This window comes from Rhodococcus sp. OS5, from assembly GCF_056837585.1.
Map to the genome: position 1 here is coordinate 3353222 of NZ_CM166368.1, position 56779 is coordinate 3410000.

Consider the following 56779-nt stretch of genomic DNA (forward strand, 5'->3'; position numbering starts at 1 on the left):
TTTCCTTCTCGGGGTCCACCCGATCGGGTTCGCGGGAGAGTTCGACCCGTACGAGCAGGACCGTAGCCTGGCGACGTTGATCGGCGTTGTCGTCGCGATCGTCATCCAACTCGGACTCGCCGTGATCACGTTGATGAAGGGCAAACTCTGGACCGGCTTGATCGGGCTGTTCTTCACCCCACTTCTGTTGATCGGAGCAATTCGGTTGAGTCGCCCGGGTGCCCCGTGGGCGCGCTCGCGTTACCGCGACAAGCCGGCGAAGATGAGCCGGGCAGTGGCCCGTGAACAGCGTTATCGCGAGCCGATGATCCACGCGAAGATCTACGTTCAGGAAACGGTGTCGGGAAGTTTCGGTTCCACTCCCCCGCCCCCACCACCGCTCCCCGTCGTCGACACCACAACCCCCACGTCGAAGGTCGGATTGTCGCGGCGGCTCTCGGACAGAATTCGCTGGCGTCGAACTCGCCGACGACTACGAACAGTCCCCGTCTGGCGTCTCCCCGTGATCCTCGTCGTCCTGTCCGTCGTCACCGCGAACATCCTCGTCGGGATCGACGGAGACCTGGTCAGCGACGGCGACGTCGGTACCATTTCCGAGGGCGTCGACGCCGGGGCCACCGCGACGCTGCTCAGCGTCATCGCCGGCGGGATGATCACTCTCACCGGTCTGGTGTTCACCGCCATCACCCTCGCAATGCAGTTCGGCGCCTCGCAGATTTCGGTGCGGGTGGTCCCGATGCTTGCGCAACAGCGAGTGATGCGGTGGTCGATCGGCATGTTTCTGGCCACGTTCGTCTTCTCGTTGATCATTGCGCTCGATCTGGCGCTCGATTCGGAGAATTCCTCACCGACCATCTCCACGGCGATCGCACTGCTTCTGGCATTGGCCAGTGCGATCCTGTTCATCGCGTTGGTGGCGAAGGTCGGGTCGATTCTCAATTCCAGTCGGTTGCTGCGTTGGATAGCGGCCCAGGGCCGGAGCGCGACGATTCGTGCCTATCCGCTATACGAGGACCTGCCCTCTGGCGCACCGAAACCCAGTCAGCCGCTCCCCCTACCCCAACCGCGCGAGTCCGAGAACTCCGAGAGCGCCGACGCACTGGTGATTCGCCTGCGCCACCTCTCACCCGACGGCCGGATTCTGCTGGCGATCGATCTCGCACGACTGCAGCGGTTGGCCGGCCGCTGGGACGTCTCGGTCGAAGTCGTCCCCAGCATCGGCGAGTTCGTCGCCCAGAACGCGCCCCTCTTCGAGGTACGCGGACCCTCGCTGAAGGTACGCCCGGACACCTTGATGTCGTGCTTGATCTTCGGTGACACGCACAGCCCGGTCGTCAGCCCCGGTGCAGCGCTGCAGTCGATCGTGGACATCGCGCTCAAGGCACTGTCACCCGCCATCAACGACCCGGGCCGAGCCGTCCAGGCTCTCGACCACATCGAAGATCTTCTGGTACTTCTCGCCCCGCGGGTCCGCTTCGACACATCAACCTCGGATCTCACGCTGATCAGAGGGCAGCAACGCACCTGGACCGATTACGTGTCCGTCGCCACCGACGAGATCCGGCACTTCAGTACCAATTCCGCGCAGGTCAAGCGTCGTCTACGCGCGGTATTCGCAACCTTGCTCGAAGCCTGCCCGCCGGACCAGCACCCTCCGCTACTCGAGCGCGTCGACGCACTCGATGCGCAATTGACCCGAGAATGGACCGGCGCACTCGACCTTCGGCTCGCGAGTGTGGCGGATCCGCAGGGATTGGGCTCCGAAGCCGGGGCGACCGGAAGAATTCACCCGCTGATCATCGGGTCTTCGGAACTTCCGGACGATCGTTCATCCGGGCAGGCCGAGTCGCGTTCCCAGCCAACCTAATTGACTCGCCAATCCAGCCGACCACACCTGGAAGCTGTGCCCTCCGTCGACCTCGGCGTACTGGACGTCCATCCCTGCGGCCTTTGCGGCTTCGTAGAGCGTTTGAAGACCTGGGCGGTAGTCGTTGTCCTGTTTGCCGACCACGAACACCCCGGCGCTGTCGGGGAACTTCTTCTCCCGGAGCAGATCCTGCGGATTCACTGCCACGAACGCGGCTTCATTGCCGCCGAACGCTGCATCGACCGTCTGCTTGCGATCGCCGAGTGTGGGTTCGATCTGACCGGACAGATCCAGGAACGTCGGATAGACCGCGGGGAAGTTAGTCGCCATCTGGAACGCGCAGGTACCGCCGTAGGAAAGTCCCCCGATCGCCCACTTCCTCGGGTCGGGATCCACCTGGAGGTTCCCGCGCACCCAGTCGGGAACATCGCGCGAAAGGTACGTCGCGACGTTCCCGAGTTGAGAATCGACGCAGAGCGGATTCGCCAGTTCCGACCCGGTCCCGTCAGCAACGACGACAACGGGAGCCAAGCCCGAATGCGCAGCGGCGTAGGCGTCCATGGTCTGGACGAGACGTCCGCCCTGTAGCCAGTCCTCGGGCGCGCCTGGTTGGCCGGCCAGCAGGACCAACACCGGCAACTCCGGTCGTGGGTTGGTGAAATACGCGGGCGGTAGGTAGATCTCGGCGTCGCGGGCGCTGAATCCGGAGACCGTCCCCGCAATCGTGACCGTGCTGACCTTGCCCGCCGACGGCATGTCCGCGGGATCCTTCCATTGCGAAACCGGTACCGCCCCGTCCTTGCCGTCGTCCAGGTCGGCGAGTGAAACCTTCTCCGCGTCCGAGAGTCCCAGCGCTGTTCCCAACGTCGGATACGACTGGAACTGCAGATTCACGTGAGCCGCGCTCGACACGACCACCAGGAGCACCGAGACCACGGTGAGCACGCGACCGTCGATCCGCGTCGCCGCAAATACCCGCGAAACACCCAGCAGCACGCCGAGAATGCCCAACCCGATCCACACGTAGACCGGACGGGCAATCGGATCGGGGAACGGGTGCCACACCTTCTCGATCAGCCAGTACAGCACGAGAGTGATCGCGATTGCCGCGACGATGCAGACCGGAATCGAGATCAGCACGTGACGCCTCGATCTCGAGAAGATCAGCCAGAGAAGTGCCAGAATTCCGAGCACCGTCACCACGGGCGGAACCGGGCCCGTGACCAGCGACAGATCCGTGATCGTGTGCACGTCGTCTCCCGTCGCAGCCCTGTTTAGACAATATCCAAGAACAGGACATTTCGGAGCTGATGGCGTCAGATCACTGCGTTCGATGCCTGGGCACGTAGGTCTCGGGCCAGGTGATCCCGACGCTCGAGAACAAGCCTCCGCAGCGACGCGGGCGCCTCCGCATTGGCCTGGATCCAGGAATCGGCAGCAGAGGTGTCTTCAGCTGCCGGGAAGAGCCCGTTCACCAACCGTCGCGCGATCTCGATGCTGCGTTCGGACCACCACTTCCCCAGGGACGAGAAGTACTCTGCCGCATATCCCTCGATCAACGACGGGTCCGTGCCCGAACGGAATCCGGCGATCGTCGCATCCAGGCGGTCGTTCGAGAGTGAGCCGTCAGTGGTCGCCGACGCCCAGGCAGCCGCCTTGGTCTCGACATCGGGAATCGACGCCGCGGCGCGGACGTACGCCGTTCGACCCGCTGACGTGCTGTCCTTGCTCAGCTCACCATCGAAGTCGCTCACACTCGCATGGCCGGTCGCCGACAGGGCGATCCACAATGCCCACCGCAGATCAGGATCGAGAGCCAGTCCGACCGGCCCCGGGCAGGTGCCGTCGAGTATCGACCGCACCTCGTCGGCGCGAGCATCGTTGACCGCTGCAGCGGCCGACAGAGCCCGTGCCCATGCCAGCTGTCTTCCGGACTCCGGTTCGGCTTCGAACACCGCCTTCCAGGTCGTTTCCAACCAGCCTGCACTTACATTGGGCCGCAAGCTTTTCGGAACGTAGTGAAGAACCGCGTATTGGGCATCGGTCAGGATCGAGCTGAGAATCGCAAGATCTGTCTCCGCGGGAGCGAATCGTTCCACCATGTCGAGGTACCGGAACACCGAGAGCTGCGCATCACGCACCGAGTTCCACAGCGACGACCAGATCACCCCGCGCGCAAGCGGATCGCTCACGCGGTCCAGGGATGCCTCGACAGTGGACAGAGATTCCGCGTCCAATCGCACCTTGGCGTAGGTGAGGTCTTCGTCGTTGAGCAGTGTGAGTGCTCCGGGCGGAAGGTCGACCGACGTGCGTGATTCGGTGATGTCGAGTTCGACACGTTCGGTGCGAACAAGGTCTCCGGACTCGTTGTAGTCGTAGATTCCGACTGCGAGCCGATGCGGCCTCGGGTCCGTCTGGACCAGGTCTGTTCCGTCGAGCGACAGCGTGGACACTCCGGTGGTCTGCAACCAGATTCGGGCCCATTCGCGCACATCACGTCCGGAAGTCTCCGCGAGCACGTCGAGCAGATCAACCAGCGTGGTGTTCCCGAAGGCGTGGGCCTTGAAGTACCGTCGTGCCGCTTCGAAGAACGCGTCACGGCCGACGAACGCCACGAGTTGCTTGAGGACACTGGCGCCCTTGGCGTAGGTGATTCCGTCGAAGTTCAGCTTCGCAGCTTCGAGATCGACGATGTCGGCGACGATAGGATGCGTGGTCTGCAGCTGATCTTGGAGGTACGCCCACGCCTTCCGCTTGATGGCGAATGCCACCCAGGCATCGGTGAAGCGAGTAGCTTCGGCGCTGACCAGCGATCCCATGAAGTCGGCGAAGGATTCCTTGAGCCACAGGTCGTCCCACCAGACCATGGTCACGAGATCGCCGAACCACATGTGCGCCATTTCGTGCAGGATCGTGTTGGCGCGGCGCTGATGCTGCTCGTCGGTTGCGGTGCCGCGGAACACGTATGCCTCGGTGAAGGTCACCAGTCCCGGGTTCTCCATGGCGCCGAGGTTGTACTCGGGGACAAAGATCTGGTCGTACTTGCCGAACGGATACGGATAGTCGAAGTACTCGGCGTAGAAGTCCAACCCCTGACGGGTGATGTCGAAAACGTTCTCCGCATCGAGGTACGGAGCCAACGACGCCCGGCACAGCGCACCCAACTCGAAAGTGAGTTCGCCGCGACTCCACGACGACGCCACGCGGTGATACGGCCCGGCCGCGATCGCGGTGATGTAGGTCGAGATCGGCAGCGTCGGGGCGAAAGTGACGCGTTGTGCACCGTCCACGGAGAGAGTCTGGGTCGCGGGCTGATTCGACAGGACTTCCCAGCCGTCAGGTACTGTCACCTCGAATGTGAAGGGCGCCTTGAGGTCCGGCTGCTCGAAGCAGGCGAAAACACGCCTGGCATCGGCAGGCTCGTATTGCGTGTACAGATACGTCTGATCGTCAGCGTCGTCGACAAATCGGTGCAGCCCTTCACCGGAACGGCTGTAGTTGCCGTGAGCTGCCACCCGAACGACGTTCGATCCGCCGAGTCCGCGCAGCACGATCCGGGATCCGTCGTACTCCACCGGAATCGACGCACCGTCGACGTCCACGGAATCGACTGCAGCACCGATGAAATCGAGCCACGTGGACTCCACCGAGGACGTCAGATCAATTGTCGTGACCGTCGAAAAGGTCTTCACGGCGGAGTCGACCGCCGATCGCAGATCCAACTCCACCCGGTAACCGGCGACGGAGATGGCTCGAGATCGTTCGGCGACTTCGCTTCGATTCAGGTTCGCAGTACTCACGCACTCGATCCTGCCAGGCCGCGCGCGGCGATGTGAGCCGCCGTGCGCCTATCCCTTGAACGCGCCCTGCCAGACGGTGTCGAACGGCGTGTGTGCCGAGACGCGGCCTTCGATGCCCGCCGTGACGAACTTCTTTGCCAGAGCGACGGCTTCTCCCACGTCGGCGCCTTTTGCCAGCTCCGCGGTCACTGCGGCGGCCAGCGTGCAACCGGCACCCGAGACGCGCTCTTCGCCGACCTTGGGGGCGGAGAGAACAGTCACGTCGGTCCCGTCGAACAACACGTCGACGGCGTCGCCACCGGCGAGTTCGACACCGCCCTTTGCGAGCACGTACTTGGGTCCGAGGTCGTGGATACGACGTGCGGCCTCGATGAGGTCGTCGACGCTTTCGATGCTGTCCATTCCGGCGAGGGTGCGTGCCTCGAACAGGTTGGGTGTGACGACTGTGGCGAGCGGGAGGATCGAATCACGAAGTGCTGTATCGGTATCGAGAGCCGCGCCGGGCTCCTGGCCCTTGCAGATCAGGACCGGGTCGAGGACGACGTGGCGCCAGGACTGCCGACGCAGGCCCTCTGCCACAACCTCGATGGTGGCGGGCGTGCCCAACATGCCGATCTTGACGACGTCCAGATCGTGAGCCGCAGTCGCAGCCTCGATCTGATCAGCGATCACGTCAGGAGCGATCGGTACGAAGCGATGACCCCAGTTGTTCTTGGGATCGAACGAGACGATACATGTGGTGGTCGCTACGCCGTAGACGTCCAATGCCTGGAACGTCTTCAGGTCGACCTGCAGGCCGGCACCGCCAGTCGCTTCGGACCCAGCGATGACATAGGCGAGGTCAACCACAGCACAATCTCCTTCTTCGGACTTTCGAAACGTGCGTGGATGGCCACGAACGCGGGACCCAGTTTATCAACCGTTCCGACGTCTGGTTTTCGGCTATGCGGGCACCGGACTTCCCCACGCGACGTCGTTGTCCTCGTATCCGAACGGCGGACCGACGAACTCGCCGCCGCAGGTGATCAGCGCGAGGGTTTCGGGTCCGTCGAGGCTGTTCAATCGCTCGACCGGCAGCTCGCCGTCCTTGCCGTAGTGATCGACCGCATCGATACGGTAGTTCCAGGTCTGTCCCCCGGCGCCCGCCACGGTCACGACCGAGCCGATTTCCAGTGTCGAGAACTTCTTTCCGAAACCGTCACCCTGATAGATGTCGTTGATGTGTCCGGTGATCACCACGGTGCCCGCGCCGGAGCCGGGAAATGCCGAATCTGCCCACCATCCGATCTCACTGACATCCTCGGGCGGAATGAGCGAGCCGTCCGTCGTCGTCTTGATCGGCAGGATGTCAGCGGTGCTGTTGCCTGTGCGCAGCGTGGTCGGGACATCCGGACCGTCGACCACCGCGCGAATCTCTGGCGGCAAATCTTGTTGGCCGGTCGCGAGGACGCGGGTCGGCGAGTCACCGTCGTCGGAACATCCGCCGATCAAGAGCATTGTCGCCACTACTGCAGTGGCCCACGTTCGGCTGGCCGTGGATCCAGGTGCCGCTGTCACGGACGAGAAGTCGGGCCGGACGGAATCTGGGAAATTGGTACTCGGTTTCCTACGTCACGACCGGGAAGTGGGTCACCGGAATCCCCACCGTTCCCACCGGAACCGTCACCACCGCTGCCGTTTCCGCCACCGCTTCCATTCCCCCCGCCGCCGGGGCCGGGGCCGGGGCACTCACCTCCCGGATCGGTGGTGTCGCCTGCCAAGACAATCTTGACTGCCGAGAGGTTGACCGTCTGGTTCTGCGCGACTTGTCCAGGAGTTGTGACGTCGAATGCGAGCTTGGCACGTACGGGGATGACCGAACCGTCGTCAGCGTCGGTGACCGTTGACCCTGACCGGCCGAGATCTTGGGTCAACGTCATTCTGGAGATCAAATCCTGATCTCCGGTCAAGCCGGCGCCGTCGATCCGAAGGGTCCCTCGGACGGGACTTCCGTGGGCTCTGATCGTCACCGATGCGCGAAACTCGAGGATGTCTCCCGGCACTGTCCGCCACGCCTCGATCGAGTTGATTTTCGTTCCAGGCGATCCAGTCGAGATGTCGTACCAACCGTCGATCACGGCCGGATCGAGTGACATCGAATTTTCGTTGATTTCCGAGTTGCACGCGCGGGTGAGCGAAACGGGGGCAGCCGATCCCACTGCGGGGAGTGCTGTCGACACAACGGTCGCCAAGACGAAGGCCGTCGCGGTGATGCCCGCGGTACGCCTGCCGAAGATCGTCATTCTCTCGCTACCTTTTTCCGCGGACCGTAGCTTCCGGTCAATTCAGTCAAAATACCAGTACAGCTGGACAAATAGGTCGAATTCCGTGCCGAATTCTTCTTGTTTTCTGTGAACTTCGGTTACGAGCAATTTCTCCGCACACGCGTTCCGGCAAGGGGTACATCGGATCAACTGGGGTCAGAAGTTATATTTCGCCCGCACATCGGAGCAGATCGCACTGATTTCTCACCGCATTGGACAGGTATTTCCGTTTCATAGCGGTCAGCCGGTGGAACAACGATCACTACAACGAGCGTGCCGGGCACGTGTCCGGTCGCCCCCCACCGAATCAAGGGAAACCGTCATGTCGGATACAACATCAGTCAAGCAGGGTTTCGCGGTAGGAACATCGATCGGGGCAGCCGTCATCTTGGTGACGGTCGGCATCGTGCAGTTCTTCCAAGGACTCGCTGCCGTCGCCGAAAACGAAGTGTTCGTAGTCGGGATCGACTACGTCTATCAGTTCGACCTGACGACGTGGGGTTGGATCCATCTCGTGTTGGGCGCGCTCGTCGCACTCGTCGGGCTCGCACTGTTCACCGGAGCGGCCTGGGCACGGGTGTCGGCCGTCGTGATCTGCGCGATCTCGATCATCGCGAACTTCTTGTGGCTGCCGTACTACCCCTGGTGGTCGACTCTCATCATCGCGCTGAACATCGTCGTGATCTGGGCGGTGTCGACATGGAAGCCCACCCAGACGACGAACGCCACGGCGCACGCATCGTCAACGCCGACTCGATCAGCTTGAGTTGAAAGTATGTGTAGGTGGATGGCGTATTCGGGAGAACCGATACTCGCCCATGACCTGCTGTTCCGACCACAGCACTCGCTGATCGACCAGAGCCTGCATTCTCAACTCGGGGCGACGACGACAAATGGCGACGGCTTCGGAATCGGCTGGTACGGGGAAGGCCCACAACCGGCAGTGTTCAAGAGCATCGAACCCGCGTGGAACGACTCGAACCTGCGCGAGGTCACCTCCCAATTGCGTACCCCTCTGCTGTTCGCCCACATCCGCGCCTCGACGGGAACTGCAGTGCAGCGCAGCAACTGCCACCCGTTCCGGCACCGGCAGTGGTTGTGGATGCACAACGGTTCACTACACGGATTCCACGATATGAAACGGGAATTGGTGACTGCCATTGATCCGTCGCTCTTTCCGGATCTCGAAGGATCGACGGACTCGGAAACTCTGTTCTTCCTCGCGCTGACGTTCGGCCTGACCAACGATCCGTTCGAAGGTGTCGCGAGGGCCGTCGGATTCGTCGAGCACACGGCTCACTCGCAGGGAATCGACAATCCGGTTCAGATGACCGTCGCCACGTCGGATGGCATCTCCACCTGGATCTTTCGCTATTCCAGCGAGCACCAGTCGAGGTCGTTGTTCTTCTCCACCGAGATTTCCACGCTGCGCAAGCTCCATCCAGAGGTGGAAGCCCTGCACCATCTGAGCGAGGAGACCCGAATCGTCGTCTCCGAGCCTCTGCGCGACCTTCCTGGCGCCTGGAACGAGGTTCCCGAATCCGCCGCAGGCGTCATCCGGCCCGGACGGGACGAGATGCGGAACTTTGTGCCGATCCCACCAGCCTGATTGGGTCATACAACCAGGCGTAGCTATGAAATAGCTTGCATTCGAAGCGCTTTCACGAAAACTGAGAAAACGGAAACTCGGCACACTAGTCACGCGAGAGGATGAGCCGGAACGCCAAGCGAGCCTTCTCCGTATCCGGAGTGCCACCAGTGAGCAAATCGTTGTAGATGAACGACTCACCCACGCGAACCAGCAGATATGCCATGTCCTCGACGGGCAGGTCTGGCCGAATCTGCTCCGGTATTTCAGCTTCGATCAGCCTTCGCACGGATTCGACCATCGTGCCCTGAATCGGCCCCAGTCCAGTTGTGAGTATGCACAACGCCTTTTGCGGTTCCCGAGTCAAATACGTCCGGAAGAATTCGGTCTCGATTGTCGCCCGTGCATGGTAAGTGAGGACGTCGACAACCCTTGACGCTCCGCTTCCACCGCACTCCTCGAGGCCCATTCGCCACGTTCGGCGCGCCAGCGAATCGAGCACGTCACCGGTAATTGTGTCGCGATTCCCTGCACGCCGGAACAAGGTGGTCCGATCCACCCCCAACTCGGTGGCCAAAGCGTTCACATCGAGCGGTTTTCCGGCTGCGAACTGTCGTCGGGCGGCACTCAACGCTTCCGCGCGGATGTCACGTGTCTCGGCCATGGAGTGAATGTATCGCTGACGACGTGCTGGTCGGTAGCCGGAGGCGATCAGACGGCGCCATCGACGGCAATCGTTGCAACATTCATTGACTTTGTTGCAGGTGAGTGTTTATTGTTCCCCGGTACGTGATTCCAGTCACAACAATTCAGTTGTTTACGGAGGAATGCGATGAACGATCACACGTGGACGACCCGACGATGAGCCCACTTCTGCAAGTACGAGACCTCACGGTTGACATTGGGACAGAATCGATTTCGAACAGACTCCTCGACCGAGTGAGCTTCGAGTTGGGGTCGGGCGAAATCACCGGCCTCGTAGGAGAGAGCGGGAGCGGAAAGACACTGACCGGACTCGCTCTGCTCGGTCTCTTGCCCCGTACGGCAACAACCAGCGGAAGCATCCGTTTGGAAGGACAGGAACTTGTGGGTCTGCCCGCCGCCAAGTTGAGGAAAATACGCGGTCGCGACGTCAGTATGGTCTTCCAGGACCCGAGTTCGGCTCTCAACCCCTCCGTCAGCATCGGTCGCCAGATCGTCGATGTGTTGAAGGCCCACCGCGACATCACGAAAGTCGATGCGGAGGACGTGGCTACAGATCTTCTCCACCAGGTCGGACTGGCCGACCCGAGCAGAACCTTGAAGTCGTACGGGTACGAGCTTTCCGGCGGGATGTGTCAGCGGGTGATGATCGCGATGGCCCTGGCATGCGGTCCGAAGTTGCTGATCGCGGACGAACCGACAACAGCGCTCGACGTCACCATCCAAGCTCAGATTGTCGATCTCCTTCGAGAACTGGCCGAACAGCGCGATCTTGCCGTGTTGTTGATCAGTCACGACCTCGCGGTTGTCGCCGAGGTCGCGGATCGAGTCATCACCATGTTTCGCGGCGAGATCGTCGACGTCGCGCCACGAGACGTGCTGCTTCGGCGGCCCGCGCATCCCTACACGTTCAGCCTTCTCGAGGCGGCACGCTCGACATTCGAAGAAGTCTCCTCCCAATCACCCAAGGCGCGAGGCGATTTCACCAGCAAAGCCCCTGCTGACGGCGTGGGTTGCCGATACGTCGCCCGGTGCAACTACTCCGAGGAGCTCTGCATATCCGATCATCCACTTCTGATCGGATCACCGGAATCGGCAACAAGATGTCACCGCAGCGACGAACTCGAGTTGCTCGGACTGGTGAGCTGATGAGCAACACCGACGTCATCGTCAACGTTCGGAATCTGGCAGTCGAGTACGGACGCGGACGCAAAGCTCTTCGCGCGGTCGACGACGTCAGCTTCTCCGTACAGAGGGGCGAAACCCTTGCGATAATCGGTGAATCAGGATCGGGAAAATCCTCGACGGCTCACGCTCTCGCGGGTCTGGTGGCTACGGCCGCAGGCTCCATCACTATGAATCTCGACGACCCGGCGTTCGGCAAGGGTGGATCTTCCCATCTCATTTTTCAAAACCCTACGTCGGCCTTGAACAATCGGATGGCCTCATGGGCTTGCGTAGCCGAGCCGATGGCGCCAGGGCGTCTGCGCATCCCACAGTCCTTGCGGCCGAAAGCCGTCGAGCTGTTGCGTCGGGTCGGTCTCGGCGCTGAGCTTGCCGACCGCCTCCCGACCCAGCTCTCCGGTGGCCAACGCCAACGCGTGACCATCGCTCGTGCACTTGCCTCCAAGGCGCCACTGATTCTCTGCGACGAACCTGTTGCCTCCCTGGATGTTTCGCTTCAGGAAGAGGTGTTGCAACTTCTTGCCGATCTCCGAGAAGAACATGACCTCACGTACATCTTCATTTCGCACGATTTGGGTTCGGTGGCACGGATCGCCGATCGCGTCGCGGTGATGTACCTCGGCCGAATCGTCGAGATCGGACCGGCTGCCACGGTCCTGAGGACTCCATCGCACCCCTACACGCAGGCGCTTCTCGCCGCGGCCCCGCACATCGAACTCGAGCGGCGCAGTCGTCGGAAAGCATTGGTGCGGGGCGAGTTACCCGACCCACGGAATCCACCCTCGGGCTGTCGATTCCGCACCCGCTGCCCGTTTGCGATGGATCGCTGTGCGTCGGAAGCGCCGTCACTTCGCGCGGCCTCGAATTCCGCACACAGCTCCGCCTGCCATCTATCGTCCCCGGCCACATCGATCGGAATCTCCAACCCGCCGCAGTAAATGCGTGCCGCGTCAGTCTCCCCCTTCCGAGAAGACCAAAGCGAAAGTCCACCATATGAATCCGCGTCTGTCTTTGCGATCCCGATATCCGATCACACGCTTCCAGAATCATGGGAAAAGTGGCCCACGTGTGCTGGTAGCTGCGTTTGCACTTTCTGCTCTCGTGCTCAGCGGCTGTTCGAGCAGCGCCACCGGTACCGCCGGCGATACCGGACCTGCCGATCCGAACGCCGAACTCAAGGTCGCGACATCGCACGTGCCCGCCTCGCTCGACCCGTGTGCGGGAAACATCGGATACGACATCGACTACTTACAGTTGATGTATGCACCACTGATCGATGCGGAACCTGCCACCCAGAAGTTGCGGCCCGGAATCGCCAGCGAGTGGGGCTTCTCCGGACCGGACAACCTGACGTTCGAGATGACGTTGCAGAACGGCTTGACCTTTCACGACGGTACAACTCTCGATGCAGCAGCAGTCAAGGCAAGCATGGAACACTGCTTGAGTCTCGGAATCGTTTCCGTCCCGACGATCAAGAGCATCGAAGCAACGTCCCCAGATCACATCACGATCTCGTTGAGTTCACCTACCTCCGGCTTACCAGGGTGGCTCAACGGCAGATTGGGAATGGTGGTCTCCCCCACTGCGCTGGCAGCAGCAGGGGCAGACTTCGCCAACAAGCCTGTAGGCGCAGGGCCGTACACATTCACCAGCGCAGTCCCGAACAGTTCATACACATTCAGTCGATTCGACGACTACAAACCGGCGGGTCCACCCAGCCCTCAGCTCGCCAAGATCCAGATCCAGGTGATCTCCAATCCCACAGCGCTGACAAATGCCCTGACATCGAACGCTGCGGATTTTGCATACGGGCTCACACCGTCGAGTGCTCCGATCCTCGAACGCAACCCCAACCTGAACGTCAGTCACGATCCGAGACTCGGAGTTGCGCTCGTCGTGATCAACAACAAGAACCCCGTGGTCAACGATGTCCGCGTTCGTCTGGCGATGCAATACGCGCTCGACCGCAAGGCAATTGCGCGAGCCGCACTGGACAGCACGGAAGGAACTGCGGCGTTCGGTCAATATCCTCCCGGTTCGCAGTTCTACGACGAGGAAACCGAAGATGCATGGCCGTACGACCCGGAGAAGGCCAAATCGCTGCTAGCGGAGGCTGGGTATCCGAACGGGGTCACCGTGCGCGGATTAGCAGGCAATCTACCGCCGTACTCGACCAACGCGGTCCTTGTCGGAGAACAATGGGAGAAGGTCGGCATCAAGGTCGACTTCGTCGAAATGACTGGACCTCAGGCGATTACGGAGTTCGTCGCACACAACAGCGCGGACGTCTTCAGCGTGGGATGGCCCACGCGAGCATCCGCACCGCTCAATTTCGAAGCCTCGCTGGGTTCGCGGTCGTACTTCCGGCAGAATTCCGTCCCCAACGAGGATTTGGAGAAGTTGATCGCACTGTTGAACAACACGTATGACGAAACCGCTCAGCTCGACATCGTCAAACAGATCAATCAAGTCGTGATCAAGTCCGCTGAGTACGTACCGTTGTACTTCACTCCCGACGTGGTCGCCTACACCAAGAACGTCCACGGGGCCGTTCCTGCACTGAACGGCTCCCCCAATCTGACGTACCTCTCGAAGTCATGACGACGACCGTTGTATCGCAAGAGAATTCGTTGGCCCCCGAGCCTGAGAGCGTTCCGACCCGAAACCCTCACCGATCGCCGGTGAATCCTTACATACGGATGATCGGCGTCCGGTTCGCACAGATAATTCCTACCGCGATCATCGCTAGTTTCATAACCTTTGCCCTTATCCGGATAATCCCCGGTGGACCAGCCGAGGCCCTTCTCGGTCCGAACGGCAGCGATGAATCGATCGCCGCACTCAACGAGCGCCTCGGATTGAATCAACCTCTGCTGGTCCAGTACTGGAACTGGGTGGTGTCGGCTCTGCACGGAGATCTGGGAACGTCGCTACAGAACAGCGCCCCCGTCGGCCCACAGATCCTTGCGCGCCTGCCGGCGAGCGCCGAGCTCGTTGTACTCGCACTGTTACTGTCCGCCGTCGTCGCTATACCGCTCGGTGTGTGGACCGCGACGCGGCAGGGACGACGCAGCGATGGTCTGACCCGCACGGTTTCGGGGATCGGACTCGCGGTACCGGACTTCTTCCTCGCTATCGTGCTGGTCGATGTCTTCGCCCTCGGTTTGGGAGTTCTACCGGTGCTCGGCTGGGTTCCTCTCGAGAACAGTGTGATCGACAACCTGAGCCATTTGGTCCTACCAGCAACGGCGCTCGCTGCCGGCGCAGCATCGATTGCGGTTCGGCAGACCAGGGCTGCGATGATCGAGACACTGTCAAGTGACTACGTACGAACTGCGCGTGCGATGGGTATCGACGAGCGGAAGATCGTGTGGCGCTACGCGCTACGAAACATCGTTCCCACGATTGTCACTGTCTATGGATTGCTCGCCGTGGCGATGCTGGGTGCGACGGTCATTCTCGAGCAGATCTTCGTGCTGCCGGGCCTCGGGAGCGCTCTCGTCATTGCGATCGACACGCGAGATTATCCGATGCTTCAAGGCATTGTGTTGCTGTTCGTCGTGATCGTGCTTCTCGTGAACATCCTGGTCGACGTCGTCAACAACATGATCAGCCCACAATTGAGGAAGGGAACGATCTCGTGAGCCAACTCGCGTTGACCACCGCAGGCGAGACCCGCTCCAAGTGGGCTCTCCCTCGACTGCACCCCGGATTATGGCTCAGCTACTGCTTTCTCGGCACGCTGATAGCGGCGTCCGTCTTGGCCTCGTTCGTGGCTCCACACAGTCCGACCGATCAGAACCTGACCAACACGTTCGCCGGTCCGAGTGCACAGCACCTGCTTGGCACTGACGGCTTCGGTCGTGACGTGCTCAGTCGATTGATCTGGGGAGGACGCTCCGCCTTCTTCGGCGTCGCGATCGCTGTCGCCGTCAGTCTGCTGTTGGGAATTCCGTGGGGGTTGATCGCCGGATATTGGCCACGCTGGATCGGCGCGTCACTCCTCCGGGTGGCGGACGCATTGCTGGCATTCCCAGGTTTGGTTCTCGCAGTGGCTATTACCGGTGTTCTGGGGCCGAGCCTGATCACGTCGATGTCAGCGCTCGGAGTCGTCTATGCACCCACAATTGCAAGAATTCTGGCTGCCGGGGTCAGCGAAACGAGGAACCGAGACTTCGTTCTGAGCGCGCGACTCTCAGGATGCCCGCCGCACGTAGTGCTGCTGCGTCATCTTCTTCCGCACGCAATCGGGCCGGTTGTCGTTCAGGTGACCGTGCTCACCGGCCTGACCTTTCTCGCGCAGGCGGCACTCTCATTCCTGGGGTTGGGAATACAGCCCCCCACTCCGAGTTGGGGCGGTGACTTATCCGATGCGTACCTGCACATCTTGAGTGCACCACAACAGATTCTCCCCTCCGGCATTCTGATTTCATTGGTCGTCCTGGCCGTCTACCGAGTGGGTGATGCCGTCCGGGACCGCATGTATGTCAGAGGGAGATAGCCGGCGTAGAACAACCATCCGACTCGACTGTTCGAAGACCACACCACCAGCATGAAGGACTATCGATGACCTCGATCGCACCAGAAACCGCGCGCCGCGTCTTCCGTGGAGCCGAACCAATACACGGCATGATCTACTTCACCCCTTTCGGCGCGGAAGCATATGCCGCACTGGGCTTTACACACCCTCGAATGGGCTACTTCGCTTCGCGGTCTGCGCCCATGGGCGCAGTAGCGGCTGAAGTCACCATCGCTACGTTCTTCAACTTCAACCCCGAACTGGTACACGCGGTGCTGCCGGAAGCCTGGACAATCGCCACCCCCGAACAGATCCTCACCGCTCGACTCGACGCTGTCGACCGTTCGCTGCGCAAGGCCTGGGGAGAACATGTCGACGGCACCGAAGTTCGCGAAGCTGCCGAACTCGCACGTCGAGCCGCGGAACGCGCCTGCAACAGACCACAAGGGCGACCCCTGTTCGGTGGGCACGCATCATTGCCGTGGCCTGAGGAGCCTCATCTCGTGTTGTGGCATGCCCAATCCTTGCTCCGGGAGTTTCGCGGAGATTCTCATGTCGCACTTCTTCACGCCGAGGGACTCAACGGTGTCGAAGCGTTGGTAGTCCACGCCGCAACCGGTGATGTTCCTGCTGCTGCTCTGCAAATGAGCCGGGCATGGGACAACGATCAGTGGGCGGAAGGCGTCGAAAGTGTGCGGGCGCGTGGATGGCTCGAAGACGGCCCCGAGCTTCACCTGAACGAGGTGGGTCGTGATCGCCGGAAGCGGGTTGAGCATCAGACCGATGTGCTGGGGTCGTACCCGTACGAAGCGATCGGAGAGACCGGATGCAGTCGACTGATCGAAATCTCGGAACGTCTCTCCGGTGAGGTGATCGATGCAGATCTCGGATTTCCGGCAGCACTGGCAGCACGTCGCCGATTGCGTGCGTGACAGCAGGTCGTGAGTGTCGAACGTGGCTGGTGGTGATACGACGAGGGTGTCACCACCAGCCCCTTCACACAATTATCGCCGAAGTCGGCTGCGCCCCCAATCTGCACAGGGAGAAGGCATCCGGATGAGACTGCCGTTGTGCCGAATTCTCCCGCGGGATGGGTCAAGATGGCCAGATGTGGAAACAGGCACTCGGGTTTGCTTTGTTCGGGGCGGCCGTTGCCTTGGTCGCCGCGTCGCTGACACAGGGGACTTCACAGGCATCGGACACGATCACCCTCTTTTCGGGTGGCATGACAATCTCGGGCTTCGCGGGTGAACCGCAATGGAACTGGCCGATAGAGGCTGCGGTGATCGGCGCCGTTCTGGGCGCGCTGACCGGGTTCGTGCTCCGCCTCGCGGGCGTGCGAATCTCCGGAGGCCAGGACAATCGAATGGTCCGAACTGTGGTGGCAGGCCTCGCAGGCGTCACGCTTGGGCTGACGCCCCTGTTGGTCTTGATCGGCATGGCATTCACCGGGTCGGTTGATATCGGGTGGTCCCCGCTCCTGGTCTATGCCGTAAGCGGTCTCCTGGCTTATGGCATTTCGGTCGCCGCCGTGTTCGGAGTCCTTCGCGCTGCCGGGGATCGACTTACTGTTCGCACGACGCGAGCGGTCGCGGCGATGCTTCCGGTAGGGGCGTTGGCGGCGACTGCTGCGGGTGTCGGTACTGCCTGGAAGCTGGGCTTCTCCACCGCCGCTCCCACCTGGATTGCAGTCGTACTGCTGGTGGTGCTCGTATTGGCCGTGACGTTCGTTGCGGCCCGGGCATGGGCACTGCGGATGCAGGCTCGTGACTTTCCAGAAGTGGCATAGGCGGTGGAACGATTGATTCCGACGGGCGCATCGAGATGAGGGGCGAGCGAATCTTCGCGGGACTCGTCGTCGGCTTTCTGCTCGGGCTGTTCGGCTATCTGCCGTTGGTACTCCTGTGGCAACACTTCGCAGATGTCCCGCAGCCGCAGCTTTATCCGAACCGTTCGTTCACGTCGTTCGGCCCCAACCCTCCACCCCTCACCTACTGGATAAGTTGGGCGGCGCCTGCCGCCGTGTTCGTCATTCTCGGACTTATGACTATTCCCAGCCGCACCGGCAGGCAATTCGCGTTGCCATTGGTGCTCGCGTTCCTTTCTGTGGCGGCAATGGTGGCGTGGTTCTGGATCTCGATGGAACTGTTCTTCAGCCCCGACTGATCACTCACTCGATCGCGTATTGCGAAGCCCGCCGCGAGCACGCGCAGTGGCGCGCTTGTTCTGCAAGGCGATCCCCTGATGCACCGCAGCAACTACCAATGCCAGCACTGCCGCAGGGAGACTCCCCACCATCGACAGCAGAGACGGCATACCAGAGCTGAAAGCGGTAAAGAAACCCACCACTGCAGCACAAAGCATTGTCGCCGAGACGATCCAGGAAACGAATGGTCGCGGGATCACGGCTGGAATGACGCACAGATATGCCATGTCCTCGACGGGCAGGTCGGGCCGAACCTGCTCTGGTATTTCGGTTTCGATCATCCTTCGCACGAATTCGACCATCGTGCCCTGAATCGGCCCCAGTCCAGTTGTGAGTATGCACAACGCCGTTTGCGGTTCGCGAGTCAATTGACGGAAACACCCCAAAACCGCAGCCGGCACGAACGCTGCCAATGCTGCACCGATCCAATTACCCAGTACGACGTCGGCGTCGGACCCGGCGTCGCCAATGGATCAGCAATGTCCAACGCGCGGGAAGTGCGGGAGCGCCAGAACTGGAAATAGAAAGAGCCCCAACGCTAGTCCCAGGACGACGCCCCGCCACACGCTCAATCTCCGGCGGCGAGGCGTCTCCTGGTTGCTCATGTTCTACATGACTCCGGTTCCCGACTCGACAGTTCCGTCGCCGTAGACGAGGTACGGGCGGCCTGCCAGATGGCGTGGTCGACCTCCCACGCAGTGACTACCCGCCCTGTTTCCTCGCTCAGCACCTGAGCAATGTCACGAAGGAGCAAGCGCGCGGAATCCGGTGTTGTTTCCGCTCCGTGGCGAGCGAGCCACCGCAACACCATCCGATCGGGTTTGACCGTGTCCTGGTGCCCGATCAGCATCCACAGATAGCCGCGGCGCACACCCGCACCGCCCTCACCGGGAACTTTCCGCAACGCGGATTCGACCGCGTCGAGCCGGACTGTGGCGGTCAGTAGCCGGCGGGCATCGTCGAGGGTGAGCACGCCGTGTTCACGCAACACCTCCGCGTACCGAAGAACCGCGTCAGCCTTACGTATGCCGCCACGTGTCGAGGTGTTCTGCCGGTTCTTCGTCGTCTCCACCAATGCTTCCACCGAGGTGTAGCGATCGAGAAACGCATCGAGCGGGACCGGATCTGCCGCCTCCGGCACCGACATCTCCACGGACGGCGATTCCACATCGAAGTCCGCCACGACTCGACGGACCACGGGCACAACATGATTGTCGTAGTGCGCACCGATGCTGTAGACAGCGTCGAGCACACAGAAGCTCACCCACCGACGCTCCCGGGGCTTGGGGTCCAGCTCACGAACAGCGGCCACCAGCCGCGCAATGCCCTCATCACTGTGCATGCGCCGAACCGTAACCGACCAGGCAGACACACCTACCCAAAGATCTCATCATTCCACCCATGTTGTTGTCGCGGACGACCCACAAAATGCGCTCCACACCACACAAATACCGAAACCTACCGACACACAAGAACATTCAAAACACTCGAAAACGAGCCCAGAACACCCCACCCGACGCGGCACCACTCCCCACATCACCGAACCCGAACACCCCGCCGGCCCCACCGCCGCCACCTAAATCCACCGGCGCCCCACACACCCACGACAACCGGCAGCCTGTGAACGACGGTCGAAAACCTCATTCCACCGTCGTTCACTTTCGCGGCGATAGACGAATAGACCCAGCTCTGGGCGGTAAGTCACAACTCGAACGACGTCGTTGGCGCCCGGTATAGACGCGGACAGCAAAATGCCCAATGGACCAACGCTGACAAGATTCGGTGGTCGCGGCGCTAGGGCCATGCTTCGCTGGTACCGTCGATGTCATGACTCTGCAGAAAGGCGCATGAGCGCCCACCTCCGGCGTAGGTTCCTGCGCCCTCGACATGTCTTCTTCGCCGCTGCTCACCTGTGGGTGGTCGACGAGCGTCAACCCGTTGCGGCACTGATTGATCCGCACACAGAATCGTTGGCGCGGCTGGTGGCGTGGACCGATCTTCCTCCGACCCCTCCGGGATTCGGCCCAGCACAGATCTCTGCCGACGAGTCCGGTTTATGGATACAGAATCACCGCGACGGTCCCTTGGTTCACATTGGCATCGACGGCATCGACCGTTCCGAATACACCGAAGGGCACCATCTGATCGGCGCGGGACGCTCCGGCGCCTGGTGCATGACGACTACACGCAGGAACAACGACATCGCACCCTCGCCGGATATTCCGCCACGGACGCTGAGGCGCAAACCGGGGGTCTGTCTCGCTAACGGTGTTTCGGCGGTTTTCCATCAGTAAGTTTCCGACCCAGGCCAACGATCAGCGAACGTGATCGCAAACGCGTTCAGAGCAGGTTTCCACCGCACAATCCATCGTGCCTGGCCCTTGCCTGTCGGGTCCAGCGAACGCGTCACCAAATACAAGCATTTCAGTGCAGCCGCCTCCGTGGGAAAATGCCCCCGCGCTTTCACGGACCTCCGATACCTGGCATTGAGGGACTCAATCGCGTTGGTGGAGCACAGCACTCGCCGTATCTCGATGTCGTAATCGAGGAACGGAATGAACTCCTGCCAGGCATTCGTCCACAACCGGATAATCGCCGGATATCGCTCGCCCCAACGTTCAGCGAGATCGTCGAACGCAGCTCGAGCTGCCGTCTCGGTCGGGGCGGTATAGATCGGTTTGAGATCGTGCTTGAGCCCGTCCCAGTGCTGCCGCGACGACAATCGAAAGGTATTGCGAATCAAATGGATAACGCATGTCTGAACCGTGGTGGCCGGCCACACGTTCTCGACGACCTCCGGCAAGCCTTTCAATCCGTCGCAGACCAGGAAGAACACGTCCCGAGTACCGCGATTTCGAATGTCCGTCAGCACGGACATCCAAAATTTGGCGCCCTCACCGCCGGTCCCGGCCCACAATCCGAGTACATCGCGGTGGCCGTCGAGACTGACACCGATCGCGGCGTAGATCGGCCGGTTCGCGACCTGACCGTCCCGGACTTTGACGACGATCGCATCGATGAAAACTGCCGCGTACACCTCGTCGAGCGGCCGGGCAGCCCAGTCCTGCATCTCCTCGAGCACCTTGTCAGTGATCCGTGAGATGGTCTCTTTCGAGACCGAGGCACCGTAGATTTCGGCGAAATGAGCGCTGATCTCACCGGTCGTTAGCCCCTTGGCGTACAACGACAACACGATCTCGTCGACCCCGCTGAGGCGTCGTTGGCGCTTTTTGACGATCTGAGGCTCGAACGTCCCCTCCCGATCACGAGGGACGTCGATCGGGACATGCCCGGCCGCCTCGGTCAACACCGTTTTCGGCCGGGTTCCGTTGCGAATATTCGTGGATTCCCGATCCGGTGGAGCTTGGTTCTTGTCATGGCCGAGGTGCTCGGTCATCTCCTCGTTCAACGCCGTTTCCAGAACGGTTTTGGTGAACTGTTTGAGCAGCCCGTCCGGTCCTGTCAGCGACAGGCCCTGCTCCTTGGCCAGTCGCACCAACTCCGCAGCTGCCGCAGCTTCCGCGGAGGGCCCGGCCCTCTTCTTCGTCACATCTTCCAGTGTCGTCATCTCGGCACCTCCTCGCCGAGCATTCACTCAGCTTGTCGGGCCAAAACACCGATTACGAAACAGTCCCCAAACCGGCACTGCTGGTGACGAAGCAGGGTGGTGGGATGCGTCGTGTCGAAGTGGATGCCGCGGCGATCGTGTCAGTCGAGTTCGACGAATCCTCGCTCTATCTCGGTGTCGAACACGATCCGTGGGAACGGGTGCCGCGCGTGGACGGCGCCGGAGGGAAGCGGGCCGGGTTCGAGTTACGTTACAGCTCATCGATATTGCAGATACCTCTGCATGATCCGGCCCCGCTGCGCATCGACCGCAACACCTACCTGTGCGCGGAAAATCGGCAGGTCGGGTACACCAGCGAGTATGCGGATGTGTCGTACAACGAAAACCATCGCCGCAAGCGCGCATTCGATGGCAACGTGCGCTGGTACTGGGGCAAAGACCCCATTACGCGCGGCGCCACAACCGTGCGGGCCTACCGTGGTGAGGCTTCGTCGCCGGCGACGACCTTGACACTGCCAGGGATGGATGTCGCCCACGGCGTCGCAGGGGCCAGGAGGCTGTGGTTGGTCGCGAGGACCGCCACCCGACCTGCCGTCGGCCGGTCGGTACTTTCCACCGGGGTCGATGGCGGCATCCATTCGCTGATCACCGGCGGCATCGACATCACCGATCGGTGCTGGCCTGTCGGGCCCGAGCCACTCGACCACCACGGCTACGTCAAGTATTGCCTGCGCGGTCTCGACCGAATGCGGTTCTCGGACAAAGTCGATCAGGTGAGCGCCACATACGTCGGCCACTGGCCGAGCAGCCGAATCCATGTCCGATTCCAGCATCGTGACTATCCCGGACTGATGTTGACAGCTCGCCTCAATCTCTACGACGAGCAAGGCATCCGACTCGACAATCTCCTGTCCTACGCCTCGGCAGAGTTGAGGGAACAAGCCGACACCCGCGCCTACCCGCCGGCTTCCGAAGCCGTCGCGGGAGTCCTGCATGTCTGAGCTGAGCGGCGCAGGCGATCGGGCCGGAAAGCTCACCGAAACCAGGGGGAGGCGCGTTGACCTAGGCCGCAGACGACCGATACCCGAATGCATAACGGAGGCAGTGATGACCGAATGGGTGCAGATGTTGGTGACCATGGCCGACGGACCGCGGCAACCGGTCCACGGGGTCGTGGTCCCGTACCGCAACTCCGACGAACCGTTTCACTACTACTACGGCAGCTACGGTGAAGAACCTGTGTTTCTTCCCGTTCGCCTCCCCGGCGTGCATCTGTATCGGTGGGGGCGCCGATCGAGGATCGAGTCACTCGACGGGCAGGTGATGTTCGTCAGCGACGGCACCACCGCCTGGGACTTCACCGCCGACCCAGACCAACCGCGCCGCACCGAACTCCATCACGTGCACTCGCCCGGCGCGGGCCGATACCTTGCGATCACCCCGCGCGTTGAGCATTGGGTCGGCAACCATCATTCACGCCCGACAGGGCCGGTGACAGACGTCGAGCTCCTAGGCCGTCGATGCTGGTCGGTGGATCTCGCCCCACGCGAGAGCCGGAATCTGCCGAAGCCGTCGCTGCGGCTTGTCGTCGACGCCGAAACCGGTGCGGTACTTGCCCAACACTCCGGCGACGGTATCGACGGCGCCGCATACACCGACCTCAGAGTGGGGGAGCACCTCGAACTCTCCCTGTTCACCTGGGACGGTCCGGTCACCACCGATGCAGAATCGAGGAGCCTCACCGGTCGCGGCGGGCCACCAGTAACGCCGGCGCAGGAGTCGATGAGCTGGTTTCACGAGGAGATCACCGCCGAACCCATCACGGTGCCCATGCTGACGGACCTGACCCCACGCTTCGTCCACTCGATCGAACCCGAAACCGGCACATTCGCAGCCGAACTCGGTGAAAAAGCGGGATGGATCGCCCGGAGGCCACGATCGAACCAGCCGTGGAAAACCAAGACTTACGAGTATCAGATCGCCTGGTCTACAGAAGATTTCGACTGGGTCTGCCAGATTCACCACGGAACACTCGACACCGCCGGGATCGAGTCCCTACAGCAGCAACTACACCCCGGTTTGTCGGTAGTGGGCACGCCTGAACTTGTCTTCGCCGGTACCGACGGATATTGAAAAGGGGGTTGAAGGGCTCGCGAAAGTTCCTGCAGGATCGACGCATCCCCCCGACGTCACAATGCGCGTGGAAGACGGTAGATCTGGTCGTCCTGCACCGCCAGATTCATCACCGCCTCGTACACCTCCGGGAGTGGAAGCCGACACGTTCCATCGACAGGAAAAGCAACCCTGACAGCCTTCCCGGCGTCGTCAACCAACCACACCACAGGTCTGGGAACGCTCGAGGCTGCGGGACCTCACCGAACCACGGCGATGTGAGTGACTCTCGCTTGAACTGCGCGACAACATACGCCATGTCCCCAGTTCTACTCGTCAGCGAAAGCGCCGCCTCGCTGAAATCATCTGTGTATTCGAGGAATTGGCACACCACAACAGATGCCGACTCAAAGTTGTCGGGTACCGTGCCCGCAGGAGGCAGCGGCTCCGACAACGGCTCCGGAGACTGCACCCTAAAGAGACCGCCGCAACGAGGACCTCCGGTGCCAAACAGGTGACATGGTCGACCACCACTCCCGCCGTCAACGCCACGGGATCACGACGCTCGTCGACGACGCGGAAGGCGATCACTGCTCCGACTGCGAGCACAGCGACCACGACTACCGTGATGAGCCCTCTACGAAATCGCCGCATACCCAACACTAGGCCGACACAGTTACAGGACCCTGGACACATTTAAACCCGGCCTACAACATCTCCACAACAGGCTTGGACCCGGCAAGCGACGAAGACGGTTGCAGTTTCTCCTAACCTGTGTGGGCAAGCACGGGCCAGAGCCTTCGAGAGGACAAACATCATGACCAACGAACTGTCCACCACTCTCGAAGCTCTGGCCCACCTCCTCGACGTCCACCACATCGGCACCGTCATCGCACGATCACGACGCACCGATGGCCGCAGCGTCACAGAATTCGACTTCACCACCAACACCATCCACCGGACCTGGTCCATCATCGACCTCGACACCGGAACAGCAGAAACGAACCAAAACGGCCTCTACACGCACCTCAACCGCGCAGGTGAAACCGTCCACGAAGCGAAATCCCCCACCACCGGCCTCGTGCCACCCGCCATCCGGCTGTGCTACCCACTCGACCTCCCGATCTGGGGGCGCCAACGCGACAACTTCAAGATCGCCCGGGCAGAATCGACGCCGGCCGGCTACACCATCCACCTCGCGCACACACACGACAGCACGCAACACGGAACGCTGACGATGGACGCCGAGACAGGGCTGCTCGCGCGCTGGATCACCTACCGCGACAACAACTTGATCGCCGACTACGAACTCACCTCCATCGTCCGGTCGAGTCACCGACCCGCCAGCAACGACGACGGAACGATTACCTCAATTTCATTCGACGACAAGACAAACGACGCCTGAGCGGTCCGCCGCGACCTGGCAATACGACATGTCCCCTCTTTCTCATTCCGTCAGGGCGATCCGATTTACTGGGACCTGACCGCATGCGCAGTAGTACCCGAATCAACTGACACACAACAACATTCAAGGATTGCAAAAAAATTCGGAGCCACGCACAGAGCCGCTGGTGCACCACGCCCCACAACGCCGTCACCACAAAACCCCAGCTCACCACACCGTCGGCCCACCACAACCCTACAAAAGCAACCTGGCGCACATCAGACGTCAACCCCCTGGTGAACGGTACGTTCGACGCATGGATCACGATTGGCTCGCGAACTATCGGACTGAGTGGGCGGCGGATCGAGGCATCACTCTGACTCCGAACGAGGTCGTCATCTGCAACGAATTGATCAGTGATGACCCGAACGCACCGTACGAGCTGGAACAGCGCTACCGCCGCGGCGAGATTCGTCCCGAAGTAGCCGGACTGCTCGCCGTCGACATTTGGACGCGAAAGAACGACCGCCAGCGTCACAGCGAAATCACTGACTATGCGGTCTGGAGGGCGATGTTCCGGCACCGAGGGTTCACCCGAGACAGCTTCCCGGCCGAACGGCCGAACCGCTCGCTGGTGCTCTTTCGCGGCAGCACCGTAGCTGGAAGAACTGGCATCGCCTGGTCACGCGATCCTAACCAGGCGCTCTACTTTTCACGCAACCGCCAGCTACCAGGTGATAGAGCCGGGGTGTGGGCAGCGCGGGTACAACCACACCGCATGCTCGCTGAATACACCGACAGGTGGGAGGTAGAGGTAGTCGTCGACGCACGACGCCTACAGATTAACCAACTTTGGGGGGACAAGCTCACCACTGCCATCGAAAAGTACCAACGCCGATCGCAGCACCTGCTTGGAACATGTCTTGTTCCCGGACACCTCGGGATTGAAGACCTCAAACCCGAACCGCGCACACGACGGTGGTTCCGGCAACGCCAATGACGTACACACCGCCCCCTCTGAAGCGTGGCATCCCATATGGGGCATAGGCTCCGGATTCCGACTTCTGCGTACTCACCGGGCAAATTTCGACCTGTTTCGTTCGACGATGTCTATGTCAAACGCCGAGTTCAAGTTCCATCCGAGTTGGACCGAGGACTCGGAGCAGGAGTGGCTCGACGGTGACACGGTTTGGACCGCTGAGTTCGAGCCGGAACGCCTCCTCGCGACTTGCGACCTTTACTCCACGACGAGCGGAGAGACCGAATGCAACGCCTATCCCGTAGGTCTGGACCTCGCGGTCCACCGCCGGCTGCGGTAGTCCTCGTGTAACCCGCCAGCGACCAGGCGGTTCAGTTGCCTGAGGCAGGGCACCGATCACCACCGAGGTGAAACGCGGATCGGGCGAGCCGCCCGGGGTCAGCGGACCGGAGCCCACACCGGCGTATCAACCGCGCAGGTCAATGCATATTGTTTCTTGTTCTTCGCGCGGTGGCAGATTCCAACGCGCGATCCGATCCAGCGTTTCGTTTTCGAAGTCGTCGCTCCCACTCCACTCTCCTGTTCAGCTCAGGATCACGATCGCGGTAGCTCGAAAGCCCGAGAAAATGGGGGCGAGGCGACGAACTGGACTTTCGGCTTCTTCAACGGGTCCAGAATCTCGGCCTCCCCCGAATTTCGGGCCTTCCGGCGCCTGCGCACATGTGGTGCATCCCTGGCCGACCCCGTCTCTTGATGACACACAACCCAAGCATCCGAGTTCGGCCGGCCATGAAATCGAAGTACGCCGTCGAGGTCGTGATGAACGCCGGATCGTATGGCATGACGATGCGAACACCTCTCGTCTTGATGTAGACGAGAGGATCTTTGTTGAGATCAAGCTCGATTGGCGTGGTACCACCAGGCATGCGCCCATTGCGGGTGTGCACCGGTCTGCTGAAAGCAGGAGGTCACCCTCTTGAAGCGACCGCAGGCCGAGCTCCGGCGTCAGTAAGCGCACCGGAAGTTCTACCTTCGCCAATCGCGTGACGATCGACTGCGTCACCTAGGCGAATCCCATCGTCTCGCGGCTTCCAGCAGCGGGAACGCCCGAAACTGACGGAAACCCGTACGCGGCCAACAGAGGGTTCAACCGCGGAGCGTTCACGTGATGCAACACGTCTATCCCCGGCAGCCGCCGCAACTCAGAACGTATGGGCATCGCATCGGAGCCGCCTGCCGCCGCACCTCGCCGCGTTCCTCTCCGAGTCCGGCTCTCCTGCTCAGCCACACGTAGAGCCGCTTCAGCTCGTCAGATGGTCCAGTGCCGGTCAGGGTCTGAACGAGAAGCGCGAAATACCGCGGGTCATTGGGCACGACCTTTCCCTTGAACCACTCGCTCAAACTCGACCGACTCAGCTTCAATCCCCCGTTGTTCCCGGCTGCGTCCGCGACAATCAGGTGCCGCCGGCGGATCCGCGCTCTCGAACCATCGGGTCGGTCGCCGCGAGAGATCAACCACTGTGTCGGCGCGGGAGCGATCGGCCACGGGGACACCGTGATGGTGCTCGCGATGTGGTCGTCAGGATGCTCGAAGACTTTCTCGTAGGCGGCAGCGACGATCTCTCGATTGATCTCATAGGTCTCGACCCCGTCGAGAACGAAGGGGAGCTGCGGCGAGATGTTCGGGGGAAAAAAACGCGAGGAGACGGTTGCGGTCGATGGGGTAGATCCACACGGCTGCATCGGCATTGCCGGGCATTGCCGGACTTCATCTCGACGCCGGTGACAGGTCCGGGCTCGGCCGCGGGAAGTTCGTCGATCAGAACCCTCGCGAGGTTGTCGAATATTCCGAGTAGAACCTCGACAACCAGCGGGGGTGTCGAGGTCTCGTCGATGTCGTCGGCTTCGAGTCGATAGAAGTCGTCTATCCCGCCAACCTTCTTGGGCCCCAAGAGTTTCCCGCGACCACCATCGACAAGAACGGGATGTACCGAGCCCTTTCGGTCAGGGGTACAGCGTCTGATGTAGGACTGAGGGACCACATGGTGATACTTCGGAGCATCCGGAATGTTGGTCAGGCTGGCTGCAATCTCAGCAACACTTTCGATCCTCGCCCGCAAGCTGTCGTTCGACGGGCCGGCGAGCATAGTTTCGGCGTGCATGGAGGTCACACACGCTCATTGCACCTATCCCGGAGATCAACTGCCTACGGGAAGCACAACGACCAGGGGCACGATGGATGGTGCGGTGGAGCCTGCTCTGAACTCGTCTGCGCTCACACTTACTGACCATTGGCCGCAATCAGGAACTTACTTATGGCGACCGGCCGAAACACCGGTAAGCTATAGAACACACGCGAACCACAATACCGCGGTGGGGCAAGTTGCCGCGGGACGAAAACGACGTCCAAAGCGCTGCAGCGTGAAATGCGGTTTCAGGACAACCTAGCGACACGCCCAAGGAGAGCGTCGTTGTTAGCAAGAACGCGACTCGCCAGTGGCCGATTGGGATCGGCAAGCGTTAGGTCGAGGAAGTCACGAAACCGGATCGGCAGAATGGTCTGAGTGCACGTGCGCCTCCACTGAATAAGCGTCTTGACAGGGTCTGGGAACCCGCGACGACCTGCCATACCTTCGAGGATCTGTAGCTCGGTAAGTGTCATGGCGGCAGGTGCGAGAATCCGACCGTTGAATTCTTCGAAAAATGGGCGACTACGAAGTTGGAAATCGAGGTCGGTGGTGTCGAGGTTAGGTATCCCACCAGCAGGCAGAGCGATGATCGGCAGGAAAACTGTAGCCGGATGCAAATCGAAGTCCTCAACGCCCCGCTCGCGCAGTTTTCTCATGGTCTTGGCGAGTTGTCCGAATTTTCCATCGGCGGAGGCGAAAATTCTGTTCATATCCGTCGCATACGCCTCAGCTGTTCCGAGGCCCTGAGACAGGAACATGTCGAGCGAATGATTCGTGGCATCGACCACGATGCACGTCTTTCCAGCTTTAATGACCCAGTCGCACGCTGATGCGGTCGCCTGACTGCTTGTTTTCCAGGCTGTTTGCATTTCGTTCTCGGTAATCAGTTTGTCGGCAAATGCGCTTCGGGCGACCAGCGTTTCCAAGATGTCGCCGATCGATCGTTCAAAGACGTGGTTCATTCCGTCACTGAAAGCTTCTGCCTCTGACTTCCGTTTCGGTGCCGGCATCTTGAATCCGGGCAGGCCCGCGAAAGTCGACCAATAGAGCAGGTTGCCGTAGAACCTGTCGATACCCCACTGGTGGCGAAGCAGAAGCACCGTGTCAGCGTCAATCCGGAGGAAAGGGAACCTGGTCATGGTGTACCGCTGCTGGTGCACCGAACCGCGTCGACGATCGTCGGCGAGAGCGTCTCGGTATTGATCAAGCGGTCGCGACATCTCCTGGATGCACAGCTCGATCGCGGCTTCGGTTCCACCAAGTTCAAGCAGCTGCGTTCGAGCGAACTCCATCACTCCATCTCGAGTCAGGTCGTCGATGATCTTTCCGAGTGCCAGGACTTCGACTAGAGGGACGCCATAGACTGTAGCGAAAGACTCTGCAGGACAGGATCCGAGCGCGGGATGAACCACTTTGTCGGGCCATGACCTGAACCACGTGTCTTCGGTTTCGGCTCGAAGGCCTACCGGACTGAGTGTTACATCCGCCAAGGCATTCGCAATTTCGTCTGGCATCAGCTCGCGGAGCATCGCGATACTGTCGTCTGCACTCATTCCCGACAGTTCCTGAGCCATCTTTCTGTGATCGTCGTCAGTTACCAGTCCGGTGTCGCTGTACTCCGGGTGACGGTTGTGTTCCGTGTTGATCGAGAGAAGATAGTGCACCAATGTCGGCAACGTGAGCTCCGGTGCGTCTGGAGAAGTAGAGGCGTACTCCAAGATCTCGCGCATAAGTTGCCCCAGCGACCTTGCGGTCAACAGGTGATCACCGTTGTTGACGCGGGTTATCAGAGCCTCACTCCACGGCGTACCGACTCGACGGAGCAGATCGGTTTGTACTCGTTTTTCCGACCAATCGATCATCAGAGCAAGATCGAGACGCGAGAACAGCAGGGACAGTTCGCGTACTGCAGCAAGTCCCGCAATACCCGCAAGCACATCACGTCGATCTGTTTCGTCGACAGGCTCCATCTCAGCGTCTGCCGCCACGAGAACAAAGTTCTGATGGCTTATAGCCTCTTGGACTGCAGCCATGTCCTCGTCAGCTTGTGATGGTGTGGGGTCCACGGGCGCATCAACTGTTGGGGTACAACGCGGTGGACGACTCTGATTGCGGCGGCCCTGTTTCTTGCCCATCGTTCGACTGCTCCTTACTCGGAATCCGTCGCTGCAGACTACGTATGAAGACCGACATCGTTGCGCTGTACCACGCAGTTTCTTGCCGAATGTGCCTGTCTTGTCGGGTCATTTCACCAAAAAGCCCCTACCAGTCGGTGAATACCTCGGGATCTCACTCCAACTCGACGAACCGTCAGGTTACAGCCTGAACCAGGCAGCCCTAGGGATTCGTCAAAATAGGCGACCGACGAGGCCACCTGTATCCGTGTCGAGAATCGTGCGGACGACACCCGCCTTGAACCAGTCCTGGTCGAGGACTTCGTCAGGAACGTCATTGCTGTTAATCGTGCAGATGTACTGCCCACCCGTGGTTTCCACCATCTCCTGCGCGAAGTGCAGTGCCCCGGCGCGCTGCCTAGGATCGACGCCATCGAAGACCGATGAGTCGTGCACAAGGAAATCGGGATGGTGGGCCGTCGTGATGCCTTCTTCGAGCATGGTGAGGTCGAAGCAGAATAACGTCATCCGGTTGACGCCGGCACTGCTTGAACCCGATGCCTTAATCGTGAACTTGTAGCCGCTGTCATCGACTGAAACCGTGAGTGCGGCATCCTTACCGTAGAGGCGGCTCATCTTCTGACTAAATCGGTCGCCGATGCGGTCCAGCTTCTCTCTCGAGTTCGCGAGCCCTCGCGTGGCGTCGTTACGCTTAGTGGACTGCTCAAGCTTGAGTTCCTCACGGCGGGAATCAAGTTCACGTGCTTGCTCAATCTGTAAGTCAATCGCAGCCATCCGGGATTGCACTTCGCCTAGTTCGGCCCTCATCGCATTCAATTCATCTAACGCACCGCCGGCATCAAGTGTGCGAAGAGCGTTGTCGCGTTGCTCGTCCAACTGCTGGAGTTCAGCGGTACGGTCAGCGATGCGCCTGTCGAGCGAATCGATCTCGCTGTGGAGGAAGGTGCGCCGGTTTGCGAGAAGTGAGGTATGAAACTGGCGAATGTCGCTGATCTGCCTCTTGAATCCGTCTGCGAGGATTGCGCCTGCCGCCTCAAACAGCGCCTCCACAGGCAGCGCGGTGGCGGGGGCACCTTGAGCATCGGCAAGTGATGACCGATACAGCTCCCGCATCCGCCGATCGACCACCGCATCGTCTCGTAGTCGTGAGATCGCGGCAGTCAGCTCGTCTGCTCGCGCAACCAGAGAATTCGGGTCCTCAAGGATTCGGAAGTTAGAGATCCGCTGTTGCCATTCATCAACCTCGTTCTTGAACGTTGCCCGTTCGAAGACGAGTTCCCCTTCGGGCCGCAGGGTACTGACGAGCCCCTCGCGGGACGCGGCAGTGATCGCTTCAATCTGTTTCAAACCCTTGTTGATACCGGCGAGATCGTGGACTACCTCCCAGTCCAGACCGAGAAGGAAAGCCACGTGTTGCCGACTGCTGGTCGCGCCTTGCTGGGCAACGATCTTCAGAGGGTCCTTGGGCGGGTCCGTACGAATCACATACGACAGCAGCGTTCGGACGGAGATGCCGCCGGTCACGTCCTCGACGTTGGGTTCGAGCTGGAACAACGCCAGCCCGAGCACATCCTTCCACTCGTCGAGAGCGATTTGCCCCTCAAAAAGCCAGGGTCCGAGTACTTCCCGCGCGGACCCGTTGGCGACGATTGTCAGTTTTCTGCCGTTCGCGAGTGCGCGTGTGGCCGTGACGGTTCCGCCGAACATTTCAAGAGTGAGTGTGATCTCCCACCCTTCGGCGGCGAGAGGGCGCAGGCTTTTATCGAGGTTCCCGGCGAGAACATAGTTCATCAGCATGAGCAAAGTGGACTTGCCGCGCGCATTGCGGCTGTCCTGCTCGGTGGAGTCCTGGGCGCGCTCGGCGATGATCGCGTTGAATCCCGGTTTGAAGTTAATGGGCGTGAACTCGTCGTGGTTCGCGCTCAGGCGGATGAACACTAACTCACTCTCACGATCTGGTCTTGGTAGTCGAGCACGCCGGCCCCGTAAAGGAGTGTGAGTGCTGCTGTAAACGAATCGTAGGTTGCCGAATGTACAGCCTGCCGGTGCTCGATATAGAGCTGACCGATGCTGACACTGCGTTTCCCGAGCAACGCCAGCAGTGCAGCGGCCTCACCAACCACTGTGCGCTCCAGGGGTGTGAATTTATCGGGGAAGATCTCACTCACGTTCGAAGATCTCGCAGATCTCAAACAGATAAGCCACCACCGATAGCGCGGCCGCACGAACTTGAGGTGTATCTCGCGGACCAGCGTTCTCGAGCGCTTTCTCCACGAGATAGTCGAAGACGGCGTCGGGCTCCAGGTCTTCAGCCAGCGCCGCGTAATAGTCGCTCTTGAACCTCGTGACCAGGATCCGCCCGAACGATGGCGACAAGCTGTTCTGGAAGGCTATGAAGTCCGCGACACGTGCAGCCTGGGACAAGCCATCGGTGATGCGCTGCACGGACGCCGACCCAAGCCGGTTCAGGTCGATCTTCTCCTGAAGCGGCAACGCACGCTCGACCCCGAGCTGCTGCGGCGGGGGCGGGGCACTGGCGATCACAGTGCACACCACCGTCAGCTCCTCGTAAGTTACCGCTCCCAGTGCATTACGCACCGCCCGCTTCACCGCTTCCTCATGCACGCGCTTCGCACCGAGCAGGAACTCTCTGGTGTGGTACTCCAGTTGTGAATCGATCACATCGTGGTGCGGCCCGCAAAGGTAGACAAGATTGCCCGCGGAGCTGCGCTGGGTAGGGGTCATGCTCGCGTCGTAACGCGGCCCTCCTGGACTGGCGGCAGCGATATGGGCTACTTTTCCCGTCGCCTTCGGCTGATCTCCGGCGCTCTGGGGGTCGATCGTCAGATCGAGTCCGCAGTCCGGGTACGCGCATTTGTTTCCGCTGCGAGATATGACCACCTTCTCCTGCGCGTGCGGAACGCGGTCCCGCAGAGAATTCTGAACCATGAGCACAGACTATCGACGGGTCCAGAGTCCCCTGAAGTCGGATACACCGAAGCCTGCAAAGTTATTTGCGTAAGAACAGTGCCCTCACCACCATTTTCAAGGACGGGTATCCGAGCACCAATCTATTTAGTTCTGGCAACGTACAACTAGTGCGACGAATCTGGCTTACACGGGATACGATCGGCCGATCTGCATCGATAGTCGTTCGCATCACTGAAGCAGGAACAAGTCCTACACCGAGCACCGAGCACCGAGCACCGAGCACCGAGCACCGAGCACCGAACCAACCTTGACCAACGAGAGCGGAAATGACACAAGACATCAGCATCGAACTAACCGATCGCATCGAACGAATCGACGCGCTCGAAGATCGAATGGGAATCACATTCGAGGCTCTATACGCTGTCTATAAGAAGGACGACTATTCGAGCGAAGTACGGATCAACTACGACGTAATCGCGCCTGCCGGGCGAATCAGTAACGCAATTAAGGTCATCGCGTCCGCTTACAACCGAAACGGTCAGCTAATCGCCACAACCTACGGTTTCCTAGACGAGGACAACTTCGTTGGGTTCGAATCGTGCTCCGAACGTCTAGATTGCGACGAACCTCCGTCCAAGATCCGCCTGTACCCGACTTCCCTCTAACTACGTCCCTGAAGGGAACATGGAAGTGACCATGCTCGGCACCGTGCGTCAGGAACTACTCGCTGAGGCTACAAGTTCTCCGCAACTACTTGCAGACATGGCTGGATTGGAACGATATGTGGCAGAGTCATATTCGACTCGAACCTTCATTGAGCTGCTGCAGAATTCCGACGACGCCGGTGCTGACCGTGTTGTACTTGTGAGGGGAGATGATTGGGTTATCTGCGCCAATTCAGGTCGCCCCTTCGACCTCCGCGACTTTCGCGCATTGTGTCGCAGCTCCTCATCCAGCAAGTCACGGGGCGAAGGTATCGGATATCGGGGCATTGGATTCAAGTCAGTCGTGGGGGTAGCCGATCGAGTTCACCTGATCAGCAACCAACTCCAAGCAACATTTGCTCGAGACCTGACCCAAAGACTCACCGGCGGATCCACCCCAGTGCCACTGATCCGGATCCCACACCCTCTCGTCATTGACCCAAGCTCAGCCCAAATGACTGCCGCGAATCGGTTGATCGGAAAGGGTTTAAGCACCGTATTTATCATGGAAGGACTCAATCAAAATCAGGTGGCGGAGGAGTTCGCACGATTCGACTCCGACTATCTACTTTTCCTGAATCATGTTGCCTCAGTAGAGATTCAAGATTCATCGGAGATACACTTTCGGTGTCGCCGCCAAATCCTGACCACTGAATCTTCGATCCTCAACATCTCAGCACCAACCAGAACCGAGAAGTGGAGAGTCGAGCGATACCATGACGTCGCCATCGCATACTCCATGGATGGCGAACGAGTTGTTCCCCTCCATGCCACTGATTCAATTGCACATGCATACCTTCCGACATTAGAACAGTCGGGCTTCGGGATTCGCATAAATGGCGACTTCAGTACCGACCCGTCGCGAACTCGAATAACCCTTGACGATCGCACTGCAATTCAGATCGATTCAATCGCAGCAATGATTGGTGAACGCATCCTCTCGGCGATGGAGTCACCCACGAGTGAAGCCTCAGAGCTACTTGCATGTCTGTCTCCAAACGTAGATGACGTCGCACTACAGTTTCAGAAACGCAGTTTTCGATCAGAACTGCTGAGCAGTGTCTCCGAACGCCTTCGCCCACTCCAGAATCGACACCATCTCGCACCTGCCTGGCTTAACGCGCACGACGCTACAACAATCTCGATAACCCCGGAAGGGCACCGACTGATTGCCCAATCCACCGCCGAGGCATCGCCGGCCGCTAAAATCGCGAAATTTGCCGGGGTCAAGACTGCCTCAACCCAGGCACTACTCGCCACAGCGGCAAGCGGAGCAATGACAAGCACCGGCTGCGCTGAATTGATCAGCCACGTCATCAAGAGTGTCGTTCCGATTGATGTTTCTGTCGAGGAGCTAATTTCTTCGAAGGTTTGGTTCGCTGACGACGGGCCTCATGAGCTGATCAAAATAGCTGCATCCGATGTGACAGTCGCGGATCACTTCTTGAACTCTCTCAAAAGCTGCGGAACAGACGTCAACTCAATCCAGCGGCGTGTTGGTCGATACATAGAAGGCGACAGCCTGGCGAACGCACTCAGGACCAGCACCACTACAGATAATTTCGCCCCACCCGAAATACCTGAAGACGCAACCGTACATACGGTGAACCCCGACCCCCTAGGCGATCCGCTTCAACACTTACCAGATGCTTCGACCGCTCACGGACACCGAATCGCAACGACCCGAAATGCTTCCGCGTGGCGCTCTGCCGAGCTCTGTGTGTTGGGGCTACTAACTGACCTCGGGTACACAGCCGAAGACCACAGTCGCCAAAATCTCGGCTACGATCTCCTGGCTACATACGACTCAAAACAGTATTTCGTCGAAGTGAAGTCCATCAATTACGCGGGCCAACCTTTCGCCTTGACACCCAACGAAGACTCCTTCGCCAGGGACTCCCGCCACCGATACATTCTGGCACTCGTCCTCCGTGCAGAGGGGACCACATTTGTTCAGTTCCTACGTAACCCCAGAGAACAACTCGAATTTACAAAGCAGTGCCGACAATGGGCATGGGAGTGCAGCCAATACGAGTTCGAAGCTGACTACGAACTCACTGAGCCGTAACCACCTTCGCCGGTCAGCTCCCCATTCGAGTCATTGACGCTCAATCCAACTGCAGAACTGTGGCAGTCGCCTTCACGTTGGCGAAGTACCGACCCCGTCCAGGTGTGAAAGTGCAGCCATGGGCCATGACCCCGGCGACTGGACACGGGTTTATGATTACGCGGTTTGCTACAGGCCATCGGATGTGTGAGCGGTTTCGTAGTCGGCAGGGCTGAGATAGTTGCAGTGCGAGTGCCGTAGTCGGGTGTTGTAGCGGGTAATCCACCCGAACACCGCCGAGGTAGAACGCCCGAAACAGACGCCGGTCGTATCGCCTCTGCCGCCAGTGGTTTCCGCTCACCCGACCCGAATCAGAAGGTTCCGGCGCCAGACCCGCGATGCGCGCCAACCGATCTGGGTTCCGAACGCAGTGAGATCACCACCAATGACAGCGTGGACTTCCGCTCCGAGCACCGGACTCAAGCCGGCCATTGACTCGACCACTGCCGTATCGCCTCCAGCGTCTGATGACCGGACAGCAAGATCAATGTCGCCTTGACATTGGTGAGGTCCAACGTCCGCTCCATTGCCAGGAAATCGGAGCAAAATCATCGAACGGTGAATAAGCGCCGTAGAAATATTCGGTTTATCGGCCGGTCGACACCAAGAACTTTGCAAGCTCTTGTGCTCGTGCTGCTAACCTTCCGCGCACGCCGGTTTCTGCGGATGTTCGCGAGCGCCTTCGGTCTTACCTGGATCCAGATGACGAGATCCGGTACGTATTTCCAGCAGACGTTCTGATGAGCGCGAAACCGAGTGTGTTTGTCGTGGTGAGCCGAAAGGCGATCACCGTGTTCTCTACGAGCTTTCGGTCCAGAAAAGTGCCGAGGTCGATCCTCACCCAGTTTCCGAGAATGACCGTTCTCGGCCCAGTCGACACTGCATCCACACCGCACTTCACTGCGGCGGGCATTACGTACGAGATCGACGAAGAATATGTTGCAGTCGTGAACGCTGCCGACGCGGAGATCACGTCACCGCAGGACTTCCCGCATGATCCGTTGCCGAACCTTTGAAGGCACAAACAAAAAGGCAGTTTCTCATCTCTGAGAAACTGCCTTTTTGATCTAACTTCGGTCGGGCTGACAGGATTTGAACCTGCGACCACTTGACCCCCAGTCAAGTGCGCTACCAAGCTGCGCCACAGCCCGTCCCACGCCCTTGTTTCGGGCGCTTGGAAAGATTACATCAGGGACGGGCCGAAGTACCAATCGGCTGGTCAGAGCCGTTTCAGTACCGAATTGGACGCAGAATCAGCGGCCCTTACGGTCACGCTTCTCGCGCACTCGGACGGATACGCGGATCGGGCTGCCGTCGAAGTTGAACTCTTCACGCAGACGCCGCTCGATGAAGCGGCGATAGCCGGCCTCGAGGAAGCCCGTGGTGAAAAGAACGAATGTCGGCGGGCGTGTGCTTGCCTGCGTCGCGAACATGATGCGAGGAAGGCGACCACCACGCATCGGAGGCGGCGTTGCTGCCACAACTTCCTTGAGCCAGGTGTTCAGGCGACCCGTCGGGATGCGCTTGTCCCAGGACTCCAGAGCCGTGTCGAGAGCCGGCACGAGCTTCGCCACGGCGCGACCGGTGTGGGCGGAGATGTTGACACGCTGAGCCCACGGAACGCGGACCAGATCGCGGTCCACTTCCTTGTCCAGCATGAGTCGACGGTCCTCGTCCACGAGGTCCCACTTGTTGAATGCGATCACCAGTGCACGACCCGTGTCGGCCACCATGCTCAGAACACGCAGGTCCTGCTCGGTGATCGGCTCGTGTGCGTCGATCAGCAGGATCGCAACCTCAGCGGCCTCGATTGCACTTTTCGTACGCAGCGACGCATAGAACTCCGCGCCGCTGGCATGGCTGACACGCTTGCGCAGACCAGCCGTGTCGACGAAACGCCAAGGGCGCCCGCCGAGTTCGACGATGGAGTCGACCGGGTCGACGGTGGTGCCGGCAACATTGTGCACGACGGACCGCTCGTCACCGGACAGCTTGTTGAGCAAGCTGGACTTTCCGACGTTCGGCTTTCCGACGAGAGCAACACGACGCGGACCGCCGCCGGGGATACCTTCACGCGGGGTTTCCGGCAGCTTCTCGAGAACCTCGTCGAGCAGGTCGCCGGTGCCGCGGCCGTGCGTCGCACTCACGGAGTACGGCTGACCGAGGCCCAAGGACCACAGCGCTGCAACCTCGGACTCGGTGCGTCCGTCGTCCACCTTGTTGGCAACGAGGATGACCGGAGTCTTCGAGCGGCGAAGCACCCGAGCCACAGCTTCGTCCGTCGCCGTAGCGCCGACAACGGCGTCGACGACCAGGAGAATGGCGTCAGCCGTTCCCATGGCCAACTCGGCCTGCCGGGCAACGGCCTGCTGAAGACCCTTTGCGTCGGGCTCCCATCCGCCGGTGTCCTGGACGAGGAAACGTCGTCCGGCCCAGTTCGCCTCGTACGAGACGCGGTCACGGGTAACGCCGGGGATGTCCTCGACTACCGCTTCACGACGGCCGATGATGCGGTTGACTAGCGTCGACTTGCCGACGTTCGGTCGACCGACAACAGCCAAGGTCGGGACGGCAATGTGCGCTTCGCCTTCGCCGTCCGCTTCGAGATCGGCGTAATCCCACTCCGATTCCTCGGACCAAGTTCCGTCACCGGCATATTCGGTTACCAGATCGTCGCTCACTGCACTGCTCCAGTTCTGTCGCTGACCACCAACAGCAACTTGGCGATCACATCTTCAATTCCCAATTCGCTCGTATCCACCAGAATGGAATCCTCGGCAGGGCGCAACGGCGACACTGCCCGAGTCGAATCGAGATGGTCACGGCGCTGCACATCAGCCAGCACCGCTTCGTAATTGTCTTCACGGCCTTGGCCGATGTTCTGCGTATTGCGCCGTGCCGCACGGGTTTCCGCCGATGCAGTCAAGAAGATCTTGACGTCTGCATCGGGGAGTACGACGGTTCCGATGTCGCGACCTTCCACGACGATCCGCTCCGCACCCGCCGCCAGCTCACGCTGAGTGGCGACCAGCAGGTCGCGAACCTCGGGCACAGCCGAGACCGCGGAGACAGCCTTGGTGACCGCGTCGCCGCGGATCTCCTCACTGACGTCCGCGCCGTCGAGATGCACCTGCTCACTGCTTGGATCGGTACCGATGGACCACGGCAATGCCGCAACGGCAGCGGTGATCGCGGCGGAATCCGCCAGATCGATTCCCTGACGCAGCACGTGCAGGGTCGCGATCCGGTAAATGGCTCCGGTGTCGAGGTAGCGAGCGCCCAAACGCTGCGCCAACGCGCGAGAGACGCTGGACTTGCCGGTTCCGGACGGTCCGTCCATAGCGACTACCAGCGGCATGGACGAATCGGTCACAGGCCGACCGCCTCGTACAGTCCACCGACCTCGCTACGTCCGAGGACGCGCTGCGTTCCCGGACGCTGATCGCCGAGAGCGACAACTCCGACGTTGGTGCGTACCAGGCGGACAACGGGGTGACCGACGGCATCGAGGAGGCGACGCACGATGTGCTTACGGCCCTCGTGAAGTACGAGCTTGACGAGCGTCTTGCCCTCGTTGATCTCGAGCACGGTGAACGCGTCCACCTTGGCCGGACCGTCGTCGAGGGTGACACCGTCACGCAGCTGCTTGCCGGTGCTGCGCTCGACAACGCCGTGAACCGTGGCGAGGTACGTCTTCGGAACCTCGAACGACGGGTGCATCAGGCGGTGAGCCAGATCGCCGTCGTTGGTGAAGAGAAGCAAGCCTTCGGTGTCGGCGTCGAGACGGCCGACGTGGAAGAGCCGCTGACCCGACTGAACGCGCTCGGAGACGATGTCACCGACGCACGGACGACCGAGATCGTCGGACATGGTGCACTGCCAGCCACGCGGCTTGTTCATCGCGAGGTAGACGAGGTCCTTCTGCACGACGACGCGGACGCCGTCGACACGAACCACTGCGTTCTCGGGGTCGACACGCAGACCCTGTTCGACCACGATGCGGCCGTCGACCTCGACGCGACCCTGATCGATCAGTTCTTCAGCAGCGCGGCGTGATGCGACGCCGGCCTGAGCCAGCACCTTCTGCAAGCGGACGCCGTCACCCTTCGGCGGGCCGTCGTGCTTGGTGATCTCGGCATGCTGATGACGCGCCGGCTTGGCGTTGGAGACCAACGGGTTCTGAGAGACGACGCGCTGCGGCTTCTCGGTCTTCGGCTTGCCACGCTTGTTGGTCGCCGGCGGTGTCGGGGCTGCCGGGCGCTTGCGCGGAGGTCCGTCGAACTTGGACCCACGAGGTGCGTTCGACCATGCGCCGCCGCGAGGAGCGTCGGGGCGTGCGCCGCGCTGATCGTCACTACGACGGTCAGCGCCGCCACGCGGTGCGCGACGGGCGTCGACGTGGGGGGTACGGCGGTCATCGCTGCGAGGTCCGCGGCGGTCGTCAGTGCGCGGTCCGCGACGGTCGTCGTTGTAGCCACCACGACGGTCGTCGGTACGTGCGGGGCGACGGTCATCGCTGCGCGGCGGGCGACGGTCATCACTGCGCGGCGGGCGACGGTCATCATTGAATCCACCGCGACGGTCGTCCGTGCGGGGACGGTCGGATCCGGCGTTGCGGTCGTATCCAGAGGTACTGCGGGAAGTGTTGCTGCGTCCACCACGGGGCGCTTCGCTACGTGCGCCGCGGGGGGCGTCGCTGCGACCACCACGGGGGGCATCGCTGCGTGCGCCGCGGTTGTCGCGGGAGTTGTTACGGTCCGGTGTGCCATCTCGGCGAGCGGGATTGTTCACTTTTTTCCTGTCAGTTTTCTACTGTTTCCCGAGCGTGGTCGGGTCTTTCTCGGTGCTGACGAGCGCCGGAATTCCGGTCAGTCGTCGACTTCGGTGTCCACTACGTCAGCGGGCACGTCTGCCTTGTTCATTCTCGCAAATCGCGGATCGGATTCCAGGCTTTCGCTGATGTCGTCGATGAGATCGACATCAGGCAAGAGCGGGGCCAACTCCGGGAGCTCGCTGAGCGAGGCCAGGCCGAGCCGTTCGAGGAACAGTTCGGTCGTGGAGTACCGTGTCGCGTTGGTGTCCGGGTCAGGCCCGGCTTCCGCGATCAGTCCGCGGGCAAGGAGGGTGCGTACCACCCCGTCCACGTTGACGCCTCGTACCGCACTGATCCGCGCACGAGTCAACGGTTGACGGTATGCGACTACGGCCAAAGTTTCCAATGCCGCCCTGGTCAATTTGGTGCGTGCGCCGTCCAATAGCAGCTTTTCCACATACGGGGCAAACTCTTGTCGCGTATACAGACGCCATCCGTCGCCCGCGTAGCGCAGGTCCATTCCGCTGCCGCGAGCGGTCAATGCGGCCGACATCGACGTCAGGCGTTCTTCGACTCGTTCCGGTGCGGTTCCGGTGACAGATGCGAGCTGGTTCACTTCGGCCGGCGAATCCACGACAAGCAGAAGCGACTCCAGCACGGCGTCGAGTTGGTCGTCGTCGAGTTCGAAATCGGGGGCGGAAACTTCGGACTCCGAGGCGTGTTCGGTAGGCTCGATCATCTCGTCTAGCTGCGAAGACTCTGGTTCCGTCGGCTCGGCGTTCATCCGTAGTCCTCCTCTGTGACCGGCGCGGCCGGGTCGTCTCCGGTCCAACTCACCATCAGCGGTCCGAGTGCTTCGGGTTGCTCGAACACAATGACCTGCCGGCGATACAACTCGAGCAACGCGAGAAATCTTGCGACTATCTCGACGGTGATCTCACACTCGGCAACGAGGTCCCCGAAGGGTGTCCACTCCCCTATGCCTCGCTCGCGCAGCAACTCGAGAATTCGCTCGGCCTGCTCGGGTATCGAGATATTGGACACATGGAGGTGATCGAGGCCCACCGTCGGCACCGGACGTGGTGTGAACACAGTCGCCGCGATCTCCGCAAAACGCTGAGGGTCGACGCCCAACAACACCTCGGGCAGGAGTTCGGTGAACTGATCCTCGACGGCAACCGAGCGCGGATAGCGCCGCAGCGCTGCTTCCTCCAACTCACCGAACAGCGCCGCAACTTGTTTGTACGCCCGGTACTGCAGCAGTCGCGCGAAGAGAAGGTCGCGGGCTTCGAGAAGCGCCAGATCCTCCGCGTCCTCGACCTGCCCGGCGGGCAACAGCCTGGCCGCTTTCAGGTCCAGAAGCGTAGCTGCGACGACCAGAAACTCTGTTGTCTGATCGAGGCCCATCGCACTGCCGAGTTCCTTGGTGTATGCGATGAAATCGTCAGTGACGGTGTGCAGGGCGACTTCGGTGACATCGAGCTGTCGTTGATTGATCAGGTTCAACAGCAGATCGAACGGGCCTTCGAAGTTCCGGAGAGTGACTCGGAAACCGGCAGCCTTGGCTGCGGTCTGAGCGTCGGTCGGCACGTTCGGGTCGATCGAATCCGGCTCGACTTCGACCGAATCTTCTTGCGATGCAATCAGTTCCACTAACGACCAGACCGGTGAATGACCTCGCGGGCCAATGCTCGATATGCCTCGGCCCCAGCCGATTTCGGCGCCCACGTCGTGATCGGCTCACCGGCGACGCTGGTTTCGGGGAATCGCACGGTGCGGTTGATCACCGTGTCGTAGACGACGTCGCCGAACACCTCGACGACTCGCGCCATCACCTCACGAGCGTGCAGAGTCCGGGCGTCGAACATCGTGACGACGATACCGGCCAACTCGAGCTTGGGATTGAGACGATCGTGCACCTTTTCGACGGTGTCGTTGAGGAGTGCCAGGCCGCGCAGGCTGAAGTACTCGCATTCCATCGGAATGATGACCGAATCGGCGCAGGCCAGTGCATTCACCGTGAGCAGGCCAAGCGACGGCTGGCAGTCGATGAGCACGTAGTCGTACCGATCGAGAACAGGGTGCAACACGCGTCCCAAGGTCTGCTCACGTCCGACCTCGGTGACCAATTGGATCTCGGCGGCCGAAAGGTCGATGTTGCTGGGCAGCAGGTCGAGGCCGTCGACCCGAGTTCGCATCAACACATCGTCGATGGACACACGCGGTTCGACCAGAAGGTTATGGACGGTCAGTTCCAGGTCGTGATGCTGGACGCCCAGTCCAGCAGACAACGCGCCTTGGGGATCGAGATCCACCAGGAGCACTCGGCGACCGTATTCGGCCAACGACGCACCCAGGTTGATGGTCGACGTCGTCTTGCCGACGCCGCCCTTCTGGTTGCACATCGCGATGATCATCGCGGGTCCGTGGTGCGCCAACGGTGTCGGTTGGGGTACCTCGCGGACCGGTCGACCTGTCGGGCCGAGTTCTTCCGCGGAAACGGTGAGGGTTTCCGCAGGTGGAGAGGCTACTGGCGTCGTATCTATTTCGAACATCGCCTCTGGTTCGGAGGGTACAGCTGGTGCTGATTCGTTCACGCGCTCGAAGAGTTGGGCATTGACATGCGGCGGCGCGGACTCCGCCGCTGGTGGCTGCGATGTCGACACGGTCCGATGCTCCCCTACTCTTTCGGCGGTTGCTCTCGGCGCCGGCAAACCCCCGAAACTGCGGTGGAGGCCGCTCGCGCTCCTTGAACGCTACCGCCTACATCACCGAATGGTCTCGCAGACACGCATGAGCCAACCAACCCCTAACGGGCACGCGGGTGTGCCTGAGCCCACACTTCGCGCATCGCGGTGACGGTGACCAGTGTGTAGATCTGCGTGGTGGTTACCGAAGCGTGGCCAAGTAGTTCCTGCACGACACGTACGTCCGCGCCGCCGTCCAGCAGGTGTGTGGCAAACGAGTGCCTGAGCGTGTGGGGTGAGACGTCCGCCTTGATTCCGGCAGACGCCGCCGCATCCTGAAGAATCTGCCACGCGCTTTGACGCGAAAGGCGGCCCCCGCGAGCGTTGAGAAACAGGGCAGGAACACCGCGCGTCGCCAGGCTGGGGCGCCCACGGACGAGATACGCGTCCACCGCGGCGATCGCCGGCCTGCCGACGGGGACGATCCGCTGCTTGCCGCCCTTGCCCTTGAGCAGCACGGAACGGGTTTCGGTGTCGATGTCGTCCACGTCCAGATCGATCGCCTCGGTGATTCGCGCTCCGGTCGAGTACAGAAGCTCGAGGAGAGCGCGATCCCTCAGGTCGCGGGGCCCGTCACCGGCAGCACCGCCACCCGAAGCGTCGAGCAGGGCGATTACGTCGTCGAGCGGCAGAGCCTTGGGCAGCTTGCGTCCGGGCGTCGGCGGCTTGACCGTTCGGGCCACGTCGACGCTGACCAGACCCTCGGCGGCGGAGAACTTGTGAAATCCGCGGACCGCGATCAGGGTGCGTGCTGCCGAACTGGCCGCCAACGGTACGACGCCGGCATCCTTGTCACCCAGGCGCAGATGTGTCACGAATTCGGTGACGTCGTTCTCCGTCACGCCCGCGACGTCGTCGAGGCCGCGTCCGTTCAGGTACTCCGCGTACCGATTCAGGTCGCGGCGATAGGAAAGTAGCGTATTGCGCGCAGATCCTCGCTCGACCGCTAGATGGTCGAGATACGAGTCCACCTGTCGGGCAAGCACTTCAGGCTCGCGACTTGCGTTCTCCGAATGCGCGAGGACGATCGGGCCACGGTGCGTCGGCGGGGCGCAGCGGCTTTCCCGTCGCGCGTGCGGTGGCGATCGCGAGAATGCCCGATACCGCTGTGGCATTGACGATGTCGCCGCGTAGCGCCATGTCGACGGCGTCGGCGAGCGGAACCCGCGAAATCTCGAGATCGGCTTCTTCGTGTTCGGGATCGTCGCGCTCCACCTCGTGCAACCCCTCGGCGAGGAAGACGCGAACAGCCTCGTCCGTGAACCCGGGTGAGAGAGCGACATCGACCAGCACCGACCATCGATCGGCGCCGAGTCCGGTTTCTTCGCCCAGCTCGCGCGCTGCCGCCTCGACCGGGCTCTCCCCCGGAGCGTCGAGCAGACCGGCAGGGATTTCCCACAACCGGTGCCCCAGCGGGTGTCGGTACTGGTGAATCAGCACCAGGTTGTCGTCCTCGTCCAGTGCCACGACGGCAACGGCGCCGTGATGCTCGACGACTTCCCGATCGGCACGCAGACCACCAGGCATCGCAACGGTGTCGACACGCAACGCGATGATCGCGCCGGTGTAGACCGTCTTGGAGCCGAGGGTGTCGAATTCGTGCCGACCGGGATCGCTCATGTGTGGCTAGACCTTTTCCACGTTCTCGACTGCAGCGTCGAGCGCCGTCTCGGTGGCAGCGGTGTCGATCTTCTCGTCACCGTGGACGTCGACGGGCAGGCGCTCTTCGAGCTTGTACGTCAACGCTGCTTCCACGAAGGCAGCGAACAGTGGGTGCGGGCGCGTCGGGCGGCTCTTGAGCTCCGGGTGTGCCTGGGTGGCAACGAAGAACGGATGCTGCTCACGCGGGTACTCGACGAACTCGACCAGGTGGCCGTCCGGTGAAGTTCCGCTGAACTGCAAGCCGGACTTGGCAATCCGGTCGCGGTAGGTGTTGTTGACCTCGTAGCGGTGACGGTGACGCTCGGAGACGTCCTCGGTTCCGTAGGCCTGAGCGACGACGGAACCCTTGGTCAGCACGGCCGGGTAGGCACCCAGACGCATGGTGCCACCGAGGTCGGCGTCACCAGCGATGACGTCTTCCTGATCGGCCATCGTGGAGATGACCGGGTGCTTGGTGTCCGGCTCGAACTCGGCCGAGTTGGCATCGTCGAGGCCGACGCTACGAGCAGCTTCGATGACGACGCACTGCAGACCCAGGCACAGACCCAGCAGCGGCAGCTTGCGCGAACGTGCGAAACGGATCGCGCCGAGCTTGCCTTCGATGCCGCGGATGCCGAAGCCACCGGGGATCAGAACACCGTCGACGTCACCGAGAGCGGCCTGCGCTCCGGCTTCGGTCTCACAGGCGTCCGACGGTACCCAGGAGATCTCGACCTTGGACCGGTTCGCGAATCCACCGGCGCGCAGTGCCTCGGTGACGGAGAGGTATGCGTCGGGCAGGTCGACGTACTTGCCGACCAATGCGACGCGCACCGTCTCACGCGGCTGGTGAACACGATCGAGGAGGTTGCCCCACACGGTCCAGTCGACGTCGCGGAACGGGAGTCCGAGCTGGCGAACGACGTAAGCGTCGAGGCCCTCACGGTGCAGAACCTTCGGGATGTCGTAGATCGAGGGAGCGTCGGGCGTCGAGATGCAGGCGTCGACGTCCACGTCGCACATCAGGGCGATCTTGTTCTTGAGGCCCTGCGGAACGTCACGATCGCAACGAAGGATCAGCGCGTCGGGCTGAATGCCGATGCTGCGCAACGACGCAACCGAGTGCTGCGTGGGCTTGGTCTTGAGTTCTCCGGAGGGGCCGAGGTACGGCACGAGGGAGACGTGCAGGAAGAAGACGTTGTCGCGGCCGACGTCGTGGCGGACCTGGCGAGCGGCTTCGAGGAAGGGCTGCGATTCGATGTCGCCGACGGTGCCACCGATTTCGGTGATCACGACGTCCGGGCGGTGTCCCTGCAGATCCGGACCGCTCATCTCGAGGATGCGACGCTTGATCTCGTCGGTGATGTGCGGGATGACCTGAACGGTGTCGCCGAGGTACTCGCCGCGGCGTTCCTTGGCGATGACCGTCGAGTAAACCTGGCCGGTGGTGACGTTCGCCTGGCCGGAGAGGTCACGGTCGAGGAACCGCTCGTAGTGTCCGACGTCGAGGTCGGTCTCGGCACCGTCTTCGGTAACGAAGACCTCGCCGTGCTGGAAGGGGTTCATGGTGCCCGGATCCACATTGAGATAGGGATCGAGCTTCTGCATGGTCACGCGCATTCCCCGCGCGGTCAACAACTGTCCCAGGCTCGAGGCGGTCAAACCTTTGCCGAGCGAGGAAGCTACACCTCCGCTGACGAAGATGTGCTTGGTGGCGGTACGCGTGTTAGTGCGTGACTGTGGCAAAGGGGCTCCCGTGACGACTGTGCAGGGCTTGGTCTGATGAAGCATGCTGGGGCCTGCCGACCCACGGGATTTCACGGTAACACCTATCGGGGGTCGGTGCCTACAACGCGCCGACTTTCCGCCCCCGATGTGACCGGCGTATCAATACCGGGGTGTTCAGTTGGTGGGTGCGCCGACGGTGACCGCCGCCGCTCCCGGTCCCGTGCCGTAGCGGCCGGCGCCGCCGTTCAACTGTTCCTGCAGCGCCAACGGCGTGGTGATCTTGCCTGACTCCCGATCGATGTTGTCGATGGTCGTCAAGCCCGCTGAGAGCGCCGCGTCCGCACGAGCGACGGCAACCGGACCACTGCCCTCGGCCGAGCCAGGCCGGCCCGCGAGAATCGTTCCTGCGCCGCGTCCGTCGAGGGCACCGGCGAACCGGGCGATGACGGCGCCGCGGTTACCCGTGGCTGCGTCGGATTCACTCTTGTTGTCGCCGGTGAGAACCACGGCGAGTTGAGCCGGCTTGACCGCTCCGTCGTCGTAGCTGATGAAACCGGCGCTACGCAGCGAGTCGAGCGCGAGATTCATCTCGTCCGGAGTGCTCTGCGGCTCGCTGTTCTGCCCGTTGAGAAGCAGAACCGAACCGAGCAGATCACCCGCGAGACTGCCCTGATCGACCGCACCGGTCTTGAGGGTGATCCCCGCAGGGATGACATTGGTGACGACGGTCCGCAAGCGGTCACCACCGGTGGCGTCGACAAACGAATCGGTGAGCGAGACGCGTCCGGTCACGGCACCGCCGGCGGCAGTGACGAGTCGGTTGACACCGTCGAGATCACCGGGATCGGCGTCCGGTGCCGTGATGACGACGACGGTGCGACCAGCGAGACTGTCACGCACGACGCGACCGCCGACAGCGGCATCGAAGCCGTCCGCGGAATTGAGTTGCTGCTGAAGCTGATTGGACTGTTGATTGAGGTCTTCGATCTCGTTCTGCAGGTCCGCCTTGTCGTCGCGCAGACCCGAAAGCAATCCACTGGACAGCATTCCGGAACCGAGCACCACGCCGATCGCGAGTGCCAGGAAGATTGCCGCTATGGAAATTGCATGTTGACGCATCGAAATCACTTGAAGAGCCCCTGAACCCACAGCGCGAAGCTGTTCCACGTTGCGATTGCCCAGTCGAGAACTTCACTACCGGCATTGGACACGACCAGGGCGACGATCACTGCCACCAGGGCGGCGAGCACCAGGAGCGCGATCGCGCCGCCGGACACTCGACTTCGATACAGCGTTGCCACAGCCTTGGCGTCGACCAGTTTCGGTCCCACCTTGAGCCGTGTCATGAACGCCGACGGATTGCTTTCACGACGCCCAGGGTCGAAGAACTCGTCCAAGGACACCACGTTGCCGACCGTCACGATCAGTGAAGCTCCGTGGTGATCGGCGAGCAGCAGCGCAAGGTCGGTCGGTGAGCAGGTCGCCGGGAACGTCATCGCCCCGATCCCGAGATCCTGGATTCGGGAAAGCCCCGCCGCATGACCGTCCTGGTCTGCGGGCAGAACAACTTCCGCGCCGGACTTGAGGGTGGAACTGGTGATCTCTTCCGGGTCGCCCACGATCAGATCGGGGCGGTATCCGGCCTTGCTCAACACGTCCGCACCTGCGCCGACACCGATCAGGATCGGCGAATACTCCTTGATGAAGGGCTTGAGGTTCTTCAGATCGGCCTCGTGTTCGGGTCCGTCGGAGACGACCACGACGTGGCGATCCTTCAAGTCGATGTCGATGTCCGGAACACCGATTCCGTCGATCAGCAAAGGACTTTCGGTGCGGATGAACTCGATGGTGTTACCCGAGAACGCTTCCAGGTGATCGACCAGGCCGGTCTTGGCCTCGATCATCCGATCGGAGATCTCGGCCTCGGTCTGCTCTTCGCCCTTGACGAGGCTCTTCTCGCCGTTGAAGATCTCGCCCTCGTGCAGGCGGATCTTGCTGCCGTCCTTGACGTTCTTGAAGACGTCACTGTCTACGGCATCGATCAGAACGATGTCGTTGGCGACGATCACTTCCGGTCCGAGGTTGGGGTACCGCCCCGAAATCGACGGCGACGCGTTGACCACGGCCATGACTCCGGCTTTCACCAGAGCATCGGCGGTCCGGCGATCGATGTCGACTTCGTCGAGGATCACGATGTCTCCAGGACCGACGCGGCGTAGAAGCTTCGCCGTGTTCCGATCGGCCCTGGCGATGCCACTGATCCCAGGCAAGGATTCGGTGTTACGTGAGAGCAATCCGGGCATCTTCATGGCTTCGATGATGAACCTGAAACCGCGTTGACCGGTGGAGGCGCGCCGACAACTACCACATCAGTCACACCAACACCACAGAACCTTCAATCTGTGACGCGGGCCGCATTCGCGATCTCGAGCAGTTCTTCGGCGTGCGCACGACCGGTCTCGGTGTCGTCCAGCCCTGCCAACATACGGGCCAATTCGACCACCCGATCCGAATCCGACAAGGTCCGCACGCCACTGCTCACCACTCCGCCTTTGTCGTCGACCTTGTCCACCACGAGGTGGGTGTCGGCAAACGCAGCAACCTGCGGAAGGTGGGTGACGACGATAACCTGATGCGTACGAGCAAGTTTCGCCAATCGGCGGCCGATCTCGACAGCAGCGCGACCACCGACCCCCGCGTCCACTTCGTCGAAAACCATCGTCGCGCCGGTGTCGCTACCAGCGAGAACAACCTCGAGCGCCAGCATGACGCGTGACAGCTCGCCACCGGAAGCGCTCTTACTGATCGGAAGTGACGGTGCCCCGCTGTGCGCAGACAGACGAAATTCCACCTCGTCGACGCCGGCAGACCCGGCATGAAGGTCTACTCCCCCGACGCTGAGCGGCGCCGAGTCCTGCGGGCCGGCAGGCTGCGAACGCACAGTCACCTCGAGACCCGCACGTCCCATCGCCAGACCGGCGAGTTCCGCGCTGACGGCTTTGGCGAGCTTTGCCGCTGCCTTGACTCGCGCGGCGCTCAGCTTTGTGGCGGCTTCCGCGGTGAGGCCAGCCGTCTCCTCGACCTGCTTGGCCAACAGCGACAACGCATCCGAGGACACGTCGAGTTTGGACAGACGAGCGCGAGCGGTATCTGCCCATTCGAGAACCCCGTCGACATCGGCGGCGTACTTGCGAGTCAGAGTCTTCAGTTCCGATTGCCGCGACAGCAAAGAGTCCAGCGCACCCGGGTCTGCGGGCAGCCCGGACAGATAGGTGTTCAGGTCACCGGCAACATCGGTGACGACGGCAATAGCGTCGGCCAACCGGGAACCGAGGCCGTCCAGATCTGCGTCGGTGACCGACTCGATACGCGCCCGCGCTTCGGACATCAGGTCTAGCGCCGGCATGACCCCGACGTCGCCGCTTGCCATGTCGTCACTACCGGCGAGCGCAGCGTGCGCCTCTTCCGCAGCCGAGCGGAGCGAATCGAGTTCACTGAGTCGTCGAACTTCGGCAACTATCGCCGTGTCCTCGCCTGGCTCGGGTGCCACGCCGTCGATTTCGTTGAGCGCGAAGGTCAACTGATCTGCTTCTTGCGCCAGTTCACGAGCCTTCGACGTGCGTTCGATCAACTCCGAACGAGCATCGAGCCATTCACGACGGTGTTTGCGGTACCTCGTCAGCAGCGTTCCGATTGCCTTGTCCCCGAAGCGGTCCAGCGCATTGCGTTGCTGGTCGGGACGAAGCAATCGCAGCTGATCGTTCTGCCCGTGGACAGTCAGAAGTGGGTCCGTGAATTCGGAGAGAACTCCCGCTGGCACGCTTCGTCCGCCGAGATGAGCCCGTGAGCGGCCGTCGCTGCCGACTGTCCGGACGGCGATGATGGTCCCGTCCTCGTCGCGCTCGGCGCCGGACGATTCCAGGATTCGGACGATCTCACGCTCGGTGGCCGGTGAGACGTCGTCGGCGATGAATCGTCCTTCGACGACGGCTCGCGACGCGCCCAACCGCACCCGCCCGGCATCGGCTCGCGCTCCGCTGAGGAGGTGCAAGCTGGTGACGACCATCGTTTTACCTGCGCCGGTTTCACCGGTCAGGACGGTCAGGCCCTCGTGGAACTGGGCGCTGGCCTCGGAGATCACACCAAGACTGTCGATACGGATCTCTGCGAGCACGATTAAGGCTTCCTTCCTCGCCATCCGGTAACCGGAAGCTCGAACTTGCGAACCATCCGATCAGCGAAGGGCGCAGAGTCCAACCGGACCCACTTGACGGGAGTGGCGCCGCGAACGATCTCGACGCGAGCGCCGGCAGGCAGTTCCAACGTACGACGACCGTCGCAGAAGACCAGGCCGTCGTGGCTACCGGCGACGGTCTCCACCGCGATGATCGAATTCGGGCTGGTGACCAACGGCCGCGCGAACAGCGCGTGCGCGTTGCTGGGTACGACGAGCAATGCTTCGAGTTCTGGCCACACGACGGGGCCGCCTGCGGAAAAGGCATAAGCGGTCGAGCCGGTGGGAGTGGACACGAGAACACCGTCGCAACCGAAGGCAGATACCGGTCTGCCGTCGACCTCGAGGACAACTTCGAGAACTCCCAAACGCGAACGGTTCTCGATGCTGGCCTCGTTGAGCGCCCACCCGCGGTCGATGATCTCGTCGTCCACCCGAATCACGACGTCGAGTGTCATACGGGACTCGACGCGATATTCCTTGCGAACTACCTGTGCGAGAGCCTCGTCGAGATGCTCGGCCTCGGTCTCTGCCAGAAATCCGATCCGTCCGAGGTTGATGCCCAGTACCGGAATGGACGCTTCTTGAGCGAGTTCGGCGGCGCGCAGAAATGTGCCGTCACCACCGAGAACCAGAACCAACTCGCATCCGACGGCAGCATCAGGGCCGGGATGAACAACCGTGACGTCGAGACCCGGCGCAGAGAAGCCCGCGGGTTCCGTCATTGCTTCGATGCGCGAGCTGTCTGCTTCGTCGACGAGGACTCGCAGCCCGATTCCCGCCCGTTCGAAAATCTTCCCGACTCGTTTGGCGGTTTCCGTGATGTCACGTCGACCAGGGTGTGCGACAAGAAGGATCTCGCGCGACTCGCCGTTCGTGACCGCGTTCACTGGGGCCCTTCCTCTACAGCCTTGCGAATCATGTCCTCCACCGAAGGAATTCCCTCGGTGTCCGGCTCGTGATCACCGGGCGAACCTGTCTTTCGAAGCCACAGGAAATACTCGACATTTCCCGACGGACCGGGCAATGGGCTGGCCACGACACCTAACGTCCGCAGACCTACCTTTGCAGCAGCCTCCGACACGTCGAGCACAGCCGAGATTCGCAATTCCGGATCTCGTACGACGCCACCGGCACCGACGCGGTCCTTGCCCACCTCGAACTGAGGCTTGACCATCGGAACCAGGTCCGCGCCGTCAGCAGTACAGGCGACAAACGCCCCGAGTACAAGTTTGAGAGAAATGAACGACAAGTCCGCGACAACGAGATCGACAGTTCCGCCGATGGTCTCCGCATCAATTGCACGAACATTGGTTCGGTCGATGACGTGCACCCGGTCATCGGACTGCAGGCGCCACACCAGTTGTCCGTAGCCGACGTCGACTGCGACAACTTCCTTCGCACCACGCGTCAGCAGAACATCGGTGAACCCACCGGTGGATGCGCCGGCGTCGAGGCAACGGCGACCTTCGACCGTCAATCCTTCGGCACCGAAGGCGTCGAGTGCGCCGATCAGTTTGTGAGCACCTCGCGACGCCCACGAAACTTCCTGCTCCACCTCGACGACCCGAAGTGGCGTTCCGGCTTCGATCGCCGTAGCAGGCTTGGTCGCAACGGCTCCCGAGATGAGAACTCGCCCGGCGGAAATCAGTTCTTGCGCATGATCTCGTGACCGTGCGAGTCCGCGACGGACAAGTTCGGCGTCCACCCGTGCTCTACGTGCCACGTCAAGCCCTGTCCACAGAGGCGAGTGCCTGGACGAGCACCTCGTGTGCCTGTTCCAAAATATGTGCCTTCTGCGGAATCACACCCGCTCCGTGCTGATCGTTCGGATCCTGTTCGATGCCGCCCAGGCGCGCCAGCAAACCGTCGACGTCAGAACGTATGCGTTCCGGATCGACGGAAGGGCGTGGCCCGGGCAACGGAGATCCGTTACTCGTGTTTCCGGGGTGCGGTGTCGGCGTGCTCATCGGGCACAACGTTAGTGCATGACTCTCGGTTACGCATACACCCGCACCCCCGCGAGTCGAACACATTTGCGAGAGATCAGACGAGCCAGGATGCAAACAGATCCGCCACGCCGGCATCCGACGCTTCCAGGGTCCGGAACGACGGATTAGCCCATGCGACAGGCGCAACCGCACGTAGAAGCGACATCTCGTCCCCGACAACCGGGCCGTCGACAACCAGCGCCGACCCGTTCACGGAGACAGACCACTTGGAGTCCGCACCGACCAGCGATTCGACGGCCGGCTGATTGAGCGAATCCAGAGTTGCTGCAATGTAGGTGGGGCGCTGCTCAACCGGAGCCCGCAGTACGTCACCCGGCGTGCTCACACCGGTGAGAACCAACAACGAGTCGATCGAAACAGCGTGTGCGCCTTCGATATCGGTGTCCAAACGATCACCGACCACCAGTGGACGCGAACACCCGCTGCGAGCTAGCGCATCCTCCATCAGCGGTGCAGCAGGCTTCCCTGCCACCAACGGTTCCTGCTTGGTCGCAGCGCGCAGAGCTGCCACCATCGAGCCGTTGCCCAGCACCAAACCCCGCTCCGACGGCAGCGTTGTGTCCAGGTTTGCCGCTACCCACAGCGCACCGGCCCGGATCGCCAAGCACGCCTCGGCAAGGATCGACCAGTTGGTCTCCGTCGAATGTCCTTGAACGACAGCAACCGGAGAATCCGCGAATTCGCGCACCGGAAGCAACCCGACGCGCGTCACCTCGTCGGCCAATGCGTCGGTACCGACGACGAGTACAGCGGCACCGGGTTCGAGACGCTCCGCCAGCAGACGCACTGCCGTCTGAGAACTGGTGACGACACGATCGTCTTCGGAATCGAAACCGAGTTCGGTCAGATGCGCCGACACTGCCGAAGGCGAGCGACTCGCATTGTTGGTCACGTAGTACAAAGCCTGCGTGCCCTGACCGAGAGCTGCCTGGGTGCCGGGAATCGCATGAGCTCCGGCGTACAGAGTGCCATCGAGATCGAGCAAAAGTACGTCGTACTGAGTACGAAGCACGGTCACTGATCTTCTCCGGTCAACTCGGCCACCCGTTCTTCAGCATCCGTGTCACCCTCGAGGTCAGCAGCTGCAGCGTTGAGGAACCACTTCAGTCCGTCTTCGACACGACCAGCTGCAACGAGGGCATCGGCGTAGGCGTAGAACAGCCGAGCCGCAGCTTCACCGGTACGCGCTGCGTCCAGATCCTTGGTCTGCAGTGTGACAACTGCCTGATCGAACTGACCGAGATCCATGCGGGCGCCTGCGACGACGATCCTCAACTCGGACGCCTCGTCGCCCGAAAGCAGGGCAGCCTCGTCGCTACGGCCGAGCTCGATCGCGCGTTCTGGTCGACCCAAACCGCGTTCGCAGTCGGCCATGACAGCGATCAGACCCGGTCCGCCAGCCATTCGACGGGCAGCACGAAGCTCGGAGAGAGCTTCAGCCCATTCACCGGCGTGGTACGCGGTGATTCCGGCAGCTTCACGAACGACCGCAATTCGGCCGGCGCGCTGACGGGCAGCGCGAGCGTGGAGCAGTGCGAGTTCCGGATCTTCGTCGACGAGCTTGCCCGCCATGACGAGGTGACGCGCAACTGTGTTGGCGTTGTCCTTGTCGAGGCTGAGCAGATCCCGACGAACGGCCGGGTCCAACTCCGTGGGCTCTACGTTGTCGGGCAAATCCGGTTCGTCAGGTCGTGCTTGCTGACGGTTGCGGTCGCCATCGCGTCCACGAGGGGTGAACCCACCCTCGCCGCCGCGACGCTGTCCGCCGTTGAATCCGCCGCCGCGGTTACTGTTTCCAGCACCGCCACGGTTGTTGTCTCCGGCACCACCGCGGCGGTCTCCGCCTGCAGCGCCGCGTGATCCACGCCCGTCGTTGTCACGACGGGGGCCACCTGATCGAGGCGCTCCTCCCCCACGGAAGGACCGACGCTCGTCGCCATTCTCCGACACAGTCATTCCTCTCATACAACGCACGAAAGGGGACCCAATATGTTGGGTCCCCTTTCGGTTAACGGGTGTTCGGCGGTGTCCTACTCTCCCACACCCTGTCGAGTGCAGTACCATCGGCGCTGAAGGGCTTAGCTTCCGGGTTCGGAATGGGACCGGGCGTTTCCCCTTCGCTATGACCGCCGTAACTCTATGAAACTGTCACAGTAACCTTCTTCTGATCACCTGGTTTCACCACCCGTCAACACCAGTTTCTGGTGTTGGGGGATGGAGAAAACAGGGTTTCTCATCAGTATCTGTGTGTTGTTTCAGATACCGCACAGTGGACGCGTAGCTTCTTTGTGGTAAGTCCTCGGCCTATTAGTACCAGTCACCTGCATGCATTACTGCACTTCCAGTTCTGGCCTATCAACCCGGTGGTCTGCCGGGGGCCTTACCCCCTCGAGGGGGTGAGAAACCTCATCTTGGAACAGGCTTCCCGCTTAGATGCTTTCAGCGGTTATCCCTTCCGAACGTAGCTAACCAGCGGTGCTCCTGGCGGAACAACTGGCACACCAGAGGTTCGTCCGTCCCGGTCCTCTCGTACTAGGGACAGCCTTCCTCAAGTTTCTAACGCGCGCGGCGGATAGAGACCGAACTGTCTCACGACGTTCTAAACCCAGCTCGCGTGCCGCTTTAATGGGCGAACAGCCCAACCCTTGGGACCTACTCCAGCCCCAGGATGCGACGAGCCGACATCGAGGTGCCAAACCATCCCGTCGATATGGACTCTTGGGGAAGATCAGCCTGTTATCCCCGGGGTACCTTTTATCCGTTGAGCGACACCGCTTCCACTTGCCGGTGCCGGATCACTAGTCCCGACTTTCGTCCCTGCTCGACCTGTCAGTCTCACAGTCAAGCTCCCTTGTGCACTTGCACTCGACACCTGATTGCCAACCAGGCTGAGGGAACCTTTGGGCGCCTCCGTTACATTTTGGGAGGCAACCGCCCCAGTTAAACTACCCACCAGGCACTGTCCCTGAACCAGATCATGGTCCGAGGTTAGAGGTCCAATTCGATCAGAGTGGTATTTCAACAACGACTCCACGATAACTGGCGTCACCGCTTCACAGTCTCCCACCTATCCTACACAAACCGAACCGAACACCAATACCAAGCTGTAGTGAAGGTCCCGGGGTCTTTTCGTCCTGCCGCGCGTAACGAGCATCTTTACTCGTAATGCAATTTCGCCGAGTCTACGGTTGAGACAGCTGAGAAGTCGTTACGCCATTCGTGCAGGTCGGAACTTACCCGACAAGGAATTTCGCTACCTTAGGATGGTTATAGTTACCACCGCCGTTTACTGGGGCTTAAATTCTCAGCTTCGCTCCCGAAGGAA

The 56779-nt window shown here is 61.2% G+C and carries 51 protein-coding genes, 1 tRNA gene, 2 rRNA genes and 2 pseudogenes (2 of these 56 cut by a window edge); 20 read left to right on the forward strand and 36 right to left on the reverse strand.

Annotated elements, in window-relative coordinates; all coding sequences use genetic code 11:
* Positions 1 to 1867, forward strand: the 3' portion of a protein-coding gene (locus ACVZUB_RS15645) for a DUF2254 family protein (RefSeq protein ID WP_482627498.1). The gene continues 401 nt to the left of window position 1, outside the view; the window shows 1867 of its 2268 coding nt (coding positions 402–2268); its start codon lies beyond the left edge, outside the window; it ends in the stop codon at positions 1865 to 1867.
* Here ACVZUB_RS15645 and ACVZUB_RS15650 read toward each other — a convergent pair.
* From ACVZUB_RS15650 to ACVZUB_RS15670, 5 genes are all read right to left on the reverse strand, one after another.
* Positions 1829 to 3118: an alpha/beta hydrolase gene (locus ACVZUB_RS15650; RefSeq protein ID WP_391591222.1), complete on the reverse strand. Its 1290-nt coding sequence runs from the start codon at positions 3116 to 3118 to the stop codon at positions 1829 to 1831. The genes ACVZUB_RS15645 and ACVZUB_RS15650 overlap by 39 nt on opposite strands.
* A gap of 65 nt (positions 3119 to 3183) precedes the next feature.
* Positions 3184 to 5667: an aminopeptidase N gene (gene pepN, locus ACVZUB_RS15655; RefSeq protein ID WP_482627499.1), complete on the reverse strand. Its 2484-nt coding sequence runs from the start codon at positions 5665 to 5667 to the stop codon at positions 3184 to 3186.
* Between the two features lie 48 nt (positions 5668 to 5715).
* The gene (gene thiD, locus ACVZUB_RS15660; RefSeq protein WP_003946192.1) at positions 5716 to 6516 is read right to left on the reverse strand and encodes a bifunctional hydroxymethylpyrimidine kinase/phosphomethylpyrimidine kinase; all 801 of its coding nucleotides are present in this window, start codon (positions 6514 to 6516) and stop codon (positions 5716 to 5718) included.
* Between the two features lie 93 nt (positions 6517 to 6609).
* Positions 6610 to 7224: a class F sortase gene (locus tag ACVZUB_RS15665; RefSeq protein WP_347570824.1), complete on the reverse strand. Its 615-nt coding sequence runs from the start codon at positions 7222 to 7224 to the stop codon at positions 6610 to 6612.
* The gene (locus tag ACVZUB_RS15670; protein WP_165639297.1) at positions 7221 to 7949 is read right to left on the reverse strand and encodes a hypothetical protein; all 729 of its coding nucleotides are present in this window, start codon (positions 7947 to 7949) and stop codon (positions 7221 to 7223) included. Before ACVZUB_RS15670 ends, ACVZUB_RS15665 begins: the two co-directional genes overlap by 4 nt.
* A gap of 343 nt (positions 7950 to 8292) precedes the next feature.
* Here ACVZUB_RS15670 and ACVZUB_RS15675 point away from each other — a divergent pair, with 343 nt between their 5' ends.
* Together ACVZUB_RS15675 and ACVZUB_RS15680 are read left to right on the forward strand one after the other, a co-directional pair.
* Positions 8293 to 8736 carry a DUF7144 family membrane protein gene (locus ACVZUB_RS15675; protein ID WP_165639298.1) on the forward strand — a complete coding sequence of 148 codons (444 nt, stop codon included), beginning with the start codon at positions 8293 to 8295 and terminating at the stop codon, positions 8734 to 8736.
* A 21-nt stretch (positions 8737 to 8757) separates the two neighbouring features.
* Positions 8758 to 9579, forward strand: coding sequence for a class II glutamine amidotransferase (locus ACVZUB_RS15680; protein ID WP_165639299.1), 822 nt, complete (start codon positions 8758 to 8760; stop codon positions 9577 to 9579).
* A gap of 85 nt (positions 9580 to 9664) precedes the next feature.
* Here the strand turns inward: ACVZUB_RS15680 and ACVZUB_RS15685 are convergent, their stop codons facing one another.
* Positions 9665 to 10222: a QsdR family transcriptional regulator gene (locus ACVZUB_RS15685; RefSeq protein WP_021333511.1), complete on the reverse strand. Its 558-nt coding sequence runs from the start codon at positions 10220 to 10222 to the stop codon at positions 9665 to 9667.
* Positions 10223 to 10497: 275 nt separating this feature from the next.
* Between ACVZUB_RS15685 and ACVZUB_RS15690 the strand changes: the two genes are divergently transcribed.
* The 8 genes from ACVZUB_RS15690 (at position 10498) to ACVZUB_RS15725 (ending at position 18130) form a co-directional block, all read left to right on the forward strand.
* Positions 10498 to 11409: an ABC transporter ATP-binding protein gene (locus tag ACVZUB_RS15690; RefSeq protein ID WP_253741446.1), complete on the forward strand. Its 912-nt coding sequence runs from the start codon at positions 10498 to 10500 to the stop codon at positions 11407 to 11409.
* On the forward strand, positions 11409 to 12383 hold the full coding sequence (locus ACVZUB_RS15695) for an oligopeptide/dipeptide ABC transporter ATP-binding protein (RefSeq protein WP_165639300.1): 975 nt from the start codon (positions 11409 to 11411) through the stop codon (positions 12381 to 12383). Before ACVZUB_RS15690 ends, ACVZUB_RS15695 begins: the two co-directional genes overlap by 1 nt.
* 130 nt (positions 12384 to 12513) lie before the next feature.
* Positions 12514 to 14046 carry an ABC transporter substrate-binding protein gene (locus tag ACVZUB_RS15700; protein WP_058038827.1) on the forward strand — a complete coding sequence of 511 codons (1533 nt, stop codon included), beginning with the start codon at positions 12514 to 12516 and terminating at the stop codon, positions 14044 to 14046.
* An 80-nt stretch (positions 14047 to 14126) separates the two neighbouring features.
* Positions 14127 to 15089, forward strand: a complete 963-nt coding sequence (locus ACVZUB_RS15705) for an ABC transporter permease (RefSeq protein WP_158171306.1) — start codon at positions 14127 to 14129, stop codon at positions 15087 to 15089.
* Positions 15086 to 15946: an ABC transporter permease gene (locus ACVZUB_RS15710; protein WP_020969703.1), complete on the forward strand. Its 861-nt coding sequence runs from the start codon at positions 15086 to 15088 to the stop codon at positions 15944 to 15946. The genes ACVZUB_RS15705 and ACVZUB_RS15710 overlap by 4 nt, the downstream gene beginning before the upstream one ends.
* 65 nt (positions 15947 to 16011) lie before the next feature.
* Positions 16012 to 16896, forward strand: coding sequence for an SCO6745 family protein (locus ACVZUB_RS15715; protein ID WP_030537506.1), 885 nt, complete (start codon positions 16012 to 16014; stop codon positions 16894 to 16896).
* Between the two features lie 158 nt (positions 16897 to 17054).
* Positions 17055 to 17753 carry a hypothetical protein gene (locus ACVZUB_RS15720; RefSeq protein WP_482627500.1) on the forward strand — a complete coding sequence of 233 codons (699 nt, stop codon included), beginning with the start codon at positions 17055 to 17057 and terminating at the stop codon, positions 17751 to 17753.
* 35 nt (positions 17754 to 17788) lie between these two features.
* Positions 17789 to 18130 (forward strand): hypothetical protein, encoded by a 342-nt coding sequence (locus ACVZUB_RS15725; RefSeq protein WP_007731870.1) that lies wholly within the window; start codon positions 17789 to 17791, stop codon positions 18128 to 18130.
* Here the strand turns inward: ACVZUB_RS15725 and ACVZUB_RS15730 are convergent, their stop codons facing one another.
* Both ACVZUB_RS15730 and ACVZUB_RS15735 read right to left on the reverse strand, forming a co-directional pair.
* Positions 18131 to 18571, reverse strand: coding sequence for a QsdR family transcriptional regulator (locus tag ACVZUB_RS15730; protein ID WP_482628536.1), 441 nt, complete (start codon positions 18569 to 18571; stop codon positions 18131 to 18133).
* Between the two features lie 200 nt (positions 18572 to 18771).
* Entirely contained in the window at positions 18772 to 19512 is a 741-nt protein-coding gene (locus ACVZUB_RS15735) for a hypothetical protein (protein WP_482627501.1), read from the reverse strand.
* A gap of 505 nt (positions 19513 to 20017) precedes the next feature.
* Here ACVZUB_RS15735 and ACVZUB_RS15740 point away from each other — a divergent pair.
* Positions 20018 to 20464 carry a hypothetical protein gene (locus tag ACVZUB_RS15740; RefSeq protein ID WP_482627502.1) on the forward strand — a complete coding sequence of 149 codons (447 nt, stop codon included), beginning with the start codon at positions 20018 to 20020 and terminating at the stop codon, positions 20462 to 20464.
* On the opposite strand, the gene ACVZUB_RS15745 is transcribed toward ACVZUB_RS15740, so the two are convergent.
* Positions 20458 to 21738: an IS256 family transposase gene (locus tag ACVZUB_RS15745; protein ID WP_209448798.1), complete on the reverse strand. Its 1281-nt coding sequence runs from the start codon at positions 21736 to 21738 to the stop codon at positions 20458 to 20460. The genes ACVZUB_RS15740 and ACVZUB_RS15745 overlap by 7 nt on opposite strands.
* Positions 21739 to 21842: 104 nt before the next feature.
* Here ACVZUB_RS15745 and ACVZUB_RS15750 point away from each other — a divergent pair, with 104 nt between their 5' ends.
* The 5 genes from ACVZUB_RS15750 to ACVZUB_RS15770 all read left to right on the forward strand — a co-directional run bounded on the left by ACVZUB_RS15750 (position 21843) and on the right by ACVZUB_RS15770 (position 26553).
* Entirely contained in the window at positions 21843 to 22739 is an 897-nt protein-coding gene (locus ACVZUB_RS15750) for a hypothetical protein (protein ID WP_482627503.1), read from the forward strand.
* A gap of 106 nt (positions 22740 to 22845) precedes the next feature.
* Complete coding sequence (locus tag ACVZUB_RS15755; protein ID WP_482627504.1) at positions 22846 to 23871, forward strand: hypothetical protein; 1026 nt, start codon at positions 22846 to 22848, stop codon at positions 23869 to 23871.
* A 796-nt stretch (positions 23872 to 24667) separates the two neighbouring features.
* Positions 24668 to 25255, forward strand: coding sequence for a hypothetical protein (locus ACVZUB_RS15760; protein ID WP_446695896.1), 588 nt, complete (start codon positions 24668 to 24670; stop codon positions 25253 to 25255).
* Positions 25256 to 25550: 295 nt separating this feature from the next.
* Positions 25551 to 26234: a hypothetical protein gene (locus ACVZUB_RS15765; protein WP_482627505.1), complete on the forward strand. Its 684-nt coding sequence runs from the start codon at positions 25551 to 25553 to the stop codon at positions 26232 to 26234.
* A gap of 106 nt (positions 26235 to 26340) precedes the next feature.
* Entirely contained in the window at positions 26341 to 26553 is a 213-nt protein-coding gene (locus tag ACVZUB_RS15770; RefSeq protein WP_482627506.1) for a hypothetical protein, read from the forward strand.
* An 839-nt stretch (positions 26554 to 27392) separates the two neighbouring features.
* Here the strand turns inward: ACVZUB_RS15770 and ACVZUB_RS15775 are convergent.
* From ACVZUB_RS15775 to ACVZUB_RS15785, 3 genes and pseudogenes are all read right to left on the reverse strand, one after another.
* Entirely contained in the window at positions 27393 to 27962 is a 570-nt protein-coding gene (locus ACVZUB_RS15775; protein ID WP_482628561.1) for a hypothetical protein, read from the reverse strand.
* Between the two features lie 65 nt (positions 27963 to 28027).
* A pseudogene (locus ACVZUB_RS15780) lies at positions 28028 to 28375 on the reverse strand (DUF4238 domain-containing protein); the annotation flags it as partial.
* A 272-nt stretch (positions 28376 to 28647) separates the two neighbouring features.
* On the reverse strand, positions 28648 to 29502 hold the full coding sequence (locus ACVZUB_RS15785; protein ID WP_482627507.1) for a hypothetical protein: 855 nt from the start codon (positions 29500 to 29502) through the stop codon (positions 28648 to 28650).
* On the opposite strand from ACVZUB_RS15785, the gene ACVZUB_RS15790 reads away from it, so the two are divergent.
* A complete protein-coding gene (locus ACVZUB_RS15790) occupies positions 29485 to 29751 on the forward strand; it encodes a hypothetical protein (RefSeq protein ID WP_446695891.1) in 267 nt (88 codons plus the stop codon). The genes ACVZUB_RS15785 and ACVZUB_RS15790 overlap by 18 nt on opposite strands.
* A 999-nt stretch (positions 29752 to 30750) precedes the next feature.
* Here ACVZUB_RS15790 and ACVZUB_RS15795 read toward each other — a convergent pair.
* The 3 genes from ACVZUB_RS15795 to ACVZUB_RS15805 are packed head-to-tail and all read right to left on the reverse strand — an operon-like array spanning position 30751 to position 33486.
* Positions 30751 to 32475, reverse strand: coding sequence for a DUF2326 domain-containing protein (locus ACVZUB_RS15795; protein ID WP_482627508.1), 1725 nt, complete (start codon positions 32473 to 32475; stop codon positions 30751 to 30753).
* Entirely contained in the window at positions 32475 to 32705 is a 231-nt protein-coding gene (locus ACVZUB_RS15800) for an ABC-three component system middle component 6 (RefSeq protein ID WP_446695889.1), read from the reverse strand. The genes ACVZUB_RS15795 and ACVZUB_RS15800 overlap by 1 nt, the downstream gene beginning before the upstream one ends.
* Positions 32698 to 33486 carry an ABC-three component system protein gene (locus ACVZUB_RS15805; protein WP_446695888.1) on the reverse strand — a complete coding sequence of 263 codons (789 nt, stop codon included), beginning with the start codon at positions 33484 to 33486 and terminating at the stop codon, positions 32698 to 32700. The genes ACVZUB_RS15800 and ACVZUB_RS15805 overlap by 8 nt, the downstream gene beginning before the upstream one ends.
* Before the next feature lie 678 nt (positions 33487 to 34164).
* Here ACVZUB_RS15805 and ACVZUB_RS15810 point away from each other — a divergent pair.
* On the forward strand, positions 34165 to 36240 hold the full coding sequence (locus ACVZUB_RS15810) for a protein NO VEIN domain-containing protein (protein WP_482628537.1): 2076 nt from the start codon (positions 34165 to 34167) through the stop codon (positions 36238 to 36240).
* Between the two features lie 40 nt (positions 36241 to 36280).
* Here ACVZUB_RS15810 and ACVZUB_RS15815 read toward each other — a convergent pair.
* Positions 36281 to 36631 (reverse strand): annotated as a pseudogene (locus tag ACVZUB_RS15815) (hypothetical protein); the annotation flags it as partial.
* Positions 36632 to 37133: 502 nt separating this feature from the next.
* Between ACVZUB_RS15815 and ACVZUB_RS15820 the strand changes: the two are divergent.
* Complete coding sequence (locus tag ACVZUB_RS15820; RefSeq protein ID WP_019748582.1) at positions 37134 to 37295, forward strand: hypothetical protein; 162 nt, start codon at positions 37134 to 37136, stop codon at positions 37293 to 37295.
* Between the two features lie 61 nt (positions 37296 to 37356).
* Here ACVZUB_RS15820 and ACVZUB_RS15825 read toward each other — a convergent pair.
* The 20 genes from ACVZUB_RS15825 to ACVZUB_RS15920 all read right to left on the reverse strand — a co-directional run.
* Positions 37357 to 37430: transfer RNA gene (locus ACVZUB_RS15825), tRNA-Pro, on the reverse strand.
* Positions 37431 to 37532: 102 nt separating this feature from the next.
* The gene (gene der / locus ACVZUB_RS15830) at positions 37533 to 38960 is read right to left on the reverse strand and encodes a ribosome biogenesis GTPase Der (protein WP_003946199.1); all 1428 of its coding nucleotides are present in this window, start codon (positions 38958 to 38960) and stop codon (positions 37533 to 37535) included.
* A complete protein-coding gene (gene cmk / locus ACVZUB_RS15835; protein WP_172827088.1) occupies positions 38957 to 39637 on the reverse strand; it encodes a (d)CMP kinase in 681 nt (226 codons plus the stop codon). The genes der and cmk overlap by 4 nt, the downstream gene beginning before the upstream one ends.
* A gap of 11 nt (positions 39638 to 39648) precedes the next feature.
* Positions 39649 to 41070, reverse strand: coding sequence for a pseudouridine synthase (locus tag ACVZUB_RS15840; RefSeq protein ID WP_019748584.1), 1422 nt, complete (start codon positions 41068 to 41070; stop codon positions 39649 to 39651).
* 77 nt (positions 41071 to 41147) lie between these two features.
* Entirely contained in the window at positions 41148 to 41831 is a 684-nt protein-coding gene (gene scpB / locus ACVZUB_RS15845; RefSeq protein ID WP_050794096.1) for an SMC-Scp complex subunit ScpB, read from the reverse strand.
* A 41-nt stretch (positions 41832 to 41872) separates the two neighbouring features.
* Positions 41873 to 42694: a segregation and condensation protein A gene (locus tag ACVZUB_RS15850; RefSeq protein WP_046379919.1), complete on the reverse strand. Its 822-nt coding sequence runs from the start codon at positions 42692 to 42694 to the stop codon at positions 41873 to 41875.
* A 50-nt stretch (positions 42695 to 42744) separates the two neighbouring features.
* Positions 42745 to 43758, reverse strand: a complete 1014-nt coding sequence (locus ACVZUB_RS15855) for a ParA family protein (protein WP_003946138.1) — start codon at positions 43756 to 43758, stop codon at positions 42745 to 42747.
* Positions 43759 to 43901: 143 nt separating this feature from the next.
* Positions 43902 to 44825 (reverse strand): site-specific tyrosine recombinase XerD, encoded by a 924-nt coding sequence (xerD, locus tag ACVZUB_RS15860; RefSeq protein WP_482627509.1) that lies wholly within the window; start codon positions 44823 to 44825, stop codon positions 43902 to 43904.
* 1 nt (position 44826) lies between these two features.
* On the reverse strand, positions 44827 to 45459 hold the full coding sequence (locus ACVZUB_RS15865; protein ID WP_003946141.1) for an NUDIX domain-containing protein: 633 nt from the start codon (positions 45457 to 45459) through the stop codon (positions 44827 to 44829).
* Between the two features lie 6 nt (positions 45460 to 45465).
* A complete protein-coding gene (locus ACVZUB_RS15870; protein WP_003946139.1) occupies positions 45466 to 47226 on the reverse strand; it encodes a CTP synthase in 1761 nt (586 codons plus the stop codon).
* 156 nt (positions 47227 to 47382) lie between these two features.
* A complete protein-coding gene (locus ACVZUB_RS15875; RefSeq protein ID WP_007731900.1) occupies positions 47383 to 48336 on the reverse strand; it encodes a copper transporter in 954 nt (317 codons plus the stop codon).
* Positions 48333 to 49517 carry a putative cytokinetic ring protein SteA gene (gene steA / locus ACVZUB_RS15880; protein WP_482627510.1) on the reverse strand — a complete coding sequence of 395 codons (1185 nt, stop codon included), beginning with the start codon at positions 49515 to 49517 and terminating at the stop codon, positions 48333 to 48335. Before steA ends, ACVZUB_RS15875 begins: the two co-directional genes overlap by 4 nt.
* Positions 49518 to 49603: 86 nt before the next feature.
* Complete coding sequence (gene recN, locus ACVZUB_RS15885; RefSeq protein WP_003946143.1) at positions 49604 to 51382, reverse strand: DNA repair protein RecN; 1779 nt, start codon at positions 51380 to 51382, stop codon at positions 49604 to 49606.
* Between the two features lie 2 nt (positions 51383 to 51384).
* Positions 51385 to 52332: an NAD kinase gene (locus ACVZUB_RS15890; protein WP_003946132.1), complete on the reverse strand. Its 948-nt coding sequence runs from the start codon at positions 52330 to 52332 to the stop codon at positions 51385 to 51387.
* On the reverse strand, positions 52329 to 53168 hold the full coding sequence (locus tag ACVZUB_RS15895) for a TlyA family RNA methyltransferase (RefSeq protein ID WP_003946142.1): 840 nt from the start codon (positions 53166 to 53168) through the stop codon (positions 52329 to 52331). Before ACVZUB_RS15895 ends, ACVZUB_RS15890 begins: the two co-directional genes overlap by 4 nt.
* A 1-nt stretch (position 53169) precedes the next feature.
* Positions 53170 to 53412: a hypothetical protein gene (locus tag ACVZUB_RS15900; RefSeq protein ID WP_003946140.1), complete on the reverse strand. Its 243-nt coding sequence runs from the start codon at positions 53410 to 53412 to the stop codon at positions 53170 to 53172.
* A 76-nt stretch (positions 53413 to 53488) separates the two neighbouring features.
* Positions 53489 to 54472, reverse strand: a complete 984-nt coding sequence (locus tag ACVZUB_RS15905; protein ID WP_058226686.1) for an HAD-IIA family hydrolase — start codon at positions 54470 to 54472, stop codon at positions 53489 to 53491.
* The gene (locus ACVZUB_RS15910; RefSeq protein WP_073513327.1) at positions 54469 to 55410 is read right to left on the reverse strand and encodes a tetratricopeptide repeat protein; all 942 of its coding nucleotides are present in this window, start codon (positions 55408 to 55410) and stop codon (positions 54469 to 54471) included. The genes ACVZUB_RS15905 and ACVZUB_RS15910 overlap by 4 nt, the downstream gene beginning before the upstream one ends.
* 61 nt (positions 55411 to 55471) lie before the next feature.
* Positions 55472 to 55588: ribosomal RNA gene (gene rrf, locus ACVZUB_RS15915) — 5S ribosomal RNA — on the reverse strand.
* 153 nt (positions 55589 to 55741) lie between these two features.
* Positions 55742 to 56779, reverse strand: a 23S ribosomal RNA gene (locus ACVZUB_RS15920); it runs 2097 nt beyond the window's last position.

Coding starts and splice junctions, on each gene's coding strand:
- scpB (WP_050794096.1), bottom strand. CDS start 41,831: ATGATCGAGCCTACCGAACACGCCTCGGAGTCCGAAGTTTCCGCCCCC.
- ACVZUB_RS15865 (WP_003946141.1), bottom strand. CDS start 45,459: ATGAGCGATCCCGGTCGGCACGAATTCGACACCCTCGGCTCCAAGACG.
- ACVZUB_RS15680 (WP_165639299.1), top strand. CDS start 8,758: ATGGCGTATTCGGGAGAACCGATACTCGCCCATGACCTGCTGTTCCGA.
- ACVZUB_RS15765 (WP_482627505.1), top strand. CDS start 25,551: ATGGATCACGATTGGCTCGCGAACTATCGGACTGAGTGGGCGGCGGAT.
- ACVZUB_RS15675 (WP_165639298.1), top strand. CDS start 8,293: ATGTCGGATACAACATCAGTCAAGCAGGGTTTCGCGGTAGGAACATCG.
- ACVZUB_RS15715 (WP_030537506.1), top strand. CDS start 16,012: ATGACCTCGATCGCACCAGAAACCGCGCGCCGCGTCTTCCGTGGAGCC.
- ACVZUB_RS15670 (WP_165639297.1), bottom strand. CDS start 7,949: ATGACGATCTTCGGCAGGCGTACCGCGGGCATCACCGCGACGGCCTTC.
- ACVZUB_RS15760 (WP_446695896.1), top strand. CDS start 24,668: ATGACCAACGAACTGTCCACCACTCTCGAAGCTCTGGCCCACCTCCTC.
- ACVZUB_RS15810 (WP_482628537.1), top strand. CDS start 34,165: ATGCTCGGCACCGTGCGTCAGGAACTACTCGCTGAGGCTACAAGTTCT.
- ACVZUB_RS15775 (WP_482628561.1), bottom strand. CDS start 27,962: ATGCCGATGCAGCCGTGTGGATCTACCCCATCGACCGCAACCGTCTCC.
- ACVZUB_RS15820 (WP_019748582.1), top strand. CDS start 37,134: ATGACCGTTCTCGGCCCAGTCGACACTGCATCCACACCGCACTTCACT.
- ACVZUB_RS15900 (WP_003946140.1), bottom strand. CDS start 53,412: ATGAGCACGCCGACACCGCACCCCGGAAACACGAGTAACGGATCTCCG.
- ACVZUB_RS15725 (WP_007731870.1), top strand. CDS start 17,789: ATGAGGGGCGAGCGAATCTTCGCGGGACTCGTCGTCGGCTTTCTGCTC.
- ACVZUB_RS15750 (WP_482627503.1), top strand. CDS start 21,843: ATGCGTCGTGTCGAAGTGGATGCCGCGGCGATCGTGTCAGTCGAGTTC.
- ACVZUB_RS15770 (WP_482627506.1), top strand. CDS start 26,341: ATGTCTATGTCAAACGCCGAGTTCAAGTTCCATCCGAGTTGGACCGAG.
- ACVZUB_RS15745 (WP_209448798.1), bottom strand. CDS start 21,738: ATGACGACACTGGAAGATGTGACGAAGAAGAGGGCCGGGCCCTCCGCG.
- ACVZUB_RS15735 (WP_482627501.1), bottom strand. CDS start 19,512: ATGCACAGTGATGAGGGCATTGCGCGGCTGGTGGCCGCTGTTCGTGAG.
- ACVZUB_RS15685 (WP_021333511.1), bottom strand. CDS start 10,222: ATGGCCGAGACACGTGACATCCGCGCGGAAGCGTTGAGTGCCGCCCGA.
- ACVZUB_RS15805 (WP_446695888.1), bottom strand. CDS start 33,486: ATGGTTCAGAATTCTCTGCGGGACCGCGTTCCGCACGCGCAGGAGAAG.
- ACVZUB_RS15720 (WP_482627500.1), top strand. CDS start 17,055: ATGGGTCAAGATGGCCAGATGTGGAAACAGGCACTCGGGTTTGCTTTG.
- steA (WP_482627510.1), bottom strand. CDS start 49,517: ATGAAGATGCCCGGATTGCTCTCACGTAACACCGAATCCTTGCCTGGG.
- ACVZUB_RS15695 (WP_165639300.1), top strand. CDS start 11,409: ATGAGCAACACCGACGTCATCGTCAACGTTCGGAATCTGGCAGTCGAG.
- ACVZUB_RS15910 (WP_073513327.1), bottom strand. CDS start 55,410: ATGACTGTGTCGGAGAATGGCGACGAGCGTCGGTCCTTCCGTGGGGGA.
- ACVZUB_RS15740 (WP_482627502.1), top strand. CDS start 20,018: ATGAGCGCCCACCTCCGGCGTAGGTTCCTGCGCCCTCGACATGTCTTC.
- ACVZUB_RS15755 (WP_482627504.1), top strand. CDS start 22,846: ATGACCGAATGGGTGCAGATGTTGGTGACCATGGCCGACGGACCGCGG.
- cmk (WP_172827088.1), bottom strand. CDS start 39,637: ATGCCGCTGGTAGTCGCTATGGACGGACCGTCCGGAACCGGCAAGTCC.